This is a genomic window from Brevibacillus sp. MS2.2, assembly GCF_013284345.1.
In the GTDB taxonomy this organism is placed as follows: Bacteria; Bacillota; Bacilli; order Brevibacillales; family Brevibacillaceae; genus Brevibacillus; species Brevibacillus brevis_C.
In genome coordinates, this window is the sequence record NZ_JABSUZ010000012.1 from 1 (window position 1) to 57,671 (window position 57,671).

A 57,671-nucleotide genomic window follows, 5' to 3' on the forward strand; every position below is an offset into this window, starting at 1 on the left:
TACGCACCGTCACTGCGGTTACGAGAAATGTCACTACGAGCGACACCCAGAAGTAAAGATTCCAGTAATTCATCAAATCCAATGTTTTCGCGATGACGATCATAAAAGTCGCAGAAACAGTGGAAAAGCCCGTTGCAATAATGGCTGCTTCTTTAATCGTATACTTGCCTTCTTTGAATACCCGGTTCGTGATCAAAAGACCGATCGAATAGCTTCCCACAAAGGAAGCCACCGCATCTACGGCAGAGCGGCCAGGTGTTTTCCAAATCGGGCGCATGATCGGTTGTACCAGTACACCGATAAATTCCAAAAGCCCGTAGCCAACCAGCAGAGCCAAGAACACGGAGCCGATCGGAACCACCATACCTACGGGAATCACCAGTTTTTCGAAGAGAAATGGCCCCATATCCTTGTCCAGCAGCCATGCAGGCCCCGCCTGAAAATAGATCAATAGAGCGATAGGCACTCCCAGTACTTTTAGCGCGGAAAAGACAAGGTTTACTTTGCTCTGCTTCCAACTGCCCGTTACAAACGGATAAATGGCCCCAAGCACAATTACAAGCAAGGCATATACCGGTATCGCACTCGGCATGATTTGCCGAACCCATGTCACGATATGATCCAGCATAATCGAGCTCGTGTTATGAATCGTAACAGGGATAAAAAAGACGAAAATACCAATGAGACTAAAAACAAAAAACTTCCAAGCATGTGTGGTGGATACGGCTTGCTGCCTAGGATGCGGTGCAAGATTGCTGTTCGAAATATTGCCCATACATGTCCCCCCATTTCAAAGACAAGCCGGTCTCCCCCACTTCTATCCGTTTTCTTTTGCTCTCTTTCGTATTACGCCAGTCTGCCCCCAGCGACGACAATATTTCCGTTTTTGATTACCGTGTTTACGTGGTTGATTCCATACCGATATTGCAAGGTCATGAAATCAGGAACGTCAAAAATCGTGACATCTGCTTTTTTTCCAATCTCAAGACTGCCGACTTCATTGGCGCATCGGATTGCGTGAGCAGCATTGATGGTAGCTGCCGTCAGCACCTCGGCTGGCGTCATCCCCATTTTCAGACAACCCAGATTCATGATGAGTGGGAGCGAAACCGTTGGAGACGAGCCCGGATTGCAGTCCGTCGAAATTGCGACAGCCACGCCACGATCAATCATTTTCCTGCCATTTGCAGACTCTGCCATCAGGAAAAACGCCGTTCCGGGCAGTAACACAGCGATGACACCCGCTTCTGCCATCTGTTCAATCCCCTTGTCGGAGGCGCGCAGCAAATGATCCGCAGATACCGCGCCAACCGAAGCTGCCAGCTCTGCTCCTTCATAGGGTTCGATTTCGTCCGCATGAATCTTCGGCAGCAACCCATGACGGACCCCTGCTTCGAGAATGCGTCGGGACTGTTCCGGGGTAAACACACCTCTTTCGCAAAACACATCATTAAAAACAGCCAGCTTGCGACGGGCGACCTCTGGGATCATTTCCTCGATGACCACGTCTACAAATGCATCCGGGTTTTCCTTGTATTCGCGCGGCACCGCATGTGCACCCATGAAAGTACTGACGATGTCGATGGAATGTTCCTCATGCAACTGCTTAGCGACCTCGAGCTGCTTTAGCTCATCCTCCAATGTCAGGCCGTAGCCGCTTTTCGCCTCGACGGTTGTGACCCCATGCAGCAGAAATTGGTCGAGACGCTGCTTACTCTGGGCAAACAACTCTTCGTGGGTAGCTGCACGTGTCGCTGCGGTAGTCGAGTGAATTCCGCCGCCATTGTTCATAATCTCCATATAGGTCGCACCGTTTAGCCGCATGTTAAACTCGTTTTGCCGACTGCCCGCGTGCACCAGATGTGTATGCGGATCAATCAGCCCTGGCGTGACCAGCTTACCCGAAGCATCGATGATTTGCGCCTCATGCACACGGTCTCGATAGGAAAGCGCCAGCTCTTCATCTGTTCCTACACGCTGGATAACGCCGTCTTCCAACCAGATGCTTCCGTCCTCGATGATCGACAGCTCGTTCATTTGCGCTCCTACTACAGGGGAAGAGGAGCCACCAGCCAGCGTGGCAAGCTGACTGGCGTGGCGAATCCATACAGGTTTAGTCATGGCTCTTACTCCTTCATCATCGGAATGTGGACGCCTTTTTCCTTGGCTGTTTGAATCGCGAGGTCGTACCCTGCATCGACATGTCGGACGATGCCCATGCCTGGATCTGTCGTGAGAACGCGCTCCAGACGACGTGCTGCTTCTGGTGTTCCGTCAGCCACGATGACCATTCCAGCGTGGAGAGAGTAGCCCATGCCAACGCCGCCACCATGGTGTACCGATACCCAGCTCGCTCCGCCTACCGCATTGATCATGGCATTGAGAATCGGCCAGTCTGCAACCGCATCGCTGCCGTCCTTCATCGCTTCTGTCTCACGGTTTGGCGAAGCGACAGAACCGGAGTCCAGATGATCACGTCCAATGACGATAGGGGCCGATAGCTCACCGCGCGCCACCATCTCATTGATGATTTGACCAAAACGGGCACGCTCACCATAGCCTAGCCAGCAAATGCGGGAAGGCAGTCCCTGAAACTGAATGCGCTCCTGCGCCATACGAATCCAGTTGCACAGATGCGTGTTGTAGGAAAACTCGCGCAGAATGACTTCGTCTGTCTTGTAAATATCCTCAGGGTCACCGGACAGTGCTACCCAACGGAACGGCCCCTTGCCCTCACAAAATTGCGGACGGATGTAGGCTGGCACGAAGCCAGGGAAGCGGAATGCATCCTCCACACCTTCGTTTTTTGCCACCTGCCTGATGTTATTGCCATAGTCGAAAGTAACGGCTCCTTTTTCCTGCATGGCGAGCATGGCGCGAACGTGTTCAGCGATGCTTGCTTTTGCGCGAGATTCGTACGCTTTCGAATCACGTGTCCGCAGTTCGGCTGCTTGCTCCAGTGACATGCCGATGGGAATGTAGCCGTTGAGCGGATCATGCGAGGAGGTCTGATCCGTCAGCACATCCGGGATAAAGTCGCGAGCCAGCATGGCATTCAGCACTTCAGGTGCATTGCCTAACAACCCGATGGAAATGCCTTTTTTGTCGCGTTTCGCTTCTTCCGCCAAACGGATCGCTTCGTCCAGACTTTCTGTCATCACATCCAGGTATTTCGTGTCCAGTCTGCGTTGGATACGGGTCGGGTCCACCTCGATATTGATGCTGACACCACCATTGAGCGATACGGCCAACGGTTGCGCACCACCCATGCCACCCAAGCCTGCTGTCACGGTAATCGTTCCGGTCAGCGTGCCTTCAAAATGCTGGCGGGCCAGTTCTGCAAACGTCTCGTACGTTCCTTGCACGATGCCCTGGCTGCCAATGTAAATCCAGCTTCCCGCTGTCATTTGTCCGTACATCATCAAACCCTTTTTGTCCAGCTCGTGGAAATGCTCCCAATTCGCCCAGGCAGGCACCAGATTCGAGTTAGCCAACAGCACACGCGGCGCATCCGTATGCGATTTGAATACAGCAACCGGTTTCCCGGACTGGATGAGGAGTGTTTCATCACTCTCTAATGTTTGCAATGTTTCGACAATCGCATCGAAGCATTCCCAGTTCCGTGCCGCCTTGCCAATTCCGCCGTATACGACCAAATCCTCTGTACGCTCCGCTACATCAGGATTGAGGTTGTTCAAAAGCATGCGCAACGCCGCTTCCTGCACCCATCCCTTTGTGTGTAATTGGGTACCCGAAAAGGCTTGGATCATTTGCTCAACGGATTGTGTCGTCGTCATCATTCCCACCTGCTTTTCTAAAAGGATGTATTTCTTAGCTCCATTGTAAAAAAGCAAGGAAAGACAAAAAAGGCACCGCGCTTTCGATTTGGTGCCTCTATTTTCGATTCATTTGCAACCGCATTCATGGTTTGACGAAAAAATCTGTCTTTTCTTTCGATTTCTATCTTTTCTTCTGATTTCGTAACAAACGTGGAGTTGTCCCTGTCTTTTCCTTAAAAATTTTACTGAAATAATTGGCGTTAATGAATCCACATCGCTCTGCCACCTCTTGGACAGACAAGGATGTCTCGAGAAGCAATCGGCGTGCTTCTTTTACTCGCAAGGATGTGAGTATCTGGCGAAAAGAGCTTCCTTGCTTTTGTGCGAGCAGTGTACTGAAATAGGAAGGGCTGCGGTCGATATAACGCGCGACTTCCTCCAAGCGCAGTGCAGGATCGGTGTAACGCCCTTCTATATAACGAATCGCCTGTTCCACGACATCTACGCGGGACTCGTCGACGGAATGATGGGCGGCATCAAGAAGCTGATTAATGAACAGCAGCAGTTCCACGACGATCCGATACAAAATCGGCGAGTAAAGAATCGTTTCGAAAACCCGGTGATACTCCTCTTCCAAAGATGCGGAGTCCAGACCTCGTGATATCATGTAGCGCCTGACTTGGGCCAAAATACTTGTCAGCCGAATACGCAACAGTCCCGGCTCCGGAAAAGGCTCTTCCTTGTAAAAGAAATGTGTATACAGCCACTGCTTCAACTCTTCCCGATTGCCTTCATCCAGCATTTCAACCCACGTGCGCTGTTCGGCTGGCGTCAAAAATGGGTCTATCATCGTCCAATTCACACAATGATCCACGACCGTCACTTGCCGATATCCTTTGAAAAAGCGGACTTGCAGGGCTTGGCTCGCTTCCGCATACGATTCGTTCAAGCTCTGCTCATGGTTGCTTGCGTCATACATAACCAAAAAGAGCGGCGCATCATTGTTTGCTTCCCAATCCATCAGCAAGCGCTTGCCCATTTGGTGGAGCGTAGAAGGCGAGACCGCAGTATCCACTGGAAATACCCCCACAATGGCCTCCCCTAGCGGCAAAAGATCGGGCTTGTCGCGAAATGGGTATTCCTCAAAAAAGCGCAGCAGTTCCGGATGCCTTTTCGGCTCCTCCAGTTGAGCCAGCATGAGTGAATAAGACTTGGCTTGTGCATGCCCGGGGAAAAACAGGTCAAGATACGTGACGTCCCTAGCATTGTCCGATCCCGTTCCCTTCTCTTCGCTCATTCGCTTTCGATCCAAGCGCTCCTGGCAGCATCTCGTCAGGATTCTCCTGATGTATTCCGGTGTCTGTGGCTTCAACCATAGATCGCGTGCTAAAAGTCCAATCCCCTGCATTGCCCGCTCAAACGTCGCCTCTGATGTGGTCACCACAACGGTCGGACGATACTGGTCCACCAAAAGCTTCAGCCGGTCCCACTGCCCGCGCCCGATCATGTCCAGTTCAATACAAAGCACTTCGGGTGTATGCGCTTCCAACATTTCGAAAACGTCTTCCATGGTCCCGGCACTATGCACCTTGTCATACGGAATGGCATAGCTGTTGACGAGCCATCCGATCCCGATTCGTTCGTTCTGGTCCCGATCCGCTATCAAAATGCTGGGCATAAGCCGTCCTCCTCGACCATTACCTAATTAAATAGCAAAAGAAATACCAGCCTAAAGAGAATGGGGCTGGTATTAGTTTACCATATTGACTGCTATCAGTCCGTCTTCAAAAGTCTTACATGGGTCTTCCACTCATCGGGATCTGGAGGTGGCATGATCTTGGCGTCTTGCCAGTCAGTTGGTTTCGCGTTCGGGATGAAATGATAGTGGGACCCCGCATTTGAGTTACTTGAAGAGTGTGCACTTACAGTAGTTGCACAAACAAGCATCCCTATTAATAAAAGCTTGGTGAAGATAAACTGTTTTTTCAAGGACTACACCTCTTCCCCTTCGTATTCATTACCCGTAAGACGGGGACAGAAGAGTTTTGTTTCATCGAAAAAAAGGTTGCCCATAAATGGACAACCTTTTCTCCTTCACGTTTTACTTCTTGAGAGGATTTTCGATCATGGTTCCCATCACATGATCCAGCGGAATAAAGCCAATATCGCGGGAATCTGTGCTGTTATTCCGGTTATCCCCCATGACATAAACATGATCGGCTGGAACCGTGATCTTTCCGTCCGCTACGTATTCCATCGTTTCTTTGATATATGGTTCGTTTAATGCCTCACCGTTTCGATATACCTTGTTGTCTTTGAACTCTAGTACGTCGCCTGGTCTTCCAATGACCCGCTTCACATACATCGTGTGGTCATCGCCCTGACCTGTGACCAGCGATACCAATGGATGCCCCACGATATCGTCCATCAAAGTACGGTCTCGCTCTACCCGACTGTCGATCACGACAATATCGCCGTAATCTGGCAAATAAGAAAACGTGTGTGATAGTTTTGACACATATATGCGCTGCTCGTCTTGTAAGGTAGGGTCCATGGAATGCCCATCAACCTTGAACGGTTGAAATACAAAGATTCCGAGGACAAGAGCGAAAACGACAGCAAAAGTTATCGATCGAATCCATCCTAAAACTTCTCTCATTTTCTTTTGGCACTCCTTCCTTTTACCATTCTATTTTCCTGTATCGAAACCATCATAACACATTATCCGCCCAATCCCAAAAAATCGGCCAGACGCATAGATCAGGTGAGACCATACTCGCGCAGTTTCCGAAACAGCGTTGCCCGACTTATCCCTAATAGCATAGCTGCTTCTTCTTTTCGTCCGTTTCTATCCCGGATTTGTTGCATCGCGGTATTGATTGCTGCCCGTTCCAATTCTTTCAGCATCAGTCCTTGCTTTTGCCAGTCGAATAGCCCCTGACTTTCTTTTACGGAATGTAGGGAAGATTCTCGTAGAATTCCCGTTCGAATGGGCAAGCTCGCAGACTGAACCCAAGAAGTTGCTTCCATATTGACCGCGTACTCGATTACATTTTCCAGCTCTCGGACATTTCCTCTCCAGTCGTGATGAAACAGGACGTTTTGCGTCTCTTGGGAAAAGCCGTGCATCTTCTTCCCCGCTCGATTCGCATGCGCCAAAAGGATATCGTTTGCCAAAGGCAGTATATCCTCTCTACGTTCTCGCAGCGAAGGCAAGTAAATGGGAATCACATGCAATCGATAGTACAGGTCCAACCGAAACAACCCCGCGTCTACCCGCTCCTGCAAATCCAGATGGGTCGCTGCAATGATCCTTGCTGTTAAGCGTATGGGCTTGCCGTTACCTCCGATTCGGAACAGTTCCTTTTCTTGCAACACGCGCAGCAGCTTGCTCTGTAAATGCATAGGCATATCCCCGATTTCATCGAGAAACAATGTGCCTTTTCCTGCGACCTCGAATAATCCCGGCTTTCCACCTTTTCGCGCTCCTGTGAATGAGCCTTCCTCATAACCGAACAATTCGCTTTCTATTAAATGCTCAGGAATTGCCGCGCAATTAATCGAGAGGAACGGTTCGTCTCGGCGCGGGCTTGCCTGATGTATGGCTTTGGCAAAGAGCTCCTTGCCAGTACCACTTTCACCTTGGAGCAGGACAGTCGAATCACTGGCTGCCACACGTTTTGCCACTTCCTTTGCCTGTACGATCGCAGGACTGTTTCCACCGATCATCTGAAAAGGGTCTGGCTCCGAGTATCCACTCACCTGCCTTGCAATTTGCACGACTTCCTGTACATCATCAAGCGTAATCACCCATTCTTTGACCGTTCCTGCCAGTAGAATGGGCTTGATAGCAAACAAAAATGTCTTGTCTTCCTGCCCGATGGACAAAACGACCTGCTTTGGTGCAGATTGCGCGGCATCAGCACGGCGAATAGCATCTATCCATTCTGCTGTTTGACTGTCGTTGTGATCGAGCTGCAAATATAGCCGGGCACGCTGGTTCGCCTGTATGATCCGATTGTCTTGATCGACGAGAAGCATGGCCTTGTCCATTTCATCCATGACGACACGCAGCTTTTCTACCGTATGCATCTGCTCGACGTACAAATAGTGCTCTTTTAGCTTAATGGCAATCAGCTCGGCCATTTTTTGCAAATAGGTCAATATCGCATCCACATCCGCAAACAACCGCTCACGCTGCTCCTCATCGAAAGCGAGCAGGCCGATCACACCTATATTTTCATTGTCTAGTTGTATCGGGCAACAAATCTCTCCCGTCTCCTTGCAATTTCCATAATGCATACAGAGACGGCACCGCTCATCCTGCCCCGGATGCATAATCACAACAGGATGCCCGGCGAGCAACGACTCCCGGTATATATGGTCCTCTCCTGCCATCGTCCGCAAAACGCCAGCCTCATTCTTCCCCGTCCCTGCGATCCGTAAAAACTGACTGTCCGCAATCTCTACCTCTACGCGCAGAACGGATGCAACAGCCGAAGCAATCTGTTGCACACTTTCTTGAATATCTCGCAAGGGCATCTGGCTTCCCCTCCCGTCAATCTCTTGCCTCCATTATAGCGCATCACAGGAGAAGCCTGCCCTTATGCATTTTTTACCTACAAAAATCACAAATCGTCTCCACCAAGATGGCACTCATGTCTACTATGCTATCCACCTCTACGTATTCGACTGCCGCATGCAGGCCAGCTCCTGCTGGTCCAAACAAAACAGTAGGGATTCCTGCTTCCTGCAATAATGCTGCATCCGTCCATCCCGAGAATCCGCATACATCGGGTGTTTTTCCCATCACGCTCTTACACGCCGCCTGAAGGGCTACATAAACGGGTTCATCCAGCCCGACTTCAAACGGCTCTCTCAAAAATGACAGCTCGGCGCTTGCTTGGAACGTCTCATCTTCAGTGTGCAGCTTCTGTAGTAATGCTTTTATTTCATTTGTAACGTCTGCCTCTGTTTCGCCCGGCAACGTCCTTCTCTCCCAGTCGATACGGCAATAGTTTGGGTAGGTGGACAGCTCTGTTCCGCCCTGAATGAGTGAAGCATGGACAGATGCCGCACCGAGTATCGGATGAACTGGACCTTGAGCCAACCTGTCCGAGAGACGCTCCAGCTCTTGCAGGACTCTGCCCGCCCGAACGATTGCATCAATCCCTTCTGCTGGACGACTTCCGTGAGCTGCCTTCCCCAGCACCTCGCATTTGACCCAGGCAAATCCTCTGTGAACGACGCCAATCGCCAGATCGGAAGGCTCACAGCATATCGCCGCATCTGCTTTGTAAGCCTTTACCAGCTCCTCCGTGCCGATGCTTTTGTATTCCTCGTCAGCGACAAAAGTCAAAATGACATCTCCTGCCAACGGAACCTTTGCTTGTGCGATTGCCTCTACTGCGGCGATCATGGCCCCCAGACTTCCCTTCATGTCCTGACTGCCTCTGCCGAAAATTTTGTTGTCCATAAGGGTAGGCTCAAACGGGGGAATCTCCATGCGTTTGACGCTTACCGTATCCATATGTCCATTGAGCATCAAGGATTTGCCGCCGCCTGTCCCCCGTAGGATCCCGACGACATTGACCGCTGTGTCGTTAATAGGTGTGACATGGACCTCCAATCCAGCCGCCTCCAAACGCTCGCGAATAAAAGCCGCGATCGCTTTTTCGCCCGGTCCATCCTCATCCAGATACGGGTTCACCGAATCAATCCGAATCAAATCCTGCACCAATGAAATCAGTTCGTCTCGATTGATCGTCACGTTCATTTTGTCATATCCTCCTCTTGTCGACATGCGCCTTCCCAGATGATACGTCTGTAGATATCCCGATCCGTATCCCCTTCCGTACTAAAGCACAAAACAATGGAATTTTCATTCAAGCCAAGCTGCTCACGCTGTTGATGATACATGGGCTTGCTCATCAAGGCAGCGAGTAGTCCTACCCCGACTGCTCCACTTTCCCCGCTCACAATGGAAGGGTCGGTTCCAGTCGGTGCCGCAAGTATACGCATGCCGTTTGCCGCCACGTAATCGGCACAGCTGACGAAGAAGTCTGCATGCTCCCGCAAGATTTCCCATGCCATCGGATTCGGTTCTCCACATGCCAGACCTGCCATGATGGTTCCGAGTTCGCCCGAAGCTGCATGTGGTTGCCCGTCATTTTCTTCTGCTGAAAGGACCATGCAATTGGCGCTATGCGGCTCGACGATCACGGTTGTCAGGTCTTTGTTTGCTTGCGCCGCTACGAAATGTCCCAAGACTGCGGCGGCCATGGAACCGACACCTGCCTGCAAGAACAGGTGTGTCGGCTGTTTGGCGTCGATGAGAACTGAGAGTTGTTCCATGGCCTCTGCTGCCATTGTTGTATAGCCCTGCATGATCCACGCGGGAATGGTCGTGTAGCCTTCCCATGCCGTATCTTGAATCACTTGCCAACCACGTTCTTTGGCCATTTGTTCAGAAAGACGCACGGCTTCATCGTAGTTTCCATTGATGACGTGAGCGTGTGCGCCGGCCTCGCGTATCGCATCTACCCGTTGCTGGGCGGAGCCTTTAGGCAAATACACAACGGCATGCTGTCCGAGCGCCTTGGCAGCCCACGCAACTGCCCGTCCGTGATTGCCATCTGTCGCAGTGACGAAGGTGACTTCTCCGATTCGCTCTCTCATTTCTTGGGAGCACAATGCTTCAAAGGTCATCTCTTCTGTCGATTTCCCCAGCTTATCGCACAAGAAACGAGCCATCGCGTAAGAAGCTCCCAAAACCTTGAAGGCATTGAGCCCAAATCGTTTGGATTCATCTTTTACCAGGACCTGTCCTACTCCCAGCTCATGTGCTAACGCAGGCAATATAACGAGGGGAGTCGGCTCATAGTTTGCGAGAGATTGGTGAAAAGCTTTGGCAAAACGGGTTTCTTTTTCGGTCAAATAGGTGGGAATGCGAGAGCTCTCGCTATTTTTTCTCATATTTTTTACGACGTAGATTGGGGGTTGATGACGTTTTTCCATCAGATGTGTTCCTCCTCGGGTGGTTTCATCCTTATTGATAGAGCAAGGATCGTGCCAACGGTAATGAGGCGCGGATGGCTTATTGTTTCGGTGGTAGCCGTATCAAAATGAGATTGAATTGTATCAATTTGATACTTTAAGTATTGTTTTGATACTCGTCATACCAACTGCTGTGGTGGGAGGAAACAGGAGAAAACGCTCCAGCTTCTTGGGTCACCAGCTAGGGGGATTGACTGTACGTCTCCATGAAAAAAGCGAAACCGCGTCCAAAGTAGGGACTCAGGGATGCTTTTCAGAGGTGGACGCTTAAAGGCGTGTTTCGCTTTTTCCATTGCGCCTCGGTAGGTGCCCCAAAGATCTTCGCTTATTTCTCCTGTTTCCTTACGAGCGAATGGGTTTTCAAGTGGCTTTTAAAGATTGAAAACAAACAGTCAGTCCTAGCGACTTTCGAAGTCCAACCCAGCTTCGCAGCGATTTGCGGGCAAAAGAAATACAACGTGCTCACGCTACGTAGCGGCTACCACTTTTTCATTTCCCTGCAAATCACTGCGGAGCGGACAGTCCCCACATCCTAGCAGGACGTAGCCCGGAGCGTAGACTGGAAATATTCTTCTCTCCACCCGGCCCCGTTAACAAGAATAACCACCTGCATAACTCTCACAGGTGGCATCATGAGCGATAGAAGAACTCTATGCGTTATTCTCTTCATCCTCAGCGGAAGGCCATCCACCCCATAGGTGGTTCACATGCCCATCTGGATCACGAAATCTAAAGCTGTAACCTCCGCCTCGGTTATACGTCATTTCACTTACTTCGATTCCTTTGCTTTTCAACTCCTCATAAACCTCATGGATTTGGTCTACCTGCAAGGAGATGATTGGCTGGGCTTGTCCTGACATATCAGTAAAATCCAAACGCGGAACTTCTGGACAACGAATGAGCCCGAGACCTACTCCGCCTACGTTCAACCAAGCCTCATTGTCTCCGGGTGAAAATTCAAAAGTAAACGGAATGCCGAGTACATCGCGGTACCACTTTACGGATACCTCCAAGTTTTTGACAGGCAGCTGTACAACCGCAAAATTACGCACATGGATACTCATTTGTGTTCGCTCCTTTATTTCAAATATGTACTTTCACCCTCATGAACGAAAGAAAAGAACAAAAAGAAACGGGTACCTCTACCATTTCTGAAAAAAATGCAGCAAATGTCCATCCGGGTCACGAACAGCAAAGAAAAGGCGATCGCCTGCTACCGAAACCTTTTCCACGCTCACGCCCTGTTCGGCGAGGCGCAGATACGTTTGACAAATCGCATAAGCATCCCCCGCACGAAAGGCAGCCAAAAATTGCTCGAACCCTTCTTTTGATATAAATCCGGATGAATCACGACGTCCAGCTTTGTCGATTTTCTTTTTGCTGGATGGGCTTTCATCCTGTCTGGATTGCTCAGCCAACACGAACAAGCGCTGGCGAGCCCTCTTCACCCCTTCTTTCACTGCCCCTACTGTCGTATGTAGCAATGTGGCTGTTTCCTGCGCCGTAAACGAAAATATGTCCATCATGAGAATCAGCACCATCTGTCTGGCATTTAGACGATCAGCCAGTTGCTCGAACATCTCTCTCTGCACAAACGTATCGGATACAGTGGATTGATGCAGATAGTTCGCTTCATCAAACAGGGCGGGATGCTCATTCGCCTTTACTTTTCGGCAATGATCGATCCAAGCATTCGTGGCAATTTGCCTCAAAAATGTCTTGGTTAGTTCTCTGTCTGGAGCCTTCTGTAAGGAACGATACACCTTCGTCAATGTTTCTTGCAGTAGATCCTGCGCATCCCAGTCGTTTTTCGTGAGGGACAAGCAATGCTTTTGGATATCCGCAAAAAAAGGTTTTACACGCAAAAAGGAAGCCTCATCCTCATCCGCCCCCATACGATCCCTCCGAAACTTTTTCGACTATTCATACTTATTTTCAAAAAAATAAAGAACGCTGTCAACAAAGACCATGTAAAAATAGGAAAGCGACCGTCCAGAACGGATTTTTCCCGCTCAGGACAGTCGCTGCTTTATTTCCTGCCAATCAACACAACCAAGTCTATCGTCATGTCCACTCCTGCCAAGTCAGACACCCGGCTCAACTGCTCAGGTGTCGCCCCCCACGCCAACGGAGTCATCTGGAGCAAAGAGGAAAGATTTCCTTCATCCAGTCGGAACTGATACTGAACCCGTTCCTTGCCGATTAGCTGGAAGCTGGCTTTGAAGCGCTCGATCGTACGATGATTCGCATATTTTGTTTTGGGTGACTCTTGATACAAGACTTCTCGTAGCTCTCGCAAATAGTTGGCCTCTGGAATGACTTTGATCATTCGTCCATCATCAGCCAGGAGTCTATGAAACTCATCCGTATTGGACGGAGATAACAGATTTAAAATGGAGTGGAACTGTCTGTCGGCAAACGGCGCCTTCGTCAAATCACCGACGCACCAAACTACTTCTGGATCGTTCTTTGCCGCAAGCATAACTCCCTCTTTCGCGAGATCGACACCCACTCCGATAAAGGAGACTTCGCTTGTTTGCATCACCCTCTGCCGAACCTGCGTCAGATGATAGCCATCGCCACATCCTGCATCCAGTACGTACATCCGGCTTTCCTCAGGTTCTGTCGTGTGCAGGATGACTTCACCCAACACGTCATACAATGGATCAAAAAAACCTTGCTCCATTATCGCCCTTCTCGCTGCAAACAATTGCCTGTCATACTTTGTTTTGTAGGTTCGTGCAGCCAAGTGAACATAGCCGTGCTTGGATAAATCAAAGCAATGATGATTATTGCATACCAAGCTGGTTGCAGGTACGTTTTGCATAGCCGCCTGGCAAATTGGACAACGAAAAATCCCCACATGCTGGGAAATAGCTGTAGACATCAAAAAAAGCACCCCATTCATTCGTATTTCGGTGAATGAAAAAAGGCACAGTCAAATAAACCCCAAGCATTTTCAAAAAAATGCGGGATTACGTTGATCTGTACCTCACATTACCGAAGACGAATGAACTGGATGATCATGGTCTGTAACACTCCTGCTTTTTGATGAAGTAGGCATCACGTGGACGCTCAACTACAATTGTAGCACATTTCAGCAATATACAGGGAGGATACAATAGGGGGCAGGTACGCAGTCTTTGTCATGTTTTTAGCTTCCCTGCCCATTCCCGCTCCTGAAGGATTTTTTGCCCTCACTCCAGTAGCATGACCTCATCGTATTTCATCAGAATGCTACCTTCCTTGTACTCCCCCACTTTTGGCATATTCACTAGACCCTTTATGTTTTGGAGAAGCGCACGCACGCTGTTCACTCCGCTTTCGTGAGCATGCGGATACCCACCGCCAAAACGGGGATTGATCTCCGACACAACGTACTGATCTCCCACCAAAAAACAATCGATGTCAATAGGCCCACGCGGCTCTAGGACACGAATGAGTTCCTTCGCTAGTGACAGCAAACGCGGATCTTTTACCGCGAGGGAGCGATCCGTCTCCCCTGCCCGCATTCGCAGCTTTTTGCGGGTAAAAAGTGTCACCAGCTCCCCCGAGATCAAATCCACATAGCCATCCACTCCGAACTCCTCCGCCTGTAAGAACGGTTGAATGACGACATCCTCCGTTTTTTCCATGAGCACGGACAATTCTTGATCATTCTCCACACGTGTGATACCCAAACTGGCACTTCCATACCGTGGCTTGACGATTAATGGATACGTAATCTGCCCTGCCAAAAGTGCTGCTTGTACCTCGTCCATTTTTGTAAAAGTGGGAATGGCGGGAATCTGGTGCGCGGACAAAAAATCATACGTAGCCAGCTTATCCAGGCACATCTCGATTACATCCCGGCTGGACACGATCACCTCGATGCCCTGCATGTAGAAACGATCCGCATGCGCAGCCAACAGTGTCAGCTCTGGGTCTATTAAAGAGAGGATTGCCTTGATCTCGTACCGTTGGCACATTTGCAGCAGGGCATCGAGATAACCAGGATCATCGATACGCGGCACCTGCTCATGATGATGGGCAGCGTACAGGGCCGGGGCCGTCAGATCGCAGTCGACTGCTATGATTTTGCCAGTGTCACCCCATTCGCGTACAAAATAGTGGAGCAGCTTGACTCGTCTGCCTACACTGGTCACAAGTACGTTCATTCAGTTCATTACCCCCTGCTTGTCAACGTGAAAACAATAAACCGATTCGGGAATGAATTGTTGGAGAGTCTCTTTTCCCCTCACAACGACCGCTTCCTTTCCGTCGATAGCGAGAACCGGCGGCCTCTCGCGAATAAATGGTGGATTAAAGACGAGCGTATACGCCCCTACGTGTCCGAAGACAAAATAATCCCCGATATCAGGCAATGGCCCCGTGTAGCCTTGAAGCAAATAATCTTTTTCCATGCATGTATACCCGACGACATGGTAGCTCGCTTCGGGAACTGACTTGCGGTTGCACACAAGTCGGGCTGGCAAGAGGTGCGCGTGCATCGTCGGCTTGACATTGTGAATGCTTCCATCCACGAGAACAAACCGCTCTCCTCTGTTTTCTTTTACATCGATGACTTGGCAAACGAAATCAAGGGCATCTGCCACGAGTGAAATACCTGGCTCCAGAATCAGCAGCGGCGCATGATCCAGCTCTGCCAGCTCCTCCTTCACGACAGACGTAATCGCTTCGGCGTACTCTTCAAAGGTAGGTACAGCCGTCATCCCGAACGTGGTCGGGAGCTCGCCATAGAATCCGCCTCCAATATCGATAAAAGCAAGCCGCTCGCCCAAATGCACCTTCCCCAATCGGCATAGATGGCGCGTAATTTGGCGATACACACCCACACTGCGATTGGTGGAAAAGTGTCCATGTAACCCGACTACATGCACATTCGGGACGACAGCCAACTGGCTCAGGGCTTTTTCCAAATTGCCGTTTTCGACGCAAAAACCAAATCGGCTGACCTCGTACCCATTTTGCAGAGGACTCACTCCACCCCTGGCCAAATCCACATTAATCCGCAGCCCGATCCGAAACGTATGCTCGGGATACTGCTTGGCATAGGCCACCACCCACGGTATTTCCGAAAAAGAATCCAGATTGATCAGGCTCCCCTGCTCCAAGGCAAGGAAAATGTCCTCTTCCGTTTTGAGCGGGCCGTTAAAAATGATCGACGCAGGATCGACGCCGAGTTTTCGTGCCAATTCGTACTCCATTCGCGAAACGACTTCTGCATGCGCCCCTAACTGATGCAGCTTTTGGCATAAAAACGGCAAGTAATTGGTCTTATACGAATACGCCACGATCACATGCTCATAGCGTCGAGTAAAAGCTCGTTGGAAACGACGATAGTTCTCGGCGAGCTTTACTGTGTCCAGTACGTAAAAAGAAGACAAGCAGAGACTGCGCCATTTTTCTATCTGCTCATAACTATACATGGCGCACCCCCTGTTGCTGGTTCAGGAGGCAATTCGTGATAACACCGATGACTCGCTCCTGCTGTTCAGCGATCAAGCTGGAACCGGACGGCAAGCAAACACCTTGGGCAAATAGCCGATCGGATACACTCTCATCGGGCTGGTGCGGATAATATTGGCACTGCGCGAACAACGGTTGCAGATGCATCGGCTTCCACACGGGACGGGCTTCGATATTTTCTTTGCCCAGTGCATCGATCAGTTGTGCAGCAGAGAGTGTTGTGTCGGCTGGATTCAGTGTCATCACGGTCAGCCATCTGGTGGATCGCCCTGTCGCCGGCTCAGGCATGAACGAAATACCAGGCAATGGTCCAAGGGCTTGTTCATAACGCTTGTAAATCCCTCGCCTCGCCTCGATTCGCTCCTCCAAAACGCGTAGCTGCCCCCGGCCAATTGCCGCCAGTACGTTGCTCAATCGATAATTGTAGCCCATCTCTTCATGCTGGTAATGCCTGGCTGGCTCCTTCGCCTGCGTTGACCAGAAGCGTGCCTTTTCGATCGTCTCAACGTCATCGGAGACGAGCATTCCACCACCTGAAGTCGTCATGATTTTATTGCCATTAAACGAAAAGGTCCCAACATGCCCAAAGGCACCGCTCATTCTCCCTTTGTATACAGCCCCTAACGATTCTGCCGCATCCTCCACCACGCGCACCCCATACTGCTCACAAAGCGCCATCAACGGCCCCATATCTGCGCTCTGCCCATATAAATTGACGATGACGACCGCCTTGGGCAACTTGTCCGCTGCTGCCGCTTCCCGCAGGGCTCGCTCTAATGCCAGCGGAGACATATTCCAAGACCCTTCCTCGGAATCAATGAATACTGGAGTCGCTCCCTGATACAGAATCGGATTGGCACTGGCGACGAAGGTGAAGCTGGAGCAGAACACCGTATCACCCGGAGCGACGCCTGCTAGCCTAAGCCCGAGATGGATAGCAGCCGTTCCAGAGGATACAGCCAGCGCAGCTTTTACGCCCACATACTGGGCAATCTCTCGCTCAAAAGCATCGACGTGTTCCCCCAACGGTGCGATCCAATTGGAGGCAAAGGCGTCTGCCACCAAGTCCCGCTCGTCCTCCCCCATATGTGGCGGTGATAAAAAGATCCGCTGCTGCGCACTCATTTCGACGTCCCCCCATTGCGATAGGCAGGAAAAAAATCTTGCTCACCAGCCTGATCGACTTGTAATTTCTGGCACAAAGCCAAATACACTTCCTCATCGTGAACTTTCTTGCCCATCCAGTAAGGAAAATGATTGCCATTTGCAAACGAGGACTTGAAACGGAACAAACCATCTCCATCCAGATTCCCTCCTCCAAGGAGAAGCAGCTTTGCTCCATCCAGCTTTGCCTGCTGAATCATGGCGTCGAAGAGGAGGTGGTTGACGCCAAGCGCCATATCTTCCGTATGGGATGCCCCTAGCTGATAATGGGCGAATTGATTTCCACTGAGCAAAAGCACGCCCGCCACCGGCCGATCCTCATGCATGGCAAGCAGAAGCCGCGGCTTGCACAGCGCTGTTTTTTTCATGAGTCCCACAAAAAATTCCGGTGCATAGTAGTAGATCGCCGCGGCTTGATTGCGATCCATCGTCTCGCGATGTAGCTGGATAAAAGAAGGAAGCCAATCGGTTCCGCCCAATGTAATCCGGATGTCGTTTGCCACTGCCTTCCTCATATTTCGTCCGACGTTTTGCGTATAGCGGGCGCGAATGTAGGCAAGTGTGGGGCGCAAATCCACCGCCGTTACCATCCTCACCAGATCCAGTCGCATTTGACCCGCGAATAGCTCCGCATTCCCCAGCAACGGATGAAAGCGAACCGTTTCCGTCAGATAGTTCTTGTACCGACAGTAGACGTGGAATTGCTCCTGGAACAATTGGGCAGCCGTCTGACCCCCCACAACAAACGGCCCTCCGTATCCTATCGAAACCAAATCGGCATAGCCGGGAATCCACTCATCCAGACGTCTGACCAAATACGGGTAGAAAACCTCATTCTCCCCACTCTTGAAAAAAACAGCTTCTGGCGTGCCCTGCTCCATTTTCGCGTATAGCTGTACGTATTCTTTCGTGTAGGACACATCTAATTTTAAAAACCGTCGCAAATACTCGGTCCAATCATCCTGTTCCGAAAGTACGATCAGGCTCACATGCTTCCCTCCCAGCGCGCTCTCTGTTTTCACTCCCTCTGAAGTCTTCTACCGTGACGCTGCCCTGCTGATTTATGCCTGTCGATTGAAAAACGCGCTTGATCGTCAGACCGATAATCCGTATATCCAGAAAAAAGCTGCCATTTTCTACATACCAGACGTCCAGCTCGAACTTTTGCTCCCAGTCAATCGCATTTCTCCCATTGACCTGCGCCCAGCCTGTAATCCCCGGCTTTACGTCATGTCGCTTCAACTGCCGCGGCGTGTACAGGGGCAAGTACTCCATTAGTAGCGGTCTCGGCCCTACGAGGCTCATTTCACCACGAAGCACATTCCACAATTGCGGCAGTTCATCCAGGCTATACTTGCGCAAAAGTGTTCCGAAAGATCCCAGTCGCTCCTCGTCAGAGAGAAGCCCTCCACTCTCATCGCGTTCATTAGTCATCGTGCGAAATTTATAGATGAAAAATGGTTTTCCGTGCAAACCTGGTCGCTCTTGTACAAACAAAACCGGAGACCCCAGCTTCCAACGGATGAGCAGACTCACCAGCAAAATCAGCGGGGACAGAATAACGAGCATCAGGAAGGAAACGCAACGATCAAACAAGGACTTCATGCCGCACCTCCTGTTGATTCCACTTCGCTGCCGCTTCCTCCATACTGAGGCTCTGCATGCCGTACCTCTCGCGTAACATGGTGTAATGCTGGAGTATTTCCTCCAAAAAGGACAGATTCTCTTCGATGTGGTTCCCAAAATTCTCCGGATGCCACCACAGATGATACAAGCGTTTGTGCTCCGCAGTATGAGTGAGGTCGCATTTGATTCTCTTCATGCGCCATTTTTCCAACCGCTGTAGCCGAGGAGAATAAGGACGCAAAAACCGGCTGGATGCAACATCGACCATTCCCTCTGGACTGCGCTGCAATGATTCATAGTTGTTATGACCAGAGAGATTTACATACGCATCCATGAGTCGCATGGCTCGTTTGAACAATGTCTCTTCGGCAGCCCCTCTTGTGTGATACATCCAAGACTGCTCGTTGCCCCGATAGGAACGGAACCCCTTTTTCTTGCACAAAGATAAGTAGGCAGACTGCACCTGATTTCGTGGAAAAACGATGCTGGAAGGGGAGTATCCTTTTTTGCGCGTCACTTTATGAAAAGAATCAAGGTCAGCAGCAAAAGCTTCGGGAGTCTGCCCCGGCTCTAGACAGTAATAGTGGGAAAGGGTGTGGCTTCCGATGAATTGATGCGGGTAAGAGGATATCAGCTTAATTAAGGAAGGAGCAAAATGATACGGATCGACCTGCTCATGCTCTCCAATCGCATCTGTGTCCAAATAGGGGTAGGGTGACAGTTTTTCATCGGAATACGCCGGGAGATGCCGTGGGACGACGCCTGCTAGCTCCTTGCGCGACTCGCAAAACAAAAAACCGACAGTAGCCCAGGTGACGTGCATTTCATACTTGGCAAACAGCTCCAAAAGTGCGGGGATCACTTGACGAACACCTAACAAATTTTGCTCATAGGACTGAATGGTTCTCTTGTCTCGGACGCCCCAGTAAAGTTCAAAGTCTAGGGAAATGACGAATGCTCCCGTCTTGTCCAATCTTCTCCGCTGCCTCCTTTCTCCTGCCCTCTTTCTTCTCGTACCTGACCAGTCAGTTGGGCAAATAGCGCCGCCTGCTTCGCAAGGACCGTTCGCTCATCGAAGTGCTCGAGCGCGATGCTGCGGCTGTTCTGCCCGAATGCTTCCCTGAGTCTGGAATCGACTACGAGCTTTTTTAAGGCTGTATACAAGGGACATACCTGTTTCGGTTCTACTAAAAATCCGTTGACACCGTCCCTGACTTCCTCCCGACATCCACGGATATTCGTGGCGACAATCGGTTTTCCCATCGCCATCGCCTCAATGATGGAGCGAGGCAGCCCTTCGCGGTGAGAGGGAAGAACAAAAATATCGCTTGTCGCCATCAGCTCCGGAATGTCTGTGCGGAATCCAGCCAAAATGATTTGCGGATGCTGTCGGCAAAGCTCCTCGAAGTCTTGACCTCGCTGATCGCGTTCACTGGAAGACACGTCCCCCACCAACAAGAGGCGCAGGCGCGGAAATTCACCCGCCAGCTTGCGAAAGGCTTCCAACAGCTCAAAAATTCCTTTCTCCGAAACCATGCGTCCTACATAGGTGATCACCACATGATCATCTCGCAGCCCCAGTGAGGACTTGATAGTCTGGACCTTTTCTCTCTTTACGTGTCGCGGGTGAAAGCGTTCTGTGAGATCAACGCCATTGCCAATGTGCAGAATCCGCTCCGTCTGGGAGGAGAAGCCATCCTTCACGCTCAACTCATAATCCTCTCGACTCTGAAGGAAAAGATAGTCGGTCATATGCCGGGCAAACCATTTTTCCAGCGTGTAGTACATCTGATACGTACTTTTGCTCATGCCCTCATGAAAGAAGTAGCCGTGCGCTGTATAAATGACATGCGGTGCTCTTGCCAGCCTTGCTGCCACACGCCCGAGAACAGCGGCAATCGGCGTATGAACATGCACGACATCATACTTCTCCCTTTTCAACAGCCGATACAATGCCCAAATTGTCACCAAATTGGAAATCGGGTCGATCTTTCGCTTAATCGGGATTCTTCTGAGCGTCAATCCCTTTGCTGTTAGCACATCAAAGCGCCCCGTATCCGAACATGCAGTATGCACCTCGTAGCCTTCACCCATCAGCTTTTCAATCAAGGGAAACAATAAACTTTCTACAGAGCGGTCAATTGCGCATACTTGCAAGATTTTTTTCAAGCAGATCACCGCCATTTTTGGTCTGACGCGTATTGATTTCGGCTGTCACGAAATACAGCGCGAGCATGATCCAGAAAAACGTTTCGCGAATTCCGTTATGAGTGAGTCCGTACAAAATTTGGAAGATAAGTGGATACCAAGCAACCAATCGATGCCCACGGGCCGCCCCATAAATCACGAGAATGAACAACACTGTGCCCATTACGCCGTAGGAAAAGAACAGATTGGCTAAGGTAGAATGGAGTTCCAACGAAATGCTGCTGTTAAATCGCTCGTACATCCCTTCCCCTGCTCCGAACAAAATGTACTCCGGATGGTTGGCAATCCGGTCATAGCCCCGCGCTGCCAAATTGTCATCCGAATCTTCGCCGAGTGTTACCATTCGTTCTTCAATTTGCGTGTAAATAGAAGCATCGCTCAGCACGTTTTCGTTGGTGTACAAATAGATGAAGAAAACAGTGAAGGACGAAACGAGCACGCATAGCAGATTCATCCAGAACAAGCCCGTTCGTTCTTTGATGGAGAGGAGCAAAAAAACGAGGTACATCCCTACAGCACTAATGATCGCTGCTTTCGACAAGGACGCTGCAATGATGCTGAACGCCGTGCCGATCGCAATAAAGAGAGGAATGGTCTTCACAGACACGAAGCGAGCGCACAGCAGGCATATCCCCATGCACAAAAGCCCAAAATAGCCGAGCTGGTTCGGATTGTTGAAGAACAAGGATTGCCTGAACTCTCCGCTATCCGGTGACAGTCCTGACACGAGAATGAATGCCTGAACGAGCAAGGAGGTGGACGTAGCCAAAAAGACCCATTTGACGTACTCTTGAGGGTTGCGCCTGAACAAAATAATCAAGGCAAGCATCACGGCTCCGTTGTACAAATACCACTTGGTCGAGCTGAATACATCCATTTCCCCACCGAGTGCAATCGTCCATATGCCATTCACCATCATAATGTCGTACAAAAACAGAAGGGTAAGGAAGAGAAAGAGTCCGAGTCTGCGGTTGACCCGCCCCAGCCGAAACAAGAAGCTGTAGGCGATCAAGATAAGCATGATAAAATCGGCGATTTGCGGATTGCCACTTGGGAAGAAGTAGAAGGGCTTAAGCACCACATATAGCAAAAGCAGGATCTTGTCCGGTGAGAGCTTCTCCTTGATCATCATTTACCTGTGCGCCAGTTGGTTGGTGAATTGCAGGATTCGCCGATAATCCTCCCACGTATCAACCTCTGCCCAAAACAATCCCGGTGGTATTTGTGCGACATACACATTCCTTTCGCCCAAAAAAGAATAGAGAACATTTTCCCACCACAAATCATACTGTTTCTCCTGAATCAACCTTTGTAAGCGCGGCAAAAATATCGGCAGAAAACTCTCTTGCAGTTTGGCAATTCCAACGTATTCGCCAGTTGTCTCTTCCAGTGAGAGCTCCTTTCCATGGCGGAGCAGCAATCCGTTTTCATAGCCAAATTTATAATCCCCCTCAAAACGACGGACTGGATCAGCAAACATGACGGGACACGCGGTCTCTTGCAACACGACTTCCAGTACCTTCGATTCAAAGTAAACGTCGGCGTTCAACAACAAGCAGTCGCTTCCTTGCAAGAACTCGCGGGCGAACCAGAGGGACACCATACTATTCGTCCGATCATAAAAAGGATTGTGATAAAAACGAATAGGTTCATCTCTGAGCAACTGGGTAATCACGTTAGCTTGATAGCCCACCACCATCGCGATCTCTTCAATTCCGTGGCGCCTTAGCTCCGTTATCGTATTTTCAATGAGTGATTGGCTTCCGATGTCAACTGTACATTTGGGAATTCCATCAATGTGCTCGTTAATTCGTGACCCGAGACCTGCTGCCATGAGTAGTGCCTTCATCCGACTCCCCTCCTTCTTTCAGAGATGGCATGACGTATTTGATGTTCAGCTTCAGCTTGTACATCGATCTGGCCAGTCCGACGAACAGGTGGTAGAAGGTCCATAGGAGCAAAAATAGCATCTGACCGCTGATTGCCCACAGAAATGCGGTAACAAGCACGCCCAATTGATAGCCCGTTTGGGTAAGAAAAAGGAAGACCAAAGCATCGATCGATTTGCTGCGCTTTCTCATAGAGACTGTTTCGTGAGAGATTTTCCCTTGACTAAAGACGAGATCGGAGCCATTGGTCGCCAAAATCTCTGCAAAAATCGTGAGCAGAATCAAATAGAGCAGCCACGGACCCCATATCGCGTGATGATTCATGATGCCGTATATCACACCGAATGACACCAGGTAGAGCGCATAGTTGAGCCCGATGTCCAGCCATTCTCCTCCCTTGCTCTTCTGGTTGCGCATGCGAGCTACTTCCCCATCGACGCAATCCGCCAAGTAGCACACCTGACAGAAGAAGCAGCCGAGCAGAAAGGATGCCGCCGTTCCGTACATAAATGCTGCTGCGCTAAGGAGTCCGGCGATAATGCCCCCGATTGTAATTGCGTTGGGGGATATTTGTGTTTTGCGGGTCAGCAATAAGCTCACGTAGATGGAGATGCGACGTGTGAAGTAGTACGACCAAAATTCCTCTCTGCTCCACGGCTTCTGCACCTGCACACGGCAATGGCGTGTCTCTTCACTATCCCAAAACATAGACGGATACAGCTCATCCTTCACGGTAAGCCACCTTCTTCATGACCTCGTCTCCTGGAGCGAGACGGAATATTTTTCGGATAAAAACGGGATATACCACGTACGAAAGCCAAAATATTTGGATGCCCAATACGAAGCACAAAGATCTCGAAAGATCAGGCTGATTGAAGTAGCAATGGCGGCCCCAATAATTCCATACAGCGGAATGAGACAAGCGTTTCCGACTATGTTTAGTGCAGCTGAACAGACAAGAATATTGCGGGCCGTTTTTTGATGCCCGGTCATCGTCAATAAGGGGATAACACTGCCTGTGCAAAAATTGACAAACTGCCCCATGCACAGGATCACAAGGACGAGGCTCTCGCTCGCAAACTCTTCGCCAAAAAAAGTGAGCAATGGAACGGCACATATCGCCACTAGCAGATTGAGAGGAGCAGAGGTGAAGAAAATGAGCCGATTGGCAAACGCAATCATCTTTTTTAAGCCGTCCATATCATTACGTGCGTACAGCTCAGAGAACTTCGGAGAGAGGATCGTATTGATAGAAATCAGTGCAAAGCCCGTCACCATTGCCAGACGAATGACCACACTGTATACTCCGACTGTTTTTGCATCCGTAAAAATGCCCAGCATGATCATATCTGTCCACGTCATGATCAATTCCATCGACGCACTGAGATACATCGGGAGTGCGACTGCAATAATTTCCCTCAACCCAACACCAGGCTCTCCCGCAGTCGGCTGTACACTGTTACGGAAACCTCGGCTCGTCGCATACCACTGCCCCATCCCATAGACGGCATTCAAAATAACAGCAGCTGCGAGCAGTTGAATCAAGAGCATCGTACTGGGTTCAAAAAAAGGAATGGCGATGAAAAGAAACGCCAAGTGCAGAAAACGCATACCGACGATATCGACAGTGATCGAGATGACAACCCGATGAAGTGCCCGAAATGCAGATGCATACAGCCTTGCGAGTGACACAAACGGGAGCATCCAAGCGACGACTCGCAGTGCCTCTGCTGGCAGCTCCCCTGCAAACACGTAGGCAGACACCTGCTCTGAGAACACATGCAAAAGTACCCCAAGCACAATCGAAATCAGTGTCGCCCACAGCACTACTTTGTTGAATACTTCGGAAATCTGATAAAGCGAGCCTTTCGCGCGAAACTCCGAGAGAAAGCGGATGATGGCTGTATCTGTCCCCAAAACGGCCAGCACCATTCCAATGTTCATCAGGGTGATCGTCAGCGAATAGATGCCCAGGCTCTCGGCTCCATACTCTCTGGCAATGTAGAACTGCAAAAGATAGAGCAGTACGAAGCCAAGAAGCCGAAACAAAAACGTGAAGGCCGAGCCGCGAATCACTTCGTGAACATCGCGATCGTTATGCAGACGGTTCCATTGTCGTTGCCAAGCTAATTTGAGGGCATGCATGCTTACAAACGCCCCGCTTTCCGCTATGCGTTGTACCCATATCCGTAGTAGCCTTCTCTCTTCCCTACCTTTTTGTTGTTGAGAACAACACCGAGCAGATTGGCGCCTGCCGCTTTTAACTGCTCTACCGCCTTGACGGCAGAATCCCGCTTCGTCTTGCTTGCATCCACCACCATGACACAGCCGTCCATTTCCCTCGCCAGCACCATTGCATCGCTTACGATTAATGGCGGGCTGTCAACAATCACAAAGTCATAGTTCTGGCGCAGGTATGCCATCAATTCCAAGAGCCGTGGCGTCCCGAGCATTTCCGCTGGATTATGCGGGATTGGCCCTGCTGTAATGATCGACAGCTCTGATACGCCAGATGGTTGGATGATATCGGGAATCTGGCACATATCCGAAAAGTAAGAACTGATCCCGTACAGATTCGGCATATCAAAGGTGAAATGTACGCGCGGATTGCGCAAGTCAAAATCAAGCAGCACCGTTTTTTTGTGATCCTTTGCCATCATTAAGGACAGATTGGCAGCGGTGATCGTTTTTCCCTCAGAAGCCCCTGGACTGGTGACTAAAATCGTTTGCATCAGCTTGTCGCCCATGGAAAACTGAATGTTTAAGCGAAGGGTACGGTAGCCTTCTACCAGCGGTGACAGTGGCTCCCAATGGGCGATCAGCTTTTGGTAACGATCATCAGGCTTCTGCCTTCTCATACTCATTCCTCACTTCCTCCACCTTGGGCTGGCGAAATGCCTTCCGCGTTTTTTTGTCAATCACCGCAATGGTTGCCAGTACAGGTAAGCCTAAATACTCCTCCACTTCTTTTTCCGATTGAAGTCGGGTATCCATCTGTACAAGCAAGAAGACGACGACCATAGACGTTGCCAACCCGAGGACAAAGGCGATCACCGAATTGAGGATCGGTTTTGGGCTTACTGGAATGGCCGCCGGATTGTTTCGGGCTTCCGCCAAAATATGCACGTTGTTCATGCTAAGCATTTTGACGACTTCTCCCTGAAAGGTCGTCGCGATTGTATTGGCAATGAGCACAGCTCTGCCCTGATCCGGGTCTTCTACCGTAATGGAAATGACCTGCGAGTCCTTGACTGGCTCCACCTTCGTCTGAAGCAGCAGATCCTCCATCGTAGCGCCGGCCCCGATCACTTCGAGCACGCGTTCCATTACCCGCGGACTTTCAATAATCACGCGATAGGTCTCAATTAATTTCAGATTGGAATCAATTTCCGCGACAGATAGCATGCTCTCTACGGTTGAATCCAGCGAGCGATTCACTAATATTTCCGTCTTAGCCTGATAAATCGGTGTCAGTAAATAGAAGCTCACGAGCGCTGTTCCGATGGTGCACAAAGAGGTAATCAAAAGGATCAGCTTCCATCGCTTCAACAACATCAGGAGTATTTCACGAAAATTAAGCTCCTCATTCATCCTGCTTCCCCCTTTGCCCCGCTATGCTGTCACTTCCTTCTTTCGGCAGTTGTACGGGAGGTTCGATTTGTTTTTGAAAAGTTGAAAGACTCTCAGTCAACCTCTCACGCTCTTGCGGGCTGACGATATAGTAGTAGATTCCATTGATCATTTGACCCTTTCCTTCCAAACGAATCGTCTCGACGGAGGTAACTGCCGTGCTGTAGCTTAGGGCAAGCTGCTTCATCACATCAAAGGTCATGTTCGTTTTCACGTATTTCCCCATCGTCGTAAGCACATCATTCAATCGAGTAGGCGATGCAAGGGTTACACCTTTATCCAGCAATGCCTTGATGATTTCTTGCTGTCTTTCGTTGCGACCGAGGTCGCCTCTCGGATCTTCGTAGCGCATGCGAGCGTAGACCAAGGCTTGCTTCCCGTCTAACTGGATGGGACCGACCGGAAAGGTGTAATCGGCATAAGTAAAGGCTAGCTTGTTGTTGACCTCCACTCCACCCAGTGCATCGATCACACCTGCAAATCCTTCCATATTCGCAGTCACCACGTAATCAATGGGAAATTGAAGAAACTGTTCCACGGTGTCTACTGCCTGCTGCACGCCGCCGAATGCATAGGCGTGATTGATCTTATCTTGGGTACCTTTGTGAGCCATAGCGGTTCGCGTATCACGTGGTATGCTGATGAGCAACGCCGATTTCGTTTTCGGGTTGACGGAGAGTACGAGGATCACATCAGAGCGCCCCTTGTCATTCTCTCGTTCATCAACGCCAAGAAGCAGCAGGGTGATTGGTTCTTTGGGCAAGATAGCGGAGTTCTCCACTTCAGCCGCAGGTGGTGTAGTTGCTACTGGGGAATTCACGGTCGGCGATTGCCTCACTGATGCTGGTTCAGTTGCTACAGGTACCTCGACAGATTTCTGTGTGCGGATAGGGAGGTACATTTTGCTTGCCGTTTCTTTTAACGACAGATAGACGTACACACCATAACCACTCAAACTGATGAGACAAATCAACCCTCCCCATACAAACAGCCGCTTCCACTTTATCGTGGCGATCTTTTCCTTCCATTGGCTGACGCTCATCCGATCGCCACTTGATAAGGGACTGACGTAGACTCTTCCTTCACGTAAGAAGTGGAATGATAGCCTGGAACGATCCCTTGCAAAATCTCGATGATGGATTGTTTGTCCTCCAGCGTCGCTCCCTTGTCTGCAATTTGCTCCAATCGGGCGATCCCTGCCAAGAGTTCATTCCAGGAAAAATCGAGCGGCTTCCCAATGAAGATCCGATTATGGCAAGTAGACGACAAGCCTTCTTCCGCCGTTAAAATTTCTTCGTACAACTTCTCCCCCGAACGAATTCCCGTGAATACAACCGGAATATCCTTCCCCGGCTCCAAGCCTGCCAAGCGAATCAGGTCGAGGGCCATATCGACAATTTTGACCGGTTTCCCCATATCGAGGATGAATATCTCCCCTCCCTGAGCGAGTGCTCCCGCCTGGATGACGAGCTGGGCCGCCTCAGGAATGGTCATAAAGAATCTCTCCATATCTGGATGTGTAATGGTAATCGGTCCACCTGCCCGGATTTGATTGAGAAAAACGGGAACGACACTCCCCCTGCTCCCCAGGACATTTCCAAAACGAACAGCCGCAAACCGGGTAAGTCCGAAATGGTTATAGCCCTGGATCAGAAGCTCAGCGATCCTTTTCGTAGCACCCATCACACTGGTTGGATTCACTGCCTTGTCCGTCGAGATCAGAATGAAATGAGAGACGCTAGTTTCCAGCGCGCATTCCGCAACGTTTTTCGTACCCAGAATGTTATTCTTCAAAGCCTCACACGGGTTGTTCTCCATTAACGGTACATGCTTGTGAGCTGCCGCATGAAAAACAACGGCGGGACGATACTCATGCATTATCGATGCAATTCTTTTTCTGTCACGTATATCCGCAATCAGGCTGACCGTCTCCTGCTCAGGACACAAACGCGAGAGCTCCAGGCTCATTTCAAAAATGCCGTTCTCTTCGTTCCCCAAGAGAAGAAGTTTCCTTGGGCCAAATCTAGCTATTTGTCTGCAAAGCTCGGACCCAATCGAGCCGCCCGCTCCTGTCACAAGTACAACTTGCTGCCGCAAGTACCCCGTAATCTCTTCCAGATTTAGCTGAACAGGCTCCCTCCCCAATAAATCCTCCAACGCTACATCCCGAATCATGTTCATCGTGATTTTTCCACTAATGATGTCTGCTACATGCGGCAAAATTTTGACGCTCGCTCTCGTCGTTTTGCAAATGTCGAAAATCTCCTTAATCGTCTGCCGGGAAGCCGATGGCATGGCAATTACGATGTCTGATATGGAAAGTCGTTGCACGACGCGGGCGATGTCAGCCCGATTCCCCACAACGGGCAGGCCGTACACACGCAGATTTTGTTTGCTGGACTCATCATCGATAAAGGCAACGGGACGCAGCTCCGATAAAGGTGAAGTTTTCATCTCTCTGGCTACGAGCACACCTGCGCTACCTGCCCCGATAATTAATGTGCGCCTGCGATCCTGCGTTCTTTTCTCCCGCTCTTCATACCACCACTTCCATACAAACCGAGAGCCTGTGATCCCGAGCAAAACAAAGGCTAGCGTCATGAGAAAGAGTGAGGTGGGAAATCGGATGGACCAACTAAGCAGGTACGTCATTTTCAGTACCAGGTAGAGAGCCAAAATGGAAATACTCGTGGCTGAAATAATCGAGACCAGTTCGCGAACACTGACATAGCGGTAAACAGGTCGATAAAGTTGAGCAAAGTGCATGCCTGTCACGACGAACAGTACGTGGCCCATCATCAAATACATAGGTTGATATTCACTTATCTCTGTGAAAGAAAAATCAAATCGAACCAGGCAGGCCAACCAGACAGCCAAGCTGATAATTCCTGCGTCCGATAAGCTTAACCAGAATCTTCTCTTCCGGTAGCTCATATTCATCCGCTCCAGGTGATCGTTATTCAAAGAATGGTCATCATAAACGCCACAGACTAATTTCTGCCGGGCATGTTTCGCGGTTTAGCACGCTTTTCACGTCTGCGATGACACCTTGCCCCTGATACAAGAGCCCTGCAAGCTCCTCCCATCCCAGGTACAGATATCGCTCATGAGGGACGGCCAATACGATTCCGTGGGCAGGCTGCAGGTCTTCCCACTCTCGCAATTGAATCCCGTATTCCTCTCTCGTTCGCTCTGGACAAGCCAATTCATCTGTCACTTGGACCTCTACCCCGAACTCCTTCAGTTCCTGAATAATGTCGATGACCCGACTATTGCGAATGTCCGACACGTTTTCTTTAAAGGTGATGCCCATGATCGTAATTCGCGAGCCTTGAATCGCAATATTTTGCCAGATCATTTGCTTCACGAGTGAGGTCGCGACGAACTTGCCCATACCGTCATTGATCCGTCGTCCAGCCAGTATGACCTGCGGATGATAACCAACACTCTCCGCCTTGTATGTCAAATAGTACGGATCGACGCCAATGCAATGACCACCGACGAGTCCTGGAGAGAACGGAAGGAAGTTCCATTTTGTTCGAGCGGCCTCGAGCACATCTGCCGTAGAAATGCCCAAGCGGTCAAAAATAATCGAAAGCTCATTAATCAAGGCGATATTGATGTCGCGTTGCGTGTTCTCAATCACCTTGGCTGCCTCTGCCACCTGAATCGAGGGAGCTTTGTGAATACCTGCCTCTACTATCAACCCGTACATCTCGGCAATCGTTTCACATGTCTGGCGATCCTGCCCTGAAACGACCTTGACGATCTGGGACAATCTCCGTTCCCGATCCCCCGGATTAATTCGTTCAGGTGAGTAGCCGACGAAAAAATCAGTCCCCGCCAGCTTTCCAGACGCTTGTTCCAATACAGGAATACAAATTTCTTCTGTTGCCCCTGGATAAACGGTCGATTCATAGACGACGATGGTCCCTGAAGCGAGATGTTGCCCAACGCTTTCAGATGCGAGAATGAGTGCCCGCATATCGGGCCGTTTCGCAGAATCGACAGGAGTGGGTACCGTGATGATGATAAAATCGCACGCTGCGAGACTTGCGGGGTCATCTGTATACGTGATGTTGGCTCGCTTTAGCTCATCCGTCGACATCTCTCCCGTTTCATCCATTCCGCCCTCCAGACTGCGTATGCGACTTTCGTCTATGTCAAAACCAACTACTGGAAGCACTTGCCCAAAAGCAATCGCGACAGGCAGTCCTACATACCCAAGACCTACTACTCCCACTTTATTACGCATGAGCGACACCATAATAGCTGACGTACCAGTCTACAAAGCGAGCTATCCCCACATCGACTGGTGTTTTCGGCCGAAAGCCTGTCGCCTCAAACAGAGCTTCCACTGACGCATAGGTAGCAGGAACATCCCCCGGCTGGATGGGCAAATAGTCGCGAATAGCCTTTTTACCCAGCTTCTCTTCCAGAATCGAGAGAAACGTAAGTAAATCGATCGGCTGGTGATTCCCGATGTTGAACACCTCATGCGGCGCCTTGTCCCCCTCCCTTTGGGGAATTCGATTCATCAGTCGCAGCATCCCTTCGACGATATCGTCCACATACGTAAAGTCCCTTGTCATGTTGCCGTAGTTGAAAATGCGGACAGGCTCTCCCGACAAAATCGCCTTGGTAAACGTATAGAGCGCCATATCGGGTCGGCCCCAAGGCCCATATACCGTAAAGAAGCGAAGTCCCGTTGCAGGCAAGCCGTATAAATGACTATAGGTATAGGCCATCAGTTCATTGGCTTTTTTCGTTGCTGCGTACAAGCTGACCGGCTCATCTACGGGATCGTACTCCGCAAATGGTAGCTTGGTATTCCCTCCGTAGACGGAGCTTGAGGATGCGTAGAGCAAATGCTTGACTCTCGACCGTCGGCACCCTTCCAAAATGTGTAGAAACCCGGTGATATTGGAAGTCGTATAGGCATGAGGATTTTCCAGACTGTACCTGACACCCGCTTGAGCGGCCAAGTGAATGACAATCTCCGGCTTCATTTCTCGGAACAACTCGTCCATTTTGCTCTGATCTGCAATATCCGCTTTGATAAAACGAAAGGTTGGATACGCTTGGAGGATTTCCAGTCGTTTGCTCTTCAAGACCGGGTCGTAATACTCATTGCAATTATCTACCCCCCACACCGTCTGTCCTTGTTCCAAAAGCCGTCGTGTAACATGAAAACCGATAAAACCAGCTGATCCTGTCACCAAAATCGACATACTATCCACCTCTTTGCTTATTCATACGGAGGTTCTAGGACAAATATGCCAGTGGTTGCCCAAAGTTTATGGAACACATTTTTGCGTAGTCCATGCCCTTTTTACTAAATGGTTGTCAACATTTGAGAAATGGTTGAATGAAATGAAAAGAAGACAATCTTGTCTACCCATTTCTTGGAGGAGAATGCTTTTATGTGGATTGATGTAAAAACGTACGGAGCAAAGGGGGATGGAGTGACCGACGATACCCAAGCAATCCAGGCTGGCTTGACTGCTGCTCTGAACCTGCAAATTCCATTATTTTTCCCTGCTGGCACCTATGTCATTGAACCAAACAACCTGGAGGTCATCCTAGGGGCAGGAAAAAGCCTAGTGATGCAGGGAATCGGTCCTTTTTCCGTGTTAAAAAGGAAAGCCAATTCAACAGCAGCAGATTGGCGCTGGCTGTTCTCGATTACGTCCACGGGTGGTGATGCGGATTCCTTTGTAGTCAACAACCTAAAGATTGATTCCAATGCCCGGGCAAACCCGCTGCCTCCCGATCCTTACGATTACGAGCATAGCGCCGACTTCTACATTCGTGGTGCCGGTCCTAGCAGCTATATCAATTACGTAGCGTTACGACAAGTATGGTGTACGGATGGAGTCGCCGACCACTTTTACTTTGCCGGGGAAACGAACTGCTATGTCCGCACTGTGCAAGTTACCGATTTTTACAGCGATAACCGCAAGAGAACACGCTCAGATATTACAGTCACAGGTGGCCTGGAACGTCTAAATGCAGCGAATGTAGCGTGTGATCGTTTTGAGGTCGAGCTCAATAAAGGGTACGATGGAGCCACACCCATGCTCGTAAACCTGAGCAATATCTCTTGCCGTCAACAGCTCGACTTGGAGGGAGATCTGTCCTCCCCGATGGTCGTGCAAGGTAGTCAGCTCGTTTCGCTCGCCAGCTTCAGTCTCACTGGCATGACAGGCTGTATCAGCTCCTCGGTTTTCTATACGGCACCTGATCAGAAAAATCGGGTGAACTTTATGAAAAACATGACCTTCAGCAACTGTCGCTGGGTATTGCATACGACCGCACAAGGAGGTACAAAGACGGTTGGTACCGGTCTGACCGTGGATTACTCGGATGTAGGTCTTGTATTTGATGGCTGTAGCTTCGAGGCCAATGATACGGCGACTTCCATCGGCGGCTACGCCTTGAGCTTGGAGCCATGGGATGTGCTCGCCGAGAGACAAGTTACCGTGAGAAACTGTTCGTTTGACCCTCGGCTGATCCAAAACATTTCGTTGAACCGCTGCGGAAATGTCTCCCTCATAAACAACCGTTATTCCGGTTCTGATCACGCGATCATGCTCTACGGCACCGGAACGTACCCATTGGTAGTCACCGTGGATGGAGGCGACTTCAGCCAGGTTACTGGAAAAATGTTTTATCACAAGTCTTCGGATAAAATAACCCTCTCCATGAAAAACCTCCCTGTCCCTGTTTCCCTCACTAGCGGCTACAAATCCGAAAACTCTTCCTTTATCCCAACTGTTTCGATCAACGAACGTGTGGTGTATGTCGCAGCAGCTCCCAGTGCCTCCGTCAAATACGGCGGTCTCAAAGGCGATACACTACGCTTGATCACTCCTGTAAACAATCAACCATGCGAATGGATTGCGACTACGACAAATAAGACTGCCTGCACCTGGCTAGCGACCAAAACGGCCAAAAGCTAAGGGGAATGAAAAACATCCATCTTGCCCCTCGTTGTGGGATAGATGGATGTTTGTTATTAGGCAATACGCTCCAAATCCGGATTGTACCGTTTCACATAGGTATAAATTTCTTCCCCAAGCAATTGTGTTCTCACAAGCTCATCTGCCTGTTCACTCAAATGCTGGGTGAGTTGATTGGTTCCATTTTCGATGCGTCTTTTGGCAGCCTCAGGCAGTGTCAATACATGCGGTACGAGCAATTGCAGGTACCAAACGCCCTTTTCTTCCTCGGAGACATCGATCTCCAGTTCCATATCCGAACTGTCGAAATCGTACAGCTGGTTAAAGAGCGCTTCCCTTTTTTCCAGCGTCATTGCGGTAATGTCGATTTTTTCCACGCTCAAATAATACTCTTCATTGAACAAGACAATTTTGTCGTCAATCTCCTGATACTTTTTCGCCAGCGGATTCATCGTCATCGTTCCTTTCCCTCTCACATCTATTCCTATAGCATACTACCTTACTGAATATTTAGGCAACTCGTCTGTGTAGAAAGGGCCTTGCTCTATGCAAGACCCTCGTTTTTTACAGGAGTGTCGACCCCTCCACTACGGCTTGTGCGTCCTCCTTGGAAATAAGGACGGCGCGAGCCTTACCGCCGCTTTGTCCTGCGACGTACCCATCTGCCTCCATCATTTCGATGAGACGGGCAGCACGGTTATATCCAACGCGGAAACGGCGTTGCAATCCAGATGCAGAAGCTTGTCCCTGATCAGCCACGAACACGAGCGCTTCCAGATACAACGGATCATCTCCGCTGTCAAACGATGCAACCTGCTGCTCCAAATCTTCTTTGCTGAAAATGTAGGCAGGCTTTCTTTGCTTTTTAATCATGTGCGTAATTCGCTCAATCTCGTCATCCGAAACGAAGTTCCCTTGCAGACGAACCGGAGTCGTGCCGCTCTCAAGGAATAGCATGTCCCCTCTACCCAACAGTCGTTCTGCCCCAGACTGATCGAGAATCGTACGCGAGTCAACTTGGGAGAACACGGCAAAAGCAAGACGAGTCGGTACGTTTGCCTTGATGTTTCCAGTAATGACATCCACGGATGGGCGCTGTGTCGCCAGAAGCAAATGAATACCACAAGCACGTGCCTTCTGAGCGATCCGGATAATGCAATCCTCCACATCCTGCGGCGAGACCATCATCAGGTCAGCCAACTCATCAATGATGATCACGATATAAGGTAGCTGATCATCTGTTGTCTGATTGTAACGGTCGATATCACGAACACCCGCATCTACGAATAGCGCATAGCGCTTCTCCATTTCTTCCACAGCCCACTTGAGAGAAGCTGTTGCCTGCTTGGCCTCCGTCACGACAGGCGTAACCAGATGCGGCAGATGATTGTAAGGGGCGAGCTCTACCATTTTCGGATCGATCAAGAGCAATCGCACCTGCTCAGGAGTCGCCTTGTAAAGCAGACTGACGATGATAGAGTTGATGCAGACACTTTTACCCGAGCCTGTCGATCCGGCAATCAAACCGTGCGGCATCTTTTTAATATCCGCAATAATCGGCTCTCCGCCAATGTCCATACCAAGTGCGACCGCCAACGGGGATGAATGCTCCTGAAACTTGTCTGAGCTGATAATCTTTTCGATTAATACAGGCTGGCTGGACATATTCGGGACTTCGATTCCGATGGCATTGCGTCCTGGAATCGGTGCCTCGATGCGGATGTCTTTTGCAGCCAAATTCAGCTTGATATCGTCAATCAATCCCGTAATCTTGTTCACTTTTACCCCGGGAGCCGGTTGCAGCTCAAAGCGTGTCACGGATGGGCCTTTGACAATCCCTACTACCTGAGCGCTGACATTGAAGTTCGCAAGCGTCTCTTCCAATAACAGCTTTTGAATTTGGGTATGCTCATCGTCGTCATCGCTGACCGGCGGGCTCGGATTCAGCAGTCCCAAATCCGGCAAGGCGTATGGCGGCTGTGCAGACTCTGCTCCTTGGTCAGCTTCAGTGGACGGGGCTTTTACCTGAACAGCAGGCTGCCTAGTTATCGATGCCTGAGACATGTTCACGGACTGTGCAGCGGATGAAGCAGAGACAGGGACATGTACGGTTTCTGGTACGGTTTCTGGTACGGTTTCTGGTACGGTTTCTGCAACAGATTCTACAACTGGTTCTACAATCGGTTCCACAACTGGTTGAGCAATGGATTCATGCTCAGTTGGTTCTGATTGCTCTGTTTGCTCTGGCGTCTCTTCGTAACCCGCTCCTGCTGAACTGAGCTCTTGTGGTGAATCAACTTCTGCTCTCTCTAGCAAACGGCTAATTGCAGATGCATAGGCAGGCTCTTCGACGCCATCGCCCTCTAGCTCCGTTTCGACTGCTTGATTCTCCTCCCCAACAGAAGGAGACTGTATGTTATCGCCATCATTCTCGCTCTCCACCTGCACAACCGCACTGCTTGTAGTGATCAATCTATGCTCGGCTTCCTCATGGGCTAGCCGCTCTTCCATCGGTAGAATGTCGTCTGCCGATTCTGGTTGCCCAATAGACTCCGATCCCTCTTCTCCGGCATTCACGCTCGCCAATGGTTCTGCAAGTTCTATCTCTTCAGTTTGTGCCTGTTCTTCCTCATGCTCTTCTGCTACAATCTCTTCGACTTTTGCCTCAAAAGCACCAGAATCAGAATCTTGCAGATCCGTAGCTTGCGATTCAATATCCATCATTTTTTCTTCTATTTCTTCTACTACCGTCTCATCCATTTGTACGGAAGCAGCTACCTCTTGTTCGGAATCTAGTGCTTCTGCGACAGCAGAATCCGAAGCAGTCTCTTGCTCCTCTGGAAAATACCGCTCGCTCATTTCTTGTTCCCACTGCTTCACTTGCTGCAAATGTTCTTCTTGCTCCAGACGCGGATAAATGATTCCCGCAGTCGTATGAATCCGATGCTCTGCCTCGCGCGTCGCCGGAGTTATCTTCCCATAAACCGGGGAAACAATTTCAGACGGCTGGTAAACACGCTTTTCTTCTGGAGAAAAAACGGGCCTCGTTACTTTTTCCGCTTCTTTTTGCTGCGGCATACGGTTTGGACGCTGCGGTATCTCGATGTTGTTTTTGACAAGTTCAGGTTTCTTTTTCTCGAAAACAGGCTCTGTCTTTGTTTCCAGCACGCGTTCATTTGCTGGCCGCACCGTTTCACGCTTGGATTCGAATCGCTCACGAGGTGCCTGCTGGCGACTGCGTTCATTCGATTCGGCAGGAGTTACGCTTTGATTACGCTTCTTCTCCAAATAGTCATCCGGGACAACTGGAAAACGAAATTGACGGTCTCTTCTTTGACGCACATTGTCTTCTATATCTCGATTGTTTACCCGTTCTTTTGGGTATATACTTTTTGTTTTCGCCTGAGGCTGACGGGGAGCGGGATTACCTATTGGGTTACTGGTACCTGCTGGACGTCCTTCTTCCTCTATTTCTTCTTCTCTTTCTCCCTGAAAAAAGTTCATCAGCTTTTGAAGCCACGACCACATGTTGCAACGCCCTTTCTTCACTAACCATCTTTTCCCCTTCATCTTACCACGAAAAGGGGGCAGAATTAGCTTGATTGTGATTTTTTTCCGTTTTTGCGAAACCTTTTCTCTATTTGCGCGTAGAACAAAGGGGGAATAAAAAATAATATACATAGGGGAGGAACACATCATGTGGAAAAAAGGTAGCGCCCTTCTGGTAGCAGGTACAGTACTGCTGACCGGTTGTGCAGGCGAGGCATCCCTGGTGCGTGATTCTATCGTAGCGACAATTGACAAGCCAAACTATGATTTTGAAGGCTCCTTGAAGCTGACAGGCGACGTTGAGAAATTGCCTGAAGCTTTCGGAGAACCGGCCGACAAAGAAGGACAGGCGTTGTTGTCCGCTTTGAAAGCAGGCGTAACAGTAAAAGGCTCCCAGCTGGATCTGGACACTGTGAAGTTTGAAGTAGAAGTAAAAGACGACAAGCTCCTGCGCGACAACAAGCTCTGGACAGGTGACAAAAAAGCATCTGTTGAAACGATCGTTGACGAAGACAAAGTCTACGTGAAGTCTCCACTGGACAGCAAATACCTGGTAATCGATTCGAACGCATCCAATCCTTTCATGGCTGGGGTTGACTCCGATGCTGCTAACGCTGCAAAGCTGAAAGACTACCAAGACAAAATGAACGACCTTACTTTCAACTTTGTTAAAAAGTATGTAAGTAAATACGGCTATACATTGGCAGACGCGAAAAACCATGGCAAACAATCCGTTACATTGCCGAACGGCGAAAAAGTAGAAGCGACTCACGTAACTGTAAAAATCGACGCAAAAGAATTGGTAAAAATGTTCTTCTTCACAGCTAACGATGCAGTAGCTAGCAAAGAAGTAAAAGATTTTGCGATCGATATGATGGTACTGACCACTTCCATGACAGAAGATCTGTACCCAGAACTGGGCAAGAAAACTACAGAAGCTGAGAAGCGCGCAAATGCAGAAGCAATGATCAACGAAAGCATGGCTGAAGCGAAAAAATGGCTGGATGAAACAGGTAAAACATACACACCTGAAAAAATCGTAGAAGAAATGAAAAAAGAAGGCTTCCACAAGCTCGCTTGGAACCTCGACTTCTACATCGACAGCAACAAAATGCCTGTGAAACAAACAAGCGATCTGAGCGTAACTTTCCAAGCTCCTGAAATGAAGCAAGCTGTAACAATTGGTCTGGCTGCTGATCAATATGCATACAACTTCGGAAAAGCAACCAAGTTCAATGCACCAGCAAAAGATGCTGGTCTGACAGTAGAACAGCTGGTGAAAGATGAAAAAGCAATCAACAGCTTTAGCGACAAAGGCTTTGTTCGTCCAATCGCTGAGAGCATGGTTGATCAACAAAAATGGATGGAAGAATTGACTGAGGATTTGGAAGTTGAAGAAGCAACGACCACTACGAAGTAATATTTTTCCTCACGAAAAAAGCACGGCGCCACTCGCGTCGTGCTTTTTTACCTACCCATAAAACTAGAGAATCTGGTGCTCCTCCAGGTATGTAAGGACAATCTGGACAGATTCTTCAATCGTCTGCTCGTCGCTCTCAATGACCAGTTCCGCTTGAAGAGGCTCTTCATACGGCGCCGAAATCCCCGTAAACTGACCAATCTCTCCGCTTCTCGCTTTTTGGTACAATCCCTTCACATCCCGGCGCTCACACTCATCCAATGAACATTTTACATATACCTCGATGAATTCTCCCGCTTCTACGAGATTACGCGCAAGCTCCCGGTCCTCCCGATAAGGAGAGATAAATGCCGTCAAGGTAATCACACCTGCATCTACGAATAGCTTCGCGACCTCGCCAATTCGGCGAATATTTTCTTGTCTGTCCTCAGCCCCAAACCCCAATCCGCGGTTTAAGCCGTGACGTATATTGTCACCATCCAGTACGTAACTGGCTAGCCCTCTTTGATGCAGTTCGTGTTCGACTGCATTGGCCAACGTCGATTTGCCAGCACCTGACAGCCCCGTAAACCATAAGACACAGCTTTTGTGGCCTGCACGCTTCTGACGGTCTTCTTTGGTTACCGTCGTCGGATGCCATACGATATTCGCGGTGCCCTCTCTACTCATCGTCTCTCTCCTCTCTTATAACCGCATTCTTCTAGCCGATTATACGGACACCGGTCGCAGCCCTTCGATCAGTACCTTCGCGACCTCAGGACGGCTAAATTGAGGTGGCGGAGCCTCCCCGCGCGCCAGCATTTCCCTCACCTTTGTCCCGGACAGCGCGACATGGTGCTCACTATCATGCGGGCACGTTTTGGTAGAAGCCATGTTTTCGCAGCTCTTGCAATAAAAGCTGTTCTCAAAAAATAACGGCGTAATCCCTAGCTCCTCTGGCTGGAACTGGCGGAAAATATGCTGGGCATCGTAAGTCCCGTAGTAGTTGCCAACACCTGCGTGGTCCCGGCCTACAATAAAATGAGTGCAGCCGTAATTCTTCCTTACCAATGCGTGAAAAATCGCTTCCCTCGGTCCTGCATAACGCATGGCAGCCGGGAACACAGCCAACTCTACCCGGGTAGCCGGATAATATTTTTCCAGCAATACCTGATAACTGTTCATCCGCACATCAGCAGGGACGTCATCTGCCTTCGTTTCGCCCACGAGAGGATTCAAAAAGAGACCATCGACGATTTCGAGAGCTGACTTCTGGATGTATTCATGTGCGCGGTGGACTGGGTTGCGTGTCTGAAAGCCGACAATCGTTTTCCAGCCCTTCTCGGCAAATCGTTCTCTCGTTTGTGCCGGATCGAAGTGATAGCTAGCAAAGCGACCTTTTTCGGTGCGCTTTACCAACGTAATTGGGCCAGCCAAATAAACGGCGGGACGCTCCAGCAGCTTTTTCACCCCGGGATGATTCGTATCGTCAGTGCCATAAACGAGCCGAGCTTCCCGCTCCTTGTCAGGTGAATAAATATCGGAGATCGCAAGAATGCCATAAACCGTACCTTGATGGCTCAACCGTACCTTGTCTCCGATCTGTAAGGCTCCTGCGACTGTGGTCGAGACCGGAAGCGTGATCGGAATGCTCCAAACGGTACCATCTGCCAGTCGCATCTGCTCTACGACAGAAATATAATCCGCCCGATTCAAAAACCCCTCAAGCGGACTGTAGCCCCCAATCCCGATTAATTCCAGATCTGCGAGTGCAAATGCATCTATCTCTACCTCATGCGTAGTCACCGACAGGTCTGCCTGTGGATCAAATCGGTTTACCAGCTCTCCCCCGTGAGGTTTCCCACTCATATTAAAAGCCCCTCCTATCCTTGGTTTGTTCTTCTCTTTTTCGTTACCTTGCGAGATGCAGGCCACATTCCGTTTTCCCCGCTTGTGCCCAGCGCCCTGCTCTCGAATCTTCGCCCTCTTTTACAGGACGAGTACAAGGAGCGCAGCCGATGCTCGGATAGCTCTGGTCGTGAAGGAGGTTGTACGGCAATTCAAATGTCCGAATGTACTGCCATACTTCCTCCGACTTCCAATGAATGAGCGGGCAAATTTTTAGCGACTGGAATTTTTCATCGCGATTAACAAACTCGACATCCGCTCTCGTGGCCGACTGCTCTCTGCGTAGTCCTGACATCCAGGCAACCGCTCCGGTCAGCACACTTTCCATCGGCTGCACTTTGCGGATATGGCAGCACATATCCGGCTGCCTGCTCCACAATTCATCGCCATGGAGGTCTGCCTGCTGTGCCAGCGTGATGTCCGGCTGCTTGACCGTTATCCGCAGCGCGGGATACCTCGCTCTCACCTGTTCAATCAAGCTATACGTCTCGGAAAAGTGGAGATTTGTATCCAAAAAAGTGACCTTGGCATCCTTTTTCACATCGCTGATCATATCGAGCAGCACCATGGCCTCGGCCCCAAAGCTACACGAATAAATCAAATCATCTGAAAACGTTTTATAGGCCCATTTGATTACATCTATGGTGTCGCCCTTTGCGAGACTATTATTGATGGAAGCAAGTTGTTCCTTTGTAGCTGACGCATAATTCAGCTGGCTCATGTGCCCCCTCCTTGATCATTCAGCGTACGATCCTTTCTGCGAAGCAGTCGTCGACAAGACAAGTGTCTGCCCATGCTTGGCATGCTCGCGCCACGCCATGAGCTCATTTGTATGGCTGCTTACGGATTGCCAGCCCATTTCTCTCGCCGCATCTGCTGCTTCCTTTCCGACACATACGATCCGTGTCGTTGACCAGGCATCGCCAGCGAATTGCGCCAGCGCAAAGAGCGTATGGGCGTCATCCGTCGCTAGCCAGTCAAATGACAATTCTGCCTTTTTCGAATCGAGGTGCCTCTGCTCCCATTCGAGCATACCCGCTTGGATCACTTGAATCACCTTGCCGTGGTCCAACGTGATTCTTTGCGGCTTTCTTGCCCCTGCGTACAGCACCTTCTCTTCCTTTTCCAAGGCAAGCAGCTCGGGGAATGCCAGCAGAGGTGTGTTTTCATCCAGCACCAAGTCCGGATATATCCCCCGTTTCTCAAAAGCCTCAAAAGCCCGTTGTCCACAAACAGCCAGCTTGCTCGTCAAGCGCCGTACATCATAACGCTGTTGTCGCAAGGCAGAAGTAAAAAAGGATACTTGCTGCTCATTCTCGAAGACGAGCCAACGATAAGTAGCAAGTTCTGCCAATGGTGTGTCAAACGTGCAGCGTTCGATCAAAGGAATCGGCATGACTTCGGCTCCCAACTGCTCCAAGGCAATCACGAGCTCGCTATTTCCTTCCTCGCTTGCTCTTCTTGCAACAGCTACTCGTTGACCGAACAAAGGGCGCGATTCGTACCAGTTCAGCGATTCCCGCAGACGTACGACCTCACCCACGATAATGATAGCGGGTGCGGCAAAACGAGCCTGCTCGACTTCCTTATCTATCGTCCCAAGCTTGCCGATCAACTCACGCACCGTCCCCCAGCGTACGAGAGCAACGGGCGTATGGGCGTCTTTTCCATGTGCAAGAAGGCGCTCCCTGATGCGAGACAGATTTTTCACACCCATGTAGATGACCAATGTTTCCATCGAGGCGAGGGCTGCCCAGTCCGGCTCCTTTCCCGCATTTTTTTCACACAAGTGACCAGTGACAAAAGCGACGGAAGAATTGTAGTCACGATGCGTCAGCGGAATACCCGCATAGAGCGGAGCGGCCATCCCGGAAGTAATCCCTGGGACGATCTCAAACGGAATAGAATGGTCGCGGCACATCTGCGCTTCCTCTCCTACCCGCCCGAACATGCTCGGGTCCCCGCCTTTCAGTCGAACGACGTATTTCCCCTTTTGAGCTTCCCGGATGAGCAGGAGGTTGATCTCTTCTTGCGGCAATGTATGATGATCGGCCTCTTTCCCGCAATAGATGAGGGTGGCTCCCTTTTTTGCGTACGAGAGAAGCTGCGGGCTTGCCAGGCGATCGTACACAATCACATCCGCAAGACGAAGTGACTCCATGCCGCGAATCGTCAGTAGCTTGGGGTCACCAGGCCCTGCTCCGACAAAGACGACTCTGCCTGTGTTCATTCCAAATTCGTCCTCCTTGCTGCTTTGTTCCTTCACAGGAAGAGTCTTGGCCGTTTTAAGTAAATGTAGAGGTTTCCACTACGTACCCGACTCCTTGGCGTCCGAGCGGCTTCTTTTCCACCAGGCTCAGCTCCTTGATACGAGGTGGCGTTATCGTATGTCGCAAGAGATTGTTCTCGGCAGAAGAGAAGGCTCGCTCATCCGTTTTTGCGATCACCACAACTGTCAGTAACCGCCCTTCCTCTAGCACAGCTTCCAGCTTGTAAAGGTAGCTCTCTGCTTGTTCCTCTCCCATGACATGTCCCCCCTGACCAGGCTATACCCGCACGAGCATTACGCTGGTTGCAGAATGGCGTCAACCTGTGCTTGGATATGGGAAAGTCCTACCCGCTCCACGTAGCGCCAGTATGGTTCGCCTTCCTGACGATCCGCCTTGTACAATGTGACCAATTGGGCAAGGAACGGACCGAGTCTATCCACAGTAATCCGCGCGTTGAGCTTGCGGTTGAATTGCGGCTCCTCCAGTGTCCCGCCAACGTAGATGTCAAACGCCTCTACCATCCCGTTCGATGTCTTGACCAATGCGCCTTGCAGGCCGATATCCGCAATTTGACGCTGACCACAAGAATTCGGACAACCAATCATATGAATGCGCAGCGGTGTTTCGAGAACGACTGTATCATCCAAATATTGAGCTAGTGAACGCATCCGCTCCTTGGTCTCCACGATAGCCAGATTGCAATATTCCGTACCTGTGCATGATACGGCATACCCGACAAACGTATTGGGCTGCCATTTGAAGCGGTTCACAATCATCGGCTCATCGCGGAAAGCTGCGACCTTCGCTTCGGGAATGTTGCGAATCAGGACATTTTGCGTGTTACAGGTACCAAGCGTCCCATCGCCATATTCGTCTGCCAGACGTGCAAGTTCATTTAGCTCCCCTGCATTCATCCGCCCGACGGGAACAGACAAGCCTGCGTAGTATAGTCCTGTTTGGCGCTGCTCGTGAATGCCGTAAAAATATCCACCATTCCAGCCCGAGGTTAAATCGATACCAACCGGCTCAAGCTCGCCCACCAGCTCCAGTAATTGCTCCGTGAACTTTTCCGGTCCCCAGTCAGCGACCAAGAACTTAAGACGTGCATGCGTACGTTTTTGACGGTAGCCGAAATCGCGGAACAAAGTCGTAACTCCTGCCGCTACTTTGACGACCTCTTCTGGTCGCACGAACACATCCAGTTGCTTCGCCAAGTATGGCTTCGCTGACAAGCCTCCACCTACCCATACATGAAAGCCGATTACTTCCTCGCCAGCCATGACTTTTTTGGCCGGAGTGAAAGCCAGATCGTTAATTTGCGCATGCGCGGCGTTATGGATATTGGCAGAAACTGATATTTTGTACTTGCGTGGCAGATTGGAGAAGTCACGATTGAGCAAGAAGAATTTTTCTAACTCCGCTACGATGGGACGTGTATCCAGCACTTCATGCGGATCAATACCTGCCAGTGGGTTCCCCATGATTTGCCGCGGACAGTCTCCACATGCTTCAAAAGAGGATAGCCCCGCTGATGCGAGCCGATCAAAAATGTCAGCGAGCGATTCTACCGTAAGCCAGTGAAATTGCACGGCCTGACGTGTGGTCACATCCACCAGATCACGTCCATAAATTTCCGCGATTTTGGCGAGCACCCGAGCTTGTTCACTGCTCAAAATGCCTCCAGGTATGCGAACGCGCATCATGAAGTGGCCGTCCTTTGGTCGCTGCTGATAAACGCCTGCCCACTTAAATCGATCCATATCAGAAGATTCAATCGATGCGAAGCCTTCTTTGGAATAGGTGTTTACGATCGTTTCGATGACATCCAGTCCGTCTTTTTCCAGCTTCGTAAACTCCATTTTGTTGAGGGATGGATCAGCAGCCCACTTCCACTGCTTTCTCTCTGCCATGCTCGTACATGCTCCTTTGTGTGAAGATGTCAGTTACCAATGCCATTCGAATCGATTGGCTCATCCAGTCTGCAATCAATGGGTGGGGCAAGTACGCGCTGCCTTCATAGCGATAAGCCAACCCCGCAAGCCGTTTTGGGATTGCTTGTCGCGTGAAGTAGCCCTGGCTGACGAACAGAGGAAGCACGAGGACATCCCCTTTTTGTGCCAGTGAACAAGCTTGATCGTACAGGGTATCGGGCCTCAGTGTCGCATATCCGGCAGCGGCAAATTGGTAGCGGTTTTGCAAGCGGAATGTCAGGCGCAAGAGCAGCTTTTCCCAGCGCTCATGGCATCCAGGCAAGTCACTGCCGTGCCCGACGAGCAACAAAGCCTCCTGACTAGGCAAGCGTGATAGACCTGCGATTCGCTCTGCTACGATCTGCTCGACGTTTCCGTGATCCTCCAATGGCGGACACCAGAGAATTCTTGCCTGAACCGGAACGCGAATCAGGTCAGTCTCTCCTGTCGGCCATGGGTCTAGTCCAAGCATCGCACGGATTTCCCCTACATGATTACTTCCTGCTGTAGCGAATAGCGGAACGACGACAATCGTTGTCGCTCCTGATGCTTCCAGACATTTCACCTCGTCGCTGATGCTTCGTCCTTCCACTCCTCCCAAGTAAGCTACCCGAATTGGCAAATCAGTGCGGCACTGCCAAACGGCTGATTCCACCAACGCCAACCAGTCAGGATCGGGTGAACCGTGAGCAATTACCAAAACCGCTGTTTTCGCCATCGGATAATCCCCTTATCCAAATTTATTTTGTAATTCATATATGTTTACTCGGAATTATAATTGGGATGGATTGCTCCGTCAATAACAAAATCAATATTCCACTTGAACATAATAAAAAAGCAACCGCTATCTCGTGCGGCTGCTTGCAACGTTTGTTATTTTGTTGTAAATACGTCTTTTAAAAAATTCGAAACCTGCGAACGTGCTTGAACCCCTTTATCGATAATCCCAGCCAGCCAAAAGAATCCATGGATCATTCCCTCATAGCACTTATATTCTACAGGAACTCCAGCTTCCCTCAGACGCTTGGCATATTCCGCACCATCGTCTCTTAAAGGATCGTATTCTGCTGTAATAATAAGTGTCGGTGGTAAATTCTCCAAGTCATTGTTCAATAAAGCTGAAGCAAATATATTGTATCTGTTAATTTCGTTACCTAAATAGTTTTGAGCTGCCCAGAAAACTCCCTTAGTCGTAAGCAAATAACCTTCGGCATTGTCACGGTATGATTGTGCCTTGTCGAAAGTCAAAGTAAGATCAAGGTTCGGATAAACTAATACCTGAGCCGCTAATGAGAGATTGTTATACTTTTGTGCCATCGTGGCAACTCCAGCAGCAAGATTTCCGCCTGCGCTGTCCCCACCAATTGCTATTCTTGTTTTATCTGCATTCAGCATGGAACAATTTTCAGCTACCCATTTGGTAGCTTCATAACAATCCTCTAGAGGAATCGGGAATTTATGAGTAAAAGCTTTGCGATACCCAACTGAAACAACAATACACTCAGCTTCATGTGCTATGTTTCGGCATAAGGTATCCACTTCATTAATGTCTCCTGCCACCCATCCACCACCATGCAAATAAACAAAAACAGGTAATGAATCTCTTTCATTTGGCGTATAAACTCGAACCTTGATATCACCGTTCTTTACAGGAATTTGAAAATCCTCTACTTTCGATACAGCTTTTGGTTCCCCATGCTCTCCATGAAGGGAAGTAACATCATTCACTCGTGTAAGATATGTTTTGGCTTGTGGATCTAAGGTCATAAATTAGTCCTCCTAAATTTTTTTATCAAATCTTGATCTGAAAATAGCGACGAGCCGTCTCCTCAATCTCGTGTTCTTCCAGTTTTTGTTTTGTTTTCTCTTTGCCGTTAACGATGATTAACGTATTTCCTAACAAGGTGATACGTCCATTTTCCGTCACTCTGGAAAGGAAATACATCTTGTTGAACATGGATTCAGGAGATGTTTCCGTTAGAACACAGATTGGATGGATGTTCTCTAAATTCCATTGACGGGAAGGTGTATCAAATCGATATTGATTTTCCCACTCCTCGTCGGTCTTCTTTTGCAAATAGTAAAGGGACTGGGTCTCATCCTTGTATACGCGGTAAACTCCATCACTATCAATAACCTCACCGCCACTCATTGGAACAGGGAGTCGTGGCGAATTACCGCCCATGCCTACATCCACCAAGTATTCCTCGTTATCTAGCGGTACGATGTTGAACAAATGGGCGTTTTCAAGAGCCCAGACCCCATTTCCTACATAGACTGTTCCTGCCATCAGATAAGGCGCAAATCCCAGTTCTTTTAGCAGAAAATAAAATATTCCGTTTAACTCGTAGCACACTCCACCCTTTTTAGCATGGACAATTTTTTGATAGAGGTCTTCTTCACGCAAAGATAGAGGTTTTTTTGCGAGAATGTCGAGATTCTCAAAGTGAACGTTGAGTGCATGCTGTTTTTGGAGATGGGATAAATAGGCGAGATTCCGCTCTCCTTTTCTTTCAGCCTGAATGTGGTCTAAATATTTTTGGGTGTCCATGATGTCATTCACCTCATTTTTATACTTAATCATTTAAAATGTTTTCGTTTACGCTTTTATTATAAAGTTGATCATTGATAAATAAAAATATATATTTATTTATCATATTAATAACATTGGATATATCAATGCGAGGTGGGAACAAAAGATGGAATTGCTCCAACTCAAGTATTTTCAAACAGTTGCTCGTACGGAACATATGACAAGAGCAGCAAAGGAATTGCGCATAGCCCAACCAGCTCTCAGTGTTACCATCGCACGTTTAGAGGAAGAATTAGGGGTACCGTTATTTGATCGTGTCGGGCGACAAATCCGCCTGAATGTTTTCGGAAAAGCTTTTCTGAACAAGGTGGATATAGCTCTTGGAGCCTTAGACGATGGAAAACGCGAAATTTCAGACCTGGCTGGATTGGAACGTGGAAGTGTTTTGTTGGCTACGACAACCTTGAATCGGGTATCTGAATTGCTAGCACCTTTTCTATCCTTATATCCCCATATCAGCTTTCGCATCACCCAAGCAACGACAGAGGAATTGAAGGTTCAACTGCTCGAAAAAGGGGAAATCGACTTTTGCCTCACTTCTTCCTCGATTGATCGGCCGGGAATCTGCAATCTATCCTTATTGACGGAAGAAATCGTACTGGCAGTGCCAAGTGCGCATCGTCTCGCAGGCCGCCATCGAATCCACCTCAGCGAAGTAGCAAATGATCCGTTCATCAGTCTAAAACCGGGGTATAGCTTCCGTGAGATCACCGATGATTTCTGTCGAGAGGCTGGTTTTAGACCCAATATCGTATGTGAAGGGGACGAACCTGCAGCCATCAGCGGCTTGGTACGAGCTGGCCTTGGTGTTGCATTTTTACCAATTGCCGCCAAAAAGGAATTACCACCGCTTACGCTCCTTCATATTGAGGAGCCTGTTTGCCAATGGACTCCTCATTTGGTTTGGCATGAAAAGCACTACTTGTCACTTGCTGCACAGACCTTTCGTGAATTTGTTGTACAGCATTACGCTCTCGAAAAAATCACATAAAAAAGCTGCCAGGCCTAATGCCTGACAGCTCTCCCCTTATTCCTCACTCTTTTTCCTCGTTCGACGATACAGCAAATCCATACTTTCTTTGAGTGTCTCATACTCGCGCTCGGTCAAGTTTTCGATCTGTTGGATATTGGCGATCGTCTGCTTTTTGATCTCTTCGGTTAAGCGATCTTTCTCATCCTGGCTTTTGCTTTCATGTGTCTCTGTCCAGTGCGTAGCAAAATTCGCCGTCAAAGCTCCCAGCATCCCGATCCCCGTTATCATCAAGATCGTCGCCATGATCCTTCCACCTGCCGTCACAGGCGAAATATCACCGTAGCCGACTGTCGTGGTTGTCACTATCGACCACCACAACGCATCAGAGAAGCTTTTGATATTCTCGTTTACACCATATTCGAGCAAATAAATAGCAGTCGAGCTCCACAGCATAATGATCGTGACGACACCAAATACTTGACGCATCGGGCCTGATCGAATGATTCCCAGTAAAAATGGCGAAGCACGCACGATGCGCACCAGCCGAAGCACGCGCATGATTCTGGCTAAATACAAATAAGAGTCCAATGGAATCATTGCGATCAGATCGAACCAGTTAGCAAAAACGAATTTTCGCTTGTCTTTCGCCCTCCATAGCCGGAACAGATACTCGGCAATCAGCAGGATGATCAGCCCATTGTCTACCTTGTCCATCAATTCATCAGTCAGCAGAGGATGATTAGAGAAGTCTGCGAACAACAGGATCGCATACGTAATCACGAGCATAATGATAAAAATCTCATACATGACGCGCCAGAACAAAAAAACTCCTCCCTGTGCTCATAAGTGCTTGTTCAAAATATGATCTGTTCCGCATCGAAAAAGAGGCGAGAACCTGAAGCGGGAGGAGCCAAATGTAGAGAACCTACACGAGCACCAGACTTCGAAGGTGAACGCCTCTTTCCATGCTTAGTAGCTGATCAGCGCAGCCATCAACAAGCCCGCAGCAATACTCAACCGCGAAGCGAAAATACCGACGGATACGTTCCCGTTCGGAATTTCAGACACGACTTTAAATGGTGTGACCCATTCGAACAAATAAAAAATGATGACTTGAAATACCATTCCTACAATACCCCAGATGACCAAATCCCACAAGTTAACGGAGTGGTATACAGCCGAAGCGAGGACGATTGCCAAACCGATGATTTTCCCTCCCAAATCGTGCGAGGCTGCTTTTGCCGCTGCCATTTTCTTCGGATCATCAGTCTGTGCTCCCTGCTTGATCAGATCAAACTCCTTGTAAGGAGTCGTAATCGTAAATACAAAAATCCCCACAGCCAATATCGGAATGGTCACTGCCAAATACGCTAAAAAGTTTAATACGTAATCCAATTGTCCCAACATGTAAGTTGTCCTCTCCTTTCGCTACTTGTCTATGCCGACCGGCAAATAATATGACAGGTTGTTTGTAATCGGTCCCCCGACACGGGCTACAATTGCTGATGCCTCAGTGCCGATCCAAAAGGACCCCCAGAGCAGCCGTCCAGCATAAGCTCCCTTCATCGTCTGAACCGTTATCTCTGGAAGCTCCACCCGTTTCTGATAAACCATCGGCTGCTCCCAGTAAAACTCTTCCTGATCCTTCTCTTGCAGCGTACCATCTGATGCAAACAGCATGACACCGCCACCTTCCCGTCCAAAAATCGGCTTCGTGACGTAGTCCTCCCTGCCTGCAAATCGATTTTCAAAATAAGTCGGCAGCATGTAAGCTTCGATGATCGCGTGTTCCTCTTCAGTGAAAAATTCATTCGCCTCATGCAAGTTCCAGATGAGCGCCTGCAAAGCCTTCGTCTGAATGAGAAACGCAGAAGGAGGATTAATAATGGCCAGCTTTTTGCGGGCAATCAACGAAAGCACATGCTCACCAGTCGGGTAGCCATCTTCATCCTGTTCTACCGCCAGCTTTTCCAAAGCATGCAGACGGTACAGCACATCAACTGGCAGTAGCTCCTCTTTCTCCTTTACATAGAGACGATCTTGCCAAACACGCAAATGCTCCAAAGCGGCAAACCGGGCAGAAAGACCCGATTGGTTCAGTAAGTACAGGGTCGTTCCCTTGTCTTCCTCATGCCAGTCAAGCGAGCTAAACCAGACAGAATCCGTGTCATAGCCCTGCGCCCGATATGCGTCGATTACCTTGCTGAACGCTGAACGCAACTGCTGCTCCATCCCTTCATTCGGGTCCTCACGCAGGAAATGACGACAAGCACGACCGTTCACATAAAAAGCCTCGACGATTCCTGTAGGGGTATCGCTGTTGCACTCAAGCATCTTCAAACCTTGTGTCGTCTGGGCAAAATCAAAGCGTCCTATCACAGTCGGCACTGTTTGGGAAACGACGACCCTGACTGCCTGCAATGCCTGCTTTGGCACTCCTAGTTCCAACAACAGGGAGTCCTCTGCTCGCTGCAATACCGGGACGACCTTTGTAAAGATTTGCCCAAGCCGCTCGGTTGCCTTCTTGATTTCCTCACGAAAGGAGGAAGGGATCAGGTGGATATCATAAAGCGCATACTCCTCGCCATACATCCAATCCCAGGTAAAAACGCCCTCTTCCCGCATCGGGCCATACAGTGCCTCTCGTTCTCGTCGGTTATGGTCTTCCACTTCCCTCACCTCACCCGGAGCTGGAATAGCCCGAGCTGCCGATACCGCCCTTGGAGCTGCTCGTGCTTATCCCACTCGATACTCCGGATTTGCCCTTATAAGACCTGTAAGTAGAGCTCGAACCTCCACTGCTGCTGCTATCGTCACAATAGCCGTCATTGTCGTTATCGTAGCAATCATCATCATAGTCATCCCCGGAAGAACAACCGCTGATCGCAAGTGCGGCTGCGACGAACAGACCGACTACTTTCTTCGATTTCGTTTGTGCCATTTTTCTTCCTCCTACACTGGCTTCGCGTAGTAAACATAAACCTGCCGATCTTCATCCACCTCGGCTGATGTCTTCTCCCATTCGCGTCCATTCACGTACAAATAGTCGCTTTGCAAATGCAAGAGAGCATCGTCATCGTCCTTGAAGTAAAACGTGTGTACGAGCGGATAAACGCTTGCATTTTCTTGATATTCACGCATTTCGATCTGGATGCTGCCCCAGCGTGCAGTCACAGCCTCCGCGTAATCGACAGCCTGCTCTTCTGTTGAGCGCTTGACGTAAATGACATACGTGCCGTTCTCGATTGCACAGGACGTCTTTTCATAAACGACATGCCCCTTCACCAAATAATCGCAAGCGAAACGCAAGGAGACCTCATCTTTGTTCACGTTGTCGTAGTAAAACTGAATAGGGTATCCTCTCGCCTCATCCAGCAGCCGATATTCCATTCGTGCCATTTTTCTCACCTCTTTTACCTATCACAGAATAGCAAATCATTCGCAACAATTTTATACGTGCGCTGAAACATTTGGTTGCCAATAAATGAAAAGAAATCCAGCAGAGCCATAAACCGCTACATTAGTCCTGCTTCTTTTGTACCCGTTACTGTCGAATCATACTGCGAATCGTTTCATGCAAAGGTCCGTTGCTCGCCACTAATGAAGGAGTGTGATCTTGCTGGAATGGCTCATGCTGATACGGTTTTCCAGACCAGTTCGTAATCGTTGCACCCGCCTCCTTGGCGATGACAATTCCGGCGGCCACATCCATAATATTGGATCGTTGCATCACGATATAATCGAGCCATCCGTTTGCCAACAAGCACCAGTCCAGTGCAGGCGCAATATTTCGCATGAGACGCTTGGTCTGGAATACAAACGGTTCCGTAAACGCCATCTCTTCTTCCTTCGTTACCGTGTCGCGTCCACGGATGTATGTACCGACTGCACGAGTGAGGTCTTGGCGGTGATTGACATTCAATCGTTTTCCGTTCAAATAGGCTCCTTTTCCTTTCTCCGCCCAAAACATTTGACCCGCTACCGGATTGTAGACGACGCCTAGCACCAGCTCGCCCTTGTGCTGCAACGCAATCGAGATCGAGAAATACGGGTAGCCGATAAAATAGTTATTCGTTCCATCTAAAGGATCGATAATCCACAGATACTCTTCCTCGCGGGAAACCATTCCGACCTCTTCTGAAAAAATGGTATGTGTCGGGAAGTGGCGATGCAGTACCTCAATAATGCGCTGTTCACTGCCTTTATCCTCTGGCAGCTTCACGTCGTTATGCAATTCCTCATCGGGCACGAGCTGTTCGAGAAAACGTTCCTTCAAAAACGCTCCCGCGACACTTGCTGCTTCTTTTGCAATTTCGATCATGACATTTCGCTCCTTTATTACGTTTGGAACACTTTTTTGAACAACCTTCCACTTGCACTTGCCTAGGAAACATTACTAATATAGAAAGACACCCGAAGGAGGGGGGATAAACATGAACACCGACTTCATTCGGCTGAAAAATATGGAAGGTGAACTCAAATTCACCCAAATGAACAATAGCTACGGCTTCTCTGTCACCACAAAGGAGCTCGTTTTTTTCAAGCCACACATGACCTACCATTTGTTTTTGCAGGATATCATCAGCATGGTTCCGCTGAAGCTGGACGCTAGCCCTGTCACGTTTCGGCATCAGAGTGAAACGGTTCACGCCTCGTTTGGTTCCGATTACTACAAGCTGACCGTCAAGTGGGCGCGGATTGTTTCGCGGTCCGGTATCGTCGAAAAAGAAGACATGGAGTTTATCGTGCCGCTTTCCACCAAAATGCTCACGTATATTTCGGAATACAGCGGTCTTGTTATCATCAAATAGCACCGTCAACCCTCGTTCTCACCTGTTTGGTGTAGAGCAAGGGTTTTTTATTTCCGATCATTTTTGGATAGCACAATGAACGTTCCTGTACCGTGGGCGATCCGCCTATCCCGATCATCGTAAACACTACCCTCCATGACGACCAGCGTGTTTCCGCGGTGTAAAAAGCTCGCCTCCGCGCGAAGCCGCTCCCCGATTCCCGGAAGCAAATAATTGATCTTTAGCTCTGTCGTCACTGCATACTGATTGGGTGGCAAGGACCGATTGATCAAGGAGCCCATCGTTGAATCGATCAAGGTCGCGAGAATTCCTCCATGAACAACTCGCCCTGAATTGTGCATAAAAGGGGTCAGAGGCAATTCGAAGCGATACGACTGTCTTTCTTCGTCTATGAATTCTCCCTTTAACCCAAGAAATCCAGAGATAAACGCGCTATTCCGTTCCCGCTTTTGATGAATGGCAGCAACAGCCAGCTCGAGAATACGGCGCTCCTCTTCATTCCCGTCCGACCAGATGTTTTTTAATTCATCTAACATTTTGTTCACTCCAACCGAAATAGAATCGATTCTTCTATTTTATCCCAAACAAGCTGATTTCGCTATGATTCCTAAGCTTATGGCAATCGAGAGCAGCTGTCCGAATCATTCGAGACTGAGCAAATGTTCAGACTTTTACAGTTGTTTCTGTTATTAAAAATTGATAAGATAGTTCAAAATATAAGACAGGCATTTCCGCATTGGAAGGGAGTTTTTCAAATTGGCCAGACAACGAAGTGACATGATCAAAAAAGGATTCGACCGCGCACCACACCGCAGCTTGCTCCGTGCAGCAGGTGTAAAGGATGAGGATTTCGATAAACCGTTTATCGCCATTTGCAACTCGTACATCGACATTATTCCAGGTCACGTGCACTTGCAGGAGTTTGGAAAGCTGGTCAAAGAAGCCGTTCGTGCTGCTGGCATGGTTCCATTCGAATTCAATACGATTGGTGTTGACGACGGAATCGCTATGGGACATATCGGGATGCGCTACTCCCTCCCGAGCCGCGAGATCATCGCAGACAGCTTGGAAACCGTTGTTGCTGCTCACTGGTTTGACGGCATGATCTGTATTCCGAACTGTGACAAGATCACGCCTGGGATGATCATGGGTGCACTTCGTGTCAACATTCCAACCGTCTTTGTAACCGGTGGTCCTATGAAAGCCGGAAAAACGAGTGATGGCCGCTCCATCTCACTTTCCTCCGTATTCGAGGGTGTCGGAGCTCACCAAGCAGGCTTGATCAACGACCAGCAACTCGAAGAGCTGGAGCAATATGGATGCCCGACTTGCGGTTCCTGTTCCGGTATGTTTACAGCAAACTCGATGAACTGTCTGCTTGAAGCCATCGGTTTGGCTCTGCCTGGCAACGGTACCGTACTCGCTGTCTCTCCTGAACGTCGCGAGCTGGTGCAATCATCTGCTGAAAAACTGAAAAATCTGATTGAACGCGACATTAAGCCACGCGACATCGTGACACTCGAGGCAATCGACGATGCATTCGCACTTGACATGGCGATGGGTGGGTCAACCAATACCGTTCTCCATACACTGGCTATCGCACAAGAAGCAGGCATCGAATACCCGATCGAGCGCATCAACGAAGTAGCGAAGCGCATTCCACATATTTGCAAGCTGGCGCCTTCCTCCGACTATCATATCGAGGATTGCCACGAGGCAGGCGGCGTATCAGCAGTTTTGAAAGAAATCGCGAAAAAAGCAGGCGCGATCCATCCAGACCGTATCACTGTCACGGGCAAAACCCTTGGCGAAAACATCGCTGACGCCGAAATCAAAAATGATCAAGTCATTCGTCGTCTGGACAACCCGTACAGCGCTTCTGGCGGTCTCGCTGTTCTGTTCGGCAACCTGGCGGAGCAAGGCTCGATCATCAAAACAGGCGGTGTCGATCCTTCTATTAAAAAGCACGAAGGTCCAGCCATCTGCTTCGACTCCCAAGAGGAGGCTCTGGCAGGAATCGCTGCTGGCAAAATCAAATCCGGTCATGTTGTCGTCATCCGCTACGAGGGACCTAAAGGCGGCCCAGGTATGCCAGAAATGCTAGCTCCTACCTCACAAATCGTGGGTATGGGCCTCGGTAAAGAAGTCGCTCTCGTTACAGACGGACGCTTCTCCGGTGCATCTCGCGGGATCAGTATCGGCCACGTGTCTCCAGAAGCCGCAGAAGGCGGTCCAATTGCCTTCGTACAGGACGGAGATATCATCTCGATTGACCTCGAGGAGCGCACGATCGAGCTACACGTGGATGAAGCCGAGCTGGCTCGCCGCAAAGAAGACTGGAAAGAATTCGAGCCAAAAGTAAAAACAGGCTATCTGGCTCGTTACTCCAAGCTGGTAACGAATGCGAGCATGGGTGGTATTTTGAAAATCTAGTGTTGCAAGTAAAGGCAAAACCCTTCCTTTGTGAATCACCGTCACTCAGGAAGGGTTTTTGTATTGACTTTTCCATCTATTCCCTCATACAATCAAGTTAATAAATTTTAACTGGTTAAAAGGATTGTGATGAATATTGGAGCAAAAGTCGATTTTTATCATCGAAAACTATGATCAGCTAAAAGTGATCAGTGACCCGTTACGCACAAAAATGCTGATGCGTCTGGTGGAAAAGCCGCACACAGGGCAACAGCTTTCCCAGCTTTTTGGACTGTCCCGTGCGAAGATTCTGTACCACCTGCGTGAGCTGGAGAAGCATGGCATCATCCAGTTGGTTAAAAAGGAAGAAAAGGGCGGCAACATTCTCAAGTACTATCAGGCGGTGGCAAGAGGCTTCATACCTGCTGATCATCTGCTCACGTATACGGAGTCGAAGGAGGCTACCAGACAATCCTATGTCGAAGTGTTGCAACGGGCGAAAACAAGAGCGCTCAGTGCTCCTGAAGAAGCCTTTGCACTGACGTCAACGGAAGTCGAGAAATGGCCGCGCATCTCCCTACAGTCTGAAGTCAGAGTCAGCGAGAAGGCGTTTGTGTCCTTTTTGCAAAAATACCGGAGCCTACTCCACGAATTGCAGCAAAGCTCCCTGGATGACCCCTCTTCGCAGCAAGATTACTACCTAATGATTACGGGATTTCAAATTGATGAACCGTTATTCAAAAAGGATGGACAGGCAAGTATATGAAAAACCTATTCGAGTAGGTTTTTCTTTCGGACACATGGTTAATATTTTTTAACCGGTTAATATTAAGGAGAGTGAATTTTCATGGAAGCTGTCCCCAAGCAAACTAACCTTCCGTCGGCAGATACATCCCGCTTGTTTTCGAAACCTTTTACCCTTCTTTGGATGTCCGCCCTTTGTTCCGGACTCAGTATCTCACTCTTTCTTTTCTCGCAAACTTGGTATATCATCCAGGTTTTATCTCAGGAGGCCTCATTAGGCATCGTATTTATGGCGGCAACCATTCCCAGGATCGTCTTCATGCTGATAGGCGGAACGCTCGCTGATCGGATGAGCAAAAAGAGCATCCTGTCAATCACGAGCATGTTGAAAGCATTTTTGATGCTGTTGCTTGGAGGAATCATCTTGTGGGGGTATTCCTCGCTTGCCCTGTTTGTTTGTTTCGCTTTCTTCTTCGGTACCATTGATGCCTTTTATTGGCCCGCTCAAAATTCGTTCATACCGTCAATCGTACCCTCTTCTTCCCTTTTGCGTGCGAATTCTGTGCTGCAAACGACAAGCCAAACCTCACAGCTGCTCGGTCCTGTTCTTGCCGGTTTTGTGATTGAGTGGGGAAGTTACCCCGTTTTATACGGCTTTGTGGGGTTACTTCTTCTCGTTGCAAGTGTATCTGCATGGTGCATGCCGAAACAGGAACAAGCTGTTCTTTCCAAGCCACAGCAAAGGCTCAAGGAATCTATACAGGAAAGCTTCTGTTATGTCAAACAATCGGATTTCCTTCCCTTGCTATTGACCTCCATCATCTGCCTGAACGTATTTTTGATGGGCCCCTTATACATCGGTTTGCCGATTTTTGTAGATCAGGTGTTAGCTGGTTCTACCCTACAGTACAGCTTTTTGGAAGGGGCACTCGCTTTTGGCATGCTTGCCGGGGCAATCGTGCTCGCACTCACGACACTGGGTCAAAACAGGTTGCAGATCACCTTTCTTTTCATGATGATGCAAGCGCTTGTCTTCTTTGCTTTTAGTCTCACTCAACAGTTCTGGCTCAGCTTGCTTATTCTATTTACGCTCGGCGTCACGTTTTCTCTCATTAATATTCCGATTCTCTCTCTTGTGCAGGAAAAGGTACCACAAGCCTCGTTGGGGAAAGTCATGAGTTTGGTCTCGCTTTCCTCTCTTGGTTTGCAGCCGATTTCACAGGCGCTGACGAGTCTTTTGATCGCATGCGGACTAACGG

The 57,671-nt window shown here is 49.4% G+C and carries 53 protein-coding genes (1 of these 53 running past the window's edge); 7 read left to right on the forward strand and 46 right to left on the reverse strand.

Annotation, left to right across the window (positions count from 1 at the left end; all coding sequences use genetic code 11):
- The 28 genes from HP568_RS13150 to HP568_RS13285 all read right to left on the reverse strand — a co-directional run.
- On the reverse strand, positions 1-775 hold a 775-nt coding region (locus HP568_RS13150), incomplete at its 3' end, for a YjiH family protein (protein WP_173629293.1).
- A gap of 71 nt (positions 776-846) precedes the next feature.
- Complete coding sequence (hutI, locus tag HP568_RS13155) at positions 847-2,121, reverse strand: imidazolonepropionase (RefSeq protein ID WP_048034047.1); 1,275 nt, start codon at positions 2,119-2,121, stop codon at positions 847-849.
- A gap of 5 nt (positions 2,122-2,126) precedes the next feature.
- The gene (gene hutU / locus HP568_RS13160; RefSeq protein WP_173629294.1) at positions 2,127-3,797 is read right to left on the reverse strand and encodes a urocanate hydratase; all 1,671 of its coding nucleotides are present in this window, start codon (positions 3,795-3,797) and stop codon (positions 2,127-2,129) included.
- Positions 3,798-3,960: 163 nt separating this feature from the next.
- Positions 3,961-5,457, reverse strand: a complete 1,497-nt coding sequence (locus HP568_RS13165; RefSeq protein ID WP_173629295.1) for a helix-turn-helix domain-containing protein — start codon at positions 5,455-5,457, stop codon at positions 3,961-3,963.
- 423 nt (positions 5,458-5,880) lie between these two features.
- Positions 5,881-6,438 (reverse strand): signal peptidase I, encoded by a 558-nt coding sequence (gene lepB, locus HP568_RS13170; protein WP_048034051.1) that lies wholly within the window; start codon positions 6,436-6,438, stop codon positions 5,881-5,883.
- 101 nt (positions 6,439-6,539) lie between these two features.
- Positions 6,540-8,321, reverse strand: coding sequence for a sigma-54 interaction domain-containing protein (locus tag HP568_RS13175; RefSeq protein WP_173629296.1), 1,782 nt, complete (start codon positions 8,319-8,321; stop codon positions 6,540-6,542).
- A gap of 73 nt (positions 8,322-8,394) precedes the next feature.
- Positions 8,395-9,555: an ArgE/DapE family deacylase gene (locus HP568_RS13180; RefSeq protein WP_173629297.1), complete on the reverse strand. Its 1,161-nt coding sequence runs from the start codon at positions 9,553-9,555 to the stop codon at positions 8,395-8,397.
- Positions 9,552-10,796 (reverse strand): diaminopropionate ammonia-lyase, encoded by a 1,245-nt coding sequence (gene dpaL / locus HP568_RS13185; RefSeq protein WP_173629298.1) that lies wholly within the window; start codon positions 10,794-10,796, stop codon positions 9,552-9,554. Before dpaL ends, HP568_RS13180 begins: the two co-directional genes overlap by 4 nt.
- 689 nt (positions 10,797-11,485) lie before the next feature.
- Positions 11,486-11,899, reverse strand: coding sequence for a VOC family protein (locus HP568_RS13190; RefSeq protein WP_173629299.1), 414 nt, complete (start codon positions 11,897-11,899; stop codon positions 11,486-11,488).
- Between the two features lie 78 nt (positions 11,900-11,977).
- A complete protein-coding gene (locus HP568_RS13195; RefSeq protein WP_173629300.1) occupies positions 11,978-12,730 on the reverse strand; it encodes an RNA polymerase sigma factor in 753 nt (250 codons plus the stop codon).
- A gap of 134 nt (positions 12,731-12,864) precedes the next feature.
- Positions 12,865-13,722 carry a putative RNA methyltransferase gene (locus HP568_RS13200; RefSeq protein WP_254551201.1) on the reverse strand — a complete coding sequence of 286 codons (858 nt, stop codon included), beginning with the start codon at positions 13,720-13,722 and terminating at the stop codon, positions 12,865-12,867.
- Between the two features lie 310 nt (positions 13,723-14,032).
- On the reverse strand, positions 14,033-14,992 hold the full coding sequence (locus HP568_RS13205) for an ATP-grasp domain-containing protein (RefSeq protein ID WP_173629302.1): 960 nt from the start codon (positions 14,990-14,992) through the stop codon (positions 14,033-14,035).
- Positions 14,993-16,264 carry a type III PLP-dependent enzyme domain-containing protein gene (locus HP568_RS13210; RefSeq protein WP_173629303.1) on the reverse strand — a complete coding sequence of 424 codons (1,272 nt, stop codon included), beginning with the start codon at positions 16,262-16,264 and terminating at the stop codon, positions 14,993-14,995.
- Positions 16,257-17,429 carry a DegT/DnrJ/EryC1/StrS family aminotransferase gene (locus HP568_RS13215; protein WP_173629304.1) on the reverse strand — a complete coding sequence of 391 codons (1,173 nt, stop codon included), beginning with the start codon at positions 17,427-17,429 and terminating at the stop codon, positions 16,257-16,259. Before HP568_RS13215 ends, HP568_RS13210 begins: the two co-directional genes overlap by 8 nt.
- Positions 17,426-18,457 carry a GNAT family N-acetyltransferase gene (locus HP568_RS13220; protein ID WP_173629305.1) on the reverse strand — a complete coding sequence of 344 codons (1,032 nt, stop codon included), beginning with the start codon at positions 18,455-18,457 and terminating at the stop codon, positions 17,426-17,428. The genes HP568_RS13215 and HP568_RS13220 overlap by 4 nt, the downstream gene beginning before the upstream one ends.
- Positions 18,426-19,073 carry a sugar transferase gene (locus HP568_RS13225; protein ID WP_173629306.1) on the reverse strand — a complete coding sequence of 216 codons (648 nt, stop codon included), beginning with the start codon at positions 19,071-19,073 and terminating at the stop codon, positions 18,426-18,428. Before HP568_RS13225 ends, HP568_RS13220 begins: the two co-directional genes overlap by 32 nt.
- Positions 19,057-20,067: a polysaccharide deacetylase family protein gene (locus tag HP568_RS13230; RefSeq protein WP_048034064.1), complete on the reverse strand. Its 1,011-nt coding sequence runs from the start codon at positions 20,065-20,067 to the stop codon at positions 19,057-19,059. The genes HP568_RS13225 and HP568_RS13230 overlap by 17 nt, the downstream gene beginning before the upstream one ends.
- A complete protein-coding gene (locus tag HP568_RS13235; protein WP_309142220.1) occupies positions 20,034-21,272 on the reverse strand; it encodes a glycosyltransferase family 4 protein in 1,239 nt (412 codons plus the stop codon). The genes HP568_RS13230 and HP568_RS13235 overlap by 34 nt, the downstream gene beginning before the upstream one ends.
- Entirely contained in the window at positions 21,232-22,434 is a 1,203-nt protein-coding gene (locus tag HP568_RS13240; RefSeq protein WP_173629308.1) for an O-antigen ligase family protein, read from the reverse strand. The genes HP568_RS13235 and HP568_RS13240 overlap by 41 nt, the downstream gene beginning before the upstream one ends.
- Complete coding sequence (locus tag HP568_RS13245; protein ID WP_048034067.1) at positions 22,435-23,151, reverse strand: phosphocholine cytidylyltransferase family protein; 717 nt, start codon at positions 23,149-23,151, stop codon at positions 22,435-22,437.
- Complete coding sequence (locus HP568_RS13250) at positions 23,108-23,923, reverse strand: CDP-alcohol phosphatidyltransferase family protein (RefSeq protein ID WP_048034068.1); 816 nt, start codon at positions 23,921-23,923, stop codon at positions 23,108-23,110. Before HP568_RS13250 ends, HP568_RS13245 begins: the two co-directional genes overlap by 44 nt.
- 15 nt (positions 23,924-23,938) lie before the next feature.
- A complete protein-coding gene (locus tag HP568_RS13255) occupies positions 23,939-25,336 on the reverse strand; it encodes a flippase (protein ID WP_173629309.1) in 1,398 nt (465 codons plus the stop codon).
- A gap of 23 nt (positions 25,337-25,359) precedes the next feature.
- Positions 25,360-26,055, reverse strand: a complete 696-nt coding sequence (locus HP568_RS13260) for a CpsD/CapB family tyrosine-protein kinase (protein ID WP_048034070.1) — start codon at positions 26,053-26,055, stop codon at positions 25,360-25,362.
- On the reverse strand, positions 26,030-26,782 hold the full coding sequence (locus tag HP568_RS13265; RefSeq protein ID WP_048034071.1) for a YveK family protein: 753 nt from the start codon (positions 26,780-26,782) through the stop codon (positions 26,030-26,032). Before HP568_RS13265 ends, HP568_RS13260 begins: the two co-directional genes overlap by 26 nt.
- On the reverse strand, positions 26,775-27,863 hold the full coding sequence (locus HP568_RS13270; RefSeq protein ID WP_173629310.1) for an LCP family glycopolymer transferase: 1,089 nt from the start codon (positions 27,861-27,863) through the stop codon (positions 26,775-26,777). Before HP568_RS13270 ends, HP568_RS13265 begins: the two co-directional genes overlap by 8 nt.
- Positions 27,860-29,755 (reverse strand): polysaccharide biosynthesis protein, encoded by a 1,896-nt coding sequence (locus HP568_RS13275; protein WP_173629386.1) that lies wholly within the window; start codon positions 29,753-29,755, stop codon positions 27,860-27,862. Before HP568_RS13275 ends, HP568_RS13270 begins: the two co-directional genes overlap by 4 nt.
- A 40-nt stretch (positions 29,756-29,795) precedes the next feature.
- Positions 29,796-31,076, reverse strand: coding sequence for a nucleotide sugar dehydrogenase (locus HP568_RS13280; RefSeq protein ID WP_254551203.1), 1,281 nt, complete (start codon positions 31,074-31,076; stop codon positions 29,796-29,798).
- Positions 31,069-32,052: an NAD-dependent epimerase gene (locus HP568_RS13285; RefSeq protein ID WP_048034075.1), complete on the reverse strand. Its 984-nt coding sequence runs from the start codon at positions 32,050-32,052 to the stop codon at positions 31,069-31,071. Before HP568_RS13285 ends, HP568_RS13280 begins: the two co-directional genes overlap by 8 nt.
- 192 nt (positions 32,053-32,244) lie before the next feature.
- On the opposite strand from HP568_RS13285, the gene HP568_RS13290 reads away from it, so the two are divergent.
- Positions 32,245-33,783, forward strand: coding sequence for a glycosyl hydrolase family 28-related protein (locus HP568_RS13290; protein ID WP_048034076.1), 1,539 nt, complete (start codon positions 32,245-32,247; stop codon positions 33,781-33,783).
- Between the two features lie 56 nt (positions 33,784-33,839).
- Here HP568_RS13290 and HP568_RS13295 read toward each other — a convergent pair whose 3' ends face one another.
- Both HP568_RS13295 and HP568_RS13300 read right to left on the reverse strand, forming a co-directional pair.
- A complete protein-coding gene (locus HP568_RS13295; RefSeq protein WP_048035913.1) occupies positions 33,840-34,235 on the reverse strand; it encodes a hypothetical protein in 396 nt (131 codons plus the stop codon).
- 112 nt (positions 34,236-34,347) lie between these two features.
- Entirely contained in the window at positions 34,348-37,311 is a 2,964-nt protein-coding gene (locus HP568_RS13300) for a DNA translocase FtsK (protein ID WP_173629312.1), read from the reverse strand.
- Positions 37,312-37,480: 169 nt separating this feature from the next.
- Here HP568_RS13300 and HP568_RS13305 point away from each other — a divergent pair, with 169 nt between their 5' ends.
- Positions 37,481-38,752 (forward strand): hypothetical protein, encoded by a 1,272-nt coding sequence (locus HP568_RS13305; protein WP_048034077.1) that lies wholly within the window; start codon positions 37,481-37,483, stop codon positions 38,750-38,752.
- 63 nt (positions 38,753-38,815) lie between these two features.
- Here HP568_RS13305 and cysC read toward each other — a convergent pair whose 3' ends face one another.
- The 9 genes from cysC to HP568_RS13350 form a co-directional block, all read right to left on the reverse strand.
- Positions 38,816-39,421: an adenylyl-sulfate kinase gene (cysC, locus tag HP568_RS13310; RefSeq protein ID WP_173629313.1), complete on the reverse strand. Its 606-nt coding sequence runs from the start codon at positions 39,419-39,421 to the stop codon at positions 38,816-38,818.
- Positions 39,422-39,460: 39 nt separating this feature from the next.
- Complete coding sequence (gene sat, locus HP568_RS13315; RefSeq protein WP_173629314.1) at positions 39,461-40,600, reverse strand: sulfate adenylyltransferase; 1,140 nt, start codon at positions 40,598-40,600, stop codon at positions 39,461-39,463.
- A 43-nt stretch (positions 40,601-40,643) separates the two neighbouring features.
- Positions 40,644-41,360, reverse strand: coding sequence for a phosphoadenylyl-sulfate reductase (locus HP568_RS13320; protein WP_254551205.1), 717 nt, complete (start codon positions 41,358-41,360; stop codon positions 40,644-40,646).
- A 15-nt stretch (positions 41,361-41,375) separates the two neighbouring features.
- A complete protein-coding gene (gene cobA / locus HP568_RS13325) occupies positions 41,376-42,869 on the reverse strand; it encodes a uroporphyrinogen-III C-methyltransferase (protein WP_173629315.1) in 1,494 nt (497 codons plus the stop codon).
- 55 nt (positions 42,870-42,924) lie between these two features.
- The gene (locus tag HP568_RS13330) at positions 42,925-43,164 is read right to left on the reverse strand and encodes a DUF3906 family protein (RefSeq protein WP_048034082.1); all 240 of its coding nucleotides are present in this window, start codon (positions 43,162-43,164) and stop codon (positions 42,925-42,927) included.
- Between the two features lie 38 nt (positions 43,165-43,202).
- Positions 43,203-44,819 carry a nitrite/sulfite reductase gene (locus HP568_RS13335; protein ID WP_173629316.1) on the reverse strand — a complete coding sequence of 539 codons (1,617 nt, stop codon included), beginning with the start codon at positions 44,817-44,819 and terminating at the stop codon, positions 43,203-43,205.
- Positions 44,785-45,597: a sirohydrochlorin chelatase gene (locus HP568_RS13340; protein WP_173629317.1), complete on the reverse strand. Its 813-nt coding sequence runs from the start codon at positions 45,595-45,597 to the stop codon at positions 44,785-44,787. Before HP568_RS13340 ends, HP568_RS13335 begins: the two co-directional genes overlap by 35 nt.
- Positions 45,598-45,752: 155 nt before the next feature.
- Complete coding sequence (locus tag HP568_RS13345) at positions 45,753-46,646, reverse strand: alpha/beta hydrolase (protein WP_173629318.1); 894 nt, start codon at positions 46,644-46,646, stop codon at positions 45,753-45,755.
- A gap of 25 nt (positions 46,647-46,671) precedes the next feature.
- On the reverse strand, positions 46,672-47,430 hold the full coding sequence (locus HP568_RS13350; RefSeq protein WP_173629319.1) for an arylamine N-acetyltransferase family protein: 759 nt from the start codon (positions 47,428-47,430) through the stop codon (positions 46,672-46,674).
- Between the two features lie 148 nt (positions 47,431-47,578).
- On the opposite strand from HP568_RS13350, the gene HP568_RS13355 reads away from it, so the two are divergent.
- Positions 47,579-48,463, forward strand: a complete 885-nt coding sequence (locus HP568_RS13355) for a LysR family transcriptional regulator (RefSeq protein ID WP_173629320.1) — start codon at positions 47,579-47,581, stop codon at positions 48,461-48,463.
- A gap of 36 nt (positions 48,464-48,499) precedes the next feature.
- On the opposite strand, the gene HP568_RS13360 is transcribed toward HP568_RS13355, so the two are convergent.
- The 6 genes from HP568_RS13360 to HP568_RS13385 form a co-directional block, all read right to left on the reverse strand.
- The gene (locus HP568_RS13360; RefSeq protein ID WP_048034088.1) at positions 48,500-49,267 is read right to left on the reverse strand and encodes a potassium channel family protein; all 768 of its coding nucleotides are present in this window, start codon (positions 49,265-49,267) and stop codon (positions 48,500-48,502) included.
- 147 nt (positions 49,268-49,414) lie between these two features.
- A complete protein-coding gene (locus HP568_RS13365) occupies positions 49,415-49,852 on the reverse strand; it encodes a DUF350 domain-containing protein (RefSeq protein WP_048034089.1) in 438 nt (145 codons plus the stop codon).
- Positions 49,853-49,873: 21 nt separating this feature from the next.
- A complete protein-coding gene (locus HP568_RS13370; protein WP_173629321.1) occupies positions 49,874-51,115 on the reverse strand; it encodes a glutathionylspermidine synthase family protein in 1,242 nt (413 codons plus the stop codon).
- A 10-nt stretch (positions 51,116-51,125) separates the two neighbouring features.
- On the reverse strand, positions 51,126-51,386 hold the full coding sequence (locus HP568_RS13375) for a hypothetical protein (RefSeq protein ID WP_048034091.1): 261 nt from the start codon (positions 51,384-51,386) through the stop codon (positions 51,126-51,128).
- A gap of 11 nt (positions 51,387-51,397) precedes the next feature.
- The gene (locus HP568_RS13380; protein ID WP_173629322.1) at positions 51,398-51,844 is read right to left on the reverse strand and encodes a hypothetical protein; all 447 of its coding nucleotides are present in this window, start codon (positions 51,842-51,844) and stop codon (positions 51,398-51,400) included.
- 145 nt (positions 51,845-51,989) lie between these two features.
- Positions 51,990-52,766: an inositol monophosphatase family protein gene (locus HP568_RS13385; protein ID WP_173629323.1), complete on the reverse strand. Its 777-nt coding sequence runs from the start codon at positions 52,764-52,766 to the stop codon at positions 51,990-51,992.
- 112 nt (positions 52,767-52,878) lie between these two features.
- Between HP568_RS13385 and HP568_RS13390 the strand changes: the two genes are divergently transcribed.
- Positions 52,879-53,256 (forward strand): hypothetical protein, encoded by a 378-nt coding sequence (locus tag HP568_RS13390; RefSeq protein ID WP_048034094.1) that lies wholly within the window; start codon positions 52,879-52,881, stop codon positions 53,254-53,256.
- Between the two features lie 47 nt (positions 53,257-53,303).
- On the opposite strand, the gene HP568_RS13395 is transcribed toward HP568_RS13390, so the two are convergent.
- A complete protein-coding gene (locus tag HP568_RS13395; protein WP_048034095.1) occupies positions 53,304-53,792 on the reverse strand; it encodes a PaaI family thioesterase in 489 nt (162 codons plus the stop codon).
- 220 nt (positions 53,793-54,012) lie between these two features.
- Here HP568_RS13395 and ilvD point away from each other — a divergent pair, with 220 nt between their 5' ends.
- The 3 genes from ilvD to HP568_RS13410 all read left to right on the forward strand — a co-directional run.
- Positions 54,013-55,689 carry a dihydroxy-acid dehydratase gene (gene ilvD / locus HP568_RS13400; protein WP_173629324.1) on the forward strand — a complete coding sequence of 559 codons (1,677 nt, stop codon included), beginning with the start codon at positions 54,013-54,015 and terminating at the stop codon, positions 55,687-55,689.
- A 136-nt stretch (positions 55,690-55,825) separates the two neighbouring features.
- A complete protein-coding gene (locus HP568_RS13405) occupies positions 55,826-56,434 on the forward strand; it encodes an ArsR/SmtB family transcription factor (RefSeq protein WP_173629325.1) in 609 nt (202 codons plus the stop codon).
- A gap of 81 nt (positions 56,435-56,515) precedes the next feature.
- Positions 56,516-57,671: the 5' portion of an MFS transporter gene (locus tag HP568_RS13410; protein ID WP_173629326.1), read on the forward strand. Its footprint extends 128 nt past the window's final position; 1,156 of the gene's 1,284 nt are visible here — the first part of the coding sequence; it begins with the start codon at positions 56,516-56,518; its stop codon lies beyond the right edge, outside the window.

Bases quoted from the DNA above. Each gene is read 5' to 3' on its own strand.
- HP568_RS13190 (WP_173629299.1), bottom strand. From the start codon at position 11,899: ATGAGTATCCATGTGCGTAATTTTGCGGTTGTACAGCTGCCTGTCAAA.
- HP568_RS13280 (WP_254551203.1), bottom strand. From the start codon at position 31,076: ATGCGTAATAAAGTGGGAGTAGTAGGTCTTGGGTATGTAGGACTGCCT.
- HP568_RS13210 (WP_173629303.1), bottom strand. From the start codon at position 16,264: ATGTATAGTTATGAGCAGATAGAAAAATGGCGCAGTCTCTGCTTGTCT.
- HP568_RS13260 (WP_048034070.1), bottom strand. From the start codon at position 26,055: ATGAGTATGAGAAGGCAGAAGCCTGATGATCGTTACCAAAAGCTGATC.
- HP568_RS13215 (WP_173629304.1), bottom strand. From the start codon at position 17,429: ATGAGTGCGCAGCAGCGGATCTTTTTATCACCGCCACATATGGGGGAG.
- HP568_RS13240 (WP_173629308.1), bottom strand. From the start codon at position 22,434: ATGATGATCAAGGAGAAGCTCTCACCGGACAAGATCCTGCTTTTGCTA.
- HP568_RS13285 (WP_048034075.1), bottom strand. From the start codon at position 32,052: ATGTCGATTTTGGTGACAGGATCAGCTGGTTTTATCGGTTTTCATGTT.
- HP568_RS13300 (WP_173629312.1), bottom strand. From the start codon at position 37,311: ATGTGGTCGTGGCTTCAAAAGCTGATGAACTTTTTTCAGGGAGAAAGA.
- sat (WP_173629314.1), bottom strand. From the start codon at position 40,600: ATGAGTGGGAAACCTCACGGGGGAGAGCTGGTAAACCGATTTGATCCA.
- HP568_RS13355 (WP_173629320.1), top strand. From the start codon at position 47,579: ATGGAATTGCTCCAACTCAAGTATTTTCAAACAGTTGCTCGTACGGAA.
- hutU (WP_173629294.1), bottom strand. From the start codon at position 3,797: ATGACGACGACACAATCCGTTGAGCAAATGATCCAAGCCTTTTCGGGT.
- HP568_RS13290 (WP_048034076.1), top strand. From the start codon at position 32,245: ATGTGGATTGATGTAAAAACGTACGGAGCAAAGGGGGATGGAGTGACC.
- HP568_RS13320 (WP_254551205.1), bottom strand. From the start codon at position 41,360: ATGAGCCAGCTGAATTATGCGTCAGCTACAAAGGAACAACTTGCTTCC.
- hutI (WP_048034047.1), bottom strand. From the start codon at position 2,121: ATGACTAAACCTGTATGGATTCGCCACGCCAGTCAGCTTGCCACGCTG.
- HP568_RS13255 (WP_173629309.1), bottom strand. From the start codon at position 25,336: ATGCATGCCCTCAAATTAGCTTGGCAACGACAATGGAACCGTCTGCAT.
- HP568_RS13265 (WP_048034071.1), bottom strand. From the start codon at position 26,782: ATGAATGAGGAGCTTAATTTTCGTGAAATACTCCTGATGTTGTTGAAG.
- HP568_RS13225 (WP_173629306.1), bottom strand. From the start codon at position 19,073: ATGAAGTCCTTGTTTGATCGTTGCGTTTCCTTCCTGATGCTCGTTATT.
- HP568_RS13180 (WP_173629297.1), bottom strand. From the start codon at position 9,555: ATGAACGTGACGATCAATCGAGACGAACTGATTTCATTGGTGCAGGAT.
- lepB (WP_048034051.1), bottom strand. From the start codon at position 6,438: ATGAGAGAAGTTTTAGGATGGATTCGATCGATAACTTTTGCTGTCGTT.
- HP568_RS13365 (WP_048034089.1), bottom strand. From the start codon at position 49,852: ATGTTGGGACAATTGGATTACGTATTAAACTTTTTAGCGTATTTGGCA.
- HP568_RS13350 (WP_173629319.1), bottom strand. From the start codon at position 47,430: ATGGACACCCAAAAATATTTAGACCACATTCAGGCTGAAAGAAAAGGA.
- cysC (WP_173629313.1), bottom strand. From the start codon at position 39,421: ATGAGTAGAGAGGGCACCGCGAATATCGTATGGCATCCGACGACGGTA.
- HP568_RS13200 (WP_254551201.1), bottom strand. From the start codon at position 13,722: ATGTCTACAGCTATTTCCCAGCATGTGGGGATTTTTCGTTGTCCAATT.
- HP568_RS13330 (WP_048034082.1), bottom strand. From the start codon at position 43,164: ATGGGAGAGGAACAAGCAGAGAGCTACCTTTACAAGCTGGAAGCTGTG.
- HP568_RS13375 (WP_048034091.1), bottom strand. From the start codon at position 51,386: ATGGCACAAACGAAATCGAAGAAAGTAGTCGGTCTGTTCGTCGCAGCC.
- HP568_RS13395 (WP_048034095.1), bottom strand. From the start codon at position 53,792: ATGTTAGATGAATTAAAAAACATCTGGTCGGACGGGAATGAAGAGGAG.
- HP568_RS13275 (WP_173629386.1), bottom strand. From the start codon at position 29,755: ATGAGCTACCGGAAGAGAAGATTCTGGTTAAGCTTATCGGACGCAGGA.
- HP568_RS13340 (WP_173629317.1), bottom strand. From the start codon at position 45,597: ATGGCGAAAACAGCGGTTTTGGTAATTGCTCACGGTTCACCCGATCCT.
- HP568_RS13195 (WP_173629300.1), bottom strand. From the start codon at position 12,730: ATGGGGGCGGATGAGGATGAGGCTTCCTTTTTGCGTGTAAAACCTTTT.
- HP568_RS13245 (WP_048034067.1), bottom strand. From the start codon at position 23,151: ATGAAGGCACTACTCATGGCAGCAGGTCTCGGGTCACGAATTAACGAG.
- HP568_RS13385 (WP_173629323.1), bottom strand. From the start codon at position 52,766: ATGATCGAAATTGCAAAAGAAGCAGCAAGTGTCGCGGGAGCGTTTTTG.
- HP568_RS13205 (WP_173629302.1), bottom strand. From the start codon at position 14,992: ATGAACGTACTTGTGACCAGTGTAGGCAGACGAGTCAAGCTGCTCCAC.
- HP568_RS13165 (WP_173629295.1), bottom strand. From the start codon at position 5,457: ATGCCCAGCATTTTGATAGCGGATCGGGACCAGAACGAACGAATCGGG.
- HP568_RS13345 (WP_173629318.1), bottom strand. From the start codon at position 46,646: ATGACCTTAGATCCACAAGCCAAAACATATCTTACACGAGTGAATGAT.
- HP568_RS13380 (WP_173629322.1), bottom strand. From the start codon at position 51,844: ATGGCACGAATGGAATATCGGCTGCTGGATGAGGCGAGAGGATACCCT.
- HP568_RS13305 (WP_048034077.1), top strand. From the start codon at position 37,481: ATGTGGAAAAAAGGTAGCGCCCTTCTGGTAGCAGGTACAGTACTGCTG.
- HP568_RS13175 (WP_173629296.1), bottom strand. From the start codon at position 8,321: ATGCCCTTGCGAGATATTCAAGAAAGTGTGCAACAGATTGCTTCGGCT.
- dpaL (WP_173629298.1), bottom strand. From the start codon at position 10,796: ATGGAAAAACGTCATCAACCCCCAATCTACGTCGTAAAAAATATGAGA.
- HP568_RS13270 (WP_173629310.1), bottom strand. From the start codon at position 27,863: ATGAGCGTCAGCCAATGGAAGGAAAAGATCGCCACGATAAAGTGGAAG.
- HP568_RS13335 (WP_173629316.1), bottom strand. From the start codon at position 44,819: ATGGCAGAGAGAAAGCAGTGGAAGTGGGCTGCTGATCCATCCCTCAAC.
- HP568_RS13390 (WP_048034094.1), top strand. From the start codon at position 52,879: ATGAACACCGACTTCATTCGGCTGAAAAATATGGAAGGTGAACTCAAA.
- HP568_RS13295 (WP_048035913.1), bottom strand. From the start codon at position 34,235: ATGAATCCGCTGGCGAAAAAGTATCAGGAGATTGACGACAAAATTGTC.
- cobA (WP_173629315.1), bottom strand. From the start codon at position 42,869: ATGAACACAGGCAGAGTCGTCTTTGTCGGAGCAGGGCCTGGTGACCCC.